Source organism: Rhodococcus sp. AD45-ID, from assembly GCF_003023755.1.
Classification (GTDB): domain Bacteria; phylum Actinomycetota; class Actinomycetes; order Mycobacteriales; family Mycobacteriaceae; genus Rhodococcus_F; species Rhodococcus_F globerula.
This window is the reverse complement of record NZ_PYHL01000002.1, coordinates 187,501-245,171: the sequence shown is the minus strand read 5'-3', so window position 1 is coordinate 245,171 and position 57,671 is coordinate 187,501. Positions and strand designations below refer to the sequence as shown.

The following is a 57,671-nucleotide window of genomic DNA, read 5'->3' as shown; positions in this document are numbered from 1 at the left end:
CCGGCCCGCGGACACCAGTAGTCTGCCTTTCGCACACCTTCCCCCAAACGTATCGCCTGCTGAGGCGACCGCCGGTCATCAATTCAGCCCGAAGTGTGGTGTGGATCCGGAGTTGCCTCGTACGGTGGCACCATGTCCTCCACGAATACGTTTCGGATTCCTGTCGGCGACCTGACATTCGACGTCCTGATTTCCGGTCCGGACGACGGCGTCCCGCTTCTTGCCTTGCATGGATTCCCCGAAAGCGCCGCGTCCTGGGGCAAAGTGACTCCCCTACTGACGGCCGCCGGATTTCGCGTCATAGCGCCGCATCAGCGCGGGTATTCCCCCGATGCCCGTCCCTCCGGCGTCGACGCCTATCGCATCGAGCACCTTGTTGCCGATACCGTCGGCCTGCTCGACGCCCTGGGGTTGCCCGACGCTCATCTTGTCGGCCACGACTGGGGATCCGCAGTGGCCTGGCAGGTTGCGGGACGGCATCCACAGCGAATTCGCAGCCTGACCGCAATCTCGGTTCCCCACCCCACCGCTTTCGGTTGGGCGCTGCGCGAAGACCAGGATCAAAAGGAACGCTCGACGTACATCCGACTGCTCCGCCAGGAAGGGAAGGCCGAAAAGGTGTTGTCGGAGGACAACTTCCGACGATTGCGGGCGATGTTCGACGGCCAGATCGATCCCGAGTTCGCCGACGAACATATTCGCATCCTCAGTGGCGATGGAGCATTGACCGGCGCATTGAACTGGTATCGCGCCATGACTCGCGATTTCGGAGACATAGCCCCCACCACTGTTCCGACGACGTACGTCTGGAGTACGGCCGACACCGCACTCGGCCGCGCCGCAGCAGAACGATGCGGTGAATTCGTGGATGCGCCGTACGAATTTGTGGTTCTGGAGGGCGGCAGTCACTGGGTACCCGAGGAACGCGCCGAGGAACTGGCGGACGCGATAATCCGGCGAGCGGGAGCCTGATCCGACCTACACCTGAGCTTCTATGTAGGTTGTCATACATATACTGACTGCCTACTACACCGATTTCACCGTCAGGAGCTTGTCGTGACCACAACCGTTGCACCCCCGCATCCGTTTGATGCCGCAGTCGACCTGGAATCCATTACGCCGGGTCTCTCGACCGGGCACACCAGTACCGCATACAACAACATGGTCGGCCCGTTCGGCGGAATCACCTCGGCCACGTTGCTGGCCTCGGTTCAGAGGCACCCCGAGTGCCTAGGTGAACCACTGTCGCTGACGGTCAATTTTGCGGGCCCGATCGCCGAAGGCCAGTTCGAGATCACTGCGCGTCCGGTGCGCACCAACCGAACGACACAGCATTGGTGGATCGAACTCGCTCAGAACGGCACCGTGGCGACTACCGCAACAGCTGTGTTCGGCCTCCGCCGCGATACCTGGGACTCCACGGAAATCGAGATGCCCGCGGTGCCGGCTGCAGAAGATGTTCCCGCGCAACCGTTCCCCGAGTTCATCGCTTGGGCTCAGAATTACGAAATGCGGTTTATCGAGGGCGCAATCCCCGATCTGGAATCCGGCGAGCATCCCGACTCCGTCTCGACTCTCTGGGTTCGCGACAGCCCGCCGCGCGCGCTTGATTTCTTCTCGCTGACCTCGTTGTGCGATGTGTTCTTTCCGCGAGTGTTCCTGCGCCGCGGCAAGATGGCTCCCGCTGGAACCGTATCGCTGACGATCTACTTCCATGCCGACGCCGCAGCGCTGGCCCGGCAGTCCGATCGCTCCGTCCTCGGAACCGCACGCACCCAGCGTTTCGGTAACGGTTACTTCGATCAGAGCGCCGAATTATGGGGCAGTGACGGCGAACTGCTGGCCACCACTCACCAATTGGTCTACTTCAAGGACTAACAGCCTCCGCACTGTCGCCTTCGGGCGCCTTGACCAGCGACAAGGCAGCCAGACCCACAGCAAGAACCACCAACAGTCCGACGATGCCGGCGCGATCGGCACCGAACATCCACGCAAACAGGCCGAACAGTGTCGGCGCAAGAAACGATACTGCTCGGCCTGTGGTCGCATACAGACCAAAAAGCTGACCTTCACGACCGGGCGGAGTGATGCGCGCCAGGAACGTTCGAGCGGACGATTGTGCCGGCCCGACAAACAAGCACAGCGCGAGTCCGAAGATCCAGAACATCACCGGCCCGGACACCGCGATCAAGATTGCACCGACCACGATCATCGACGCGAGCGATACGGTGATGACCTGCTTGGGCCCGATCCGGTCGTCGAATCGCCCTGCCACCAAGGCGCCGATGGCCGAAATAACGTTGGCCGCAACGCCGAACAACAGTACGTCCGCAGCACTGATGCCGTACACATTCACGGCAAGGACAGCACCGAAAGTGAACACCCCGGCGAGTCCGTCGCGGAACAAGGCGCTCGCGATCAAGTACCAGATAGTGCGACGGTCGACGATCCACAGTTCGCGCAAGTCGCGCCACAGCACGCGGTAGGAATCGAGGAACCCCGCCTTTGCCGCACCCGGATCTGCGTCGGGCGTAGGCAACTCGGGCACCTTGAAGAACACCGGGATCGCGAAGACGGCAAACCATACCGCCGCAAGCAGTGCCACCATCCGGATGTTCAGGCCGCCGTCGGTGGTCAATCCCAGAAAACCTCGCGTGTCGCCGTCACCGACGATGAACCCGAAGTAGCAGAGCAACAACAGAACAATTCCACCGAAATAACCCATGGCCCAGCCGAACCCGGACACGCGGCCCAAGTTCTCCGGCGTCGACACCTGCCGCATCATGGCGTTGTACGGAACTCCGGCCAGTTCGAAGATCACCGAACCGATGGCGAGGAGCACAAGCCCCAGCCACAGATACCGATAGTTGTCCTCGACGAAGTACAACCCAGCCATCGACAGAACGGTGATGCCGGTGAGGATCGCCAACGACCACTTGCGCTTGCCTGACGCGTCGAACCGTTGTCCGGTGACGGGAGCAAGAATCGCGATGAAGAATCCGGCGATTCCGAGTGCCCAACTGAGCCATGTTGTGGCCGACACCGAGCCGGGTAGATCGTCGCCCACTGCGTCGGTGAGGTAAACGGAGAAGACAAAAGTCAAGATCACCGCGTTGAATGCTGCAGATCCCCAGTCCCACAGCCCCCACGCAACCACCTGACTCTTGGTCGCCGCGGCGCCTATCCCTGCGGGCGGTTCCGCCTGCGTACTTGTCGACTCTGCGCTCATGATCGCGAGCCTATTCGAGCGAGAGGGACAAAACAGTGCAAACTTTTCAGGGTATGCACTTGGTTGCATATGGAACGAGGTGCATACATACTTCACTCATGGCACTCGAACACGCGCTCCTCACCTCGCTGACCGAGCAGGAGGCGTCGGGCTACGACCTGACCCGTCGATTCGACAAGTCGATCGGGTTCTTCCACAGCGCGACGCACCAGCAGATCTACCGCGTACTCAAGCGGATGGACGAAGCCGGGTGGCTCGAGGTGGAAACCGTCGCTCAGGACGGGCGCCCGGACAAGAAGGTGTATCGGGTCTCCGGAGCCGGCCGCGCCGAGCTGACGCGCTGGATAGCCGAACCGTCCGAACCCAGCCATCTGCGTAATGAACTGGCCGTGAAGATCCGCGCCGCCGGTAGCGCAGACATCCCCGCACTTCGAGACGAAGTCGCTCGCCACCGCGACGGCCACGCCTCCCGACTCGACGTCTACCGACTTATCGAGAAACGCGACTTCCCCAATCCCACAGCTCTCTCCGGATCACCCCTGCATCAGTATCTCGTTCTGCGCGGCGGCATCCGCGTCGAAGAGGGCTTTGTCGACTGGTGCCAGGAAATTCTGGACGCCCTACCCCCTGCCGACAACAACTCAGCCGACAACAACTCCGCTGCCAGCAACTCGGAAGGACACCCGCAGCCATGACCACTCCGCAGTTCCCCCTCCTGTTCGAACCCCTCGACCTCGGGTTCACCACACTGAAGAACCGCGTAGTCATGGGTTCGATCCACACCGGTCTCGAAGACCGGGCCAAAGACATCGACAAACTTGCCGAGTACTTTGCCGAACGCGCGCGCGGCGGCGTCGGATTGATCGTCACCGGCGGCTACGCCCCCAACCGCACCGGCTGGCTCCTTCCGTTCGGAGCCAAGCTGACCAACAAGATCGAGGCGCGCCGCCATCGCCGGATCACCAAGGCAGTACACGACGCAGGTGGCAAGATCGCATTGCAGATCCTGCACGCCGGTCGGTACAGCTACCAACCGTTCAGTGTGTCGGCGTCGTCGATCAAAGCGCCGATCAACCCGTTCCGGCCACGGCGGCTCACTGATCGTGGGGTGCGCTGGCAGATCCGCAACTACGTCCGTTGCGCCAAGCTCGCTCAATCCGCCGGATACGACGGCGTCGAAATCATGGGCGGCGAAGGCTATTTCATCAACCAGTTCCTGTGCGAGCGCACGAACAAGCGTAAAGATCAATGGGGCGGTAGCTCCGAAAACCGTCGACGCATGGCCGTCGAGATCGTCAGACGTACCCGCCGCGCCGTCGGCCCGAACTTCATCGTCGTGTTCCGCCTGTCTATGGCCGATCTGGTCGAAGGCGGTCAGACATGGGATGAAATCGTCACTCTGGCACAGGAAATCGAAGCTGCGGGCGCCACGATCATCAACACCGACATCGGCTGGCACGAGTCACGGGTGCCCACTATCGTGACCTCCGTACCCCGCGCCGCCTTTGTCGACATCACCGGCAAACTCGAAAAGCACGTCAGCATTCCGGTGGTCGCATCCAACCGGATCAACATGCCCGAGACGGCTGAGGAAATTCTCACCCGCGGCGACGCGCAATTGATCTCCATGGCCCGCCCGATGCTGGCCGATCCCGACTGGGCAAACAAAGCACAACGCGGAGCACCAGACGAGATCAATACCTGCATCGCCTGCAACCAGGCCTGCCTCGACCACGCCTTTGTGCGCAAACATGTGTCCTGCCTGCTCAATCCACGCGCGGGACGCGAGACGACGCTCGTTCTCTCCGCCACCCGCCGCAGCAAGAATCTTGCTGTTGTCGGCGGCGGACCTGCCGGTCTCTCTGCAGCGTTGAATCTCGCACAACGCGGCCACACAGTCACCCTGTTCGAGGCGTCGGACACGATCGGCGGCCAGTTCGGGATCGCGCAGTTGATCCCGGGCAAGGAAGAGTTCACCGAAACCATCCGGTACTACACCAGGCAACTCGACCTTGCCGGCGTCGACGTCAAGCTCGAAACACGCGTGACTCCAGCCGATCTCATCGGATCCTTCGACGAGGTAGTGGTCGCCACCGGAGTGACGCCGCGAGTCCCGAACATCCCCGGCATCGAGAATCCGAAGGTACTGACGTACGCCGAGGTGGTCCGCGAGGGCAAGCCCGTCGGCAAGACCGTCGCTGTGATCGGAGCCGGGGGTATCGGCGTCGACGTCAGCGAATTCCTCACTCACCCAACATCACCCACCTTGCACCTGAAGGAATGGAAGCAGGAGTGGGGCGTCACGGAACCCGAGATGGCACCGGGAGCGCTCACCACACCCATCCCGGAGCTTTCGGAGCGTGAGGTCTACCTCCTGCAGCGCAAGCCCGGACGCATCGGAGCCGGCCTCGGCAAGACAACCGGCTGGGTCCACCGCGCCGCGTTGAAGAACAAGGGTGTGCATGAACTCTCCGGCGTGAACTACGAACGGATCGACGACGCCGGCCTGCACATCACCTTCGGCGAGAAGCACGAGAAGCCTCGCCTCCTCGAGGTCGACACCATCGTGATCTGCGCCGGACAGGAATCCGTGCGCGATCTCGTCGACGAGCTGACCGTTGCCGGCATGGTGACCCACATCATCGGCGGGGCAGACGTAGCCGGCGAACTCGATGCAAAACGTGCCATCGAACAGGGCACACGACTGGCCGCGAAGATCTGACCGACTACGCTGACTGATCGTGAGCCTGCCGACACCCACCACCACAGCCCGCGCCGTCGTGACCGGTGCCTCCTCCGGAATCGGAGAGGCACTGGCCACTGATCTGGCCTCCCGCGGACACTCCCTGATCCTGGTCGCACGACGCGGCGACGTCATGGAGGGTCTTGCCGAGACACTTCGCGCCAAGCACGGCGTCGACGTCGAGGTCCGTGCCTGCGATCTCTCGGACAGCGCGGCCCGTGCCGTCCTGGTCGAGGAACTGGGCACGCGTGAGATCAGCATCCTGTGCAACAACGCCGGTATCGCCACCTTCGGGCCGGTAGCCGAGCTCGACCCGAGCTACGAGCGCGCACAGGTCGAACTCAACGCCGTCGCGGTGCACGATCTCACCCTGGCCGTTCTGCCCGGAATGGTCGAGCGCAAGTCCGGCGGCATCCTGATGGTCGGATCGGCCGCCGGAAACATGCCGATTCCCAACAATGCGACCTACGCCGCCACCAAGGCCTTCGTGAACACGTTCGCGGAATCCCTGCGCGGGGAACTCAAAGGCAGCGGCGTCAACGTCACTCTCCTCGCCCCCGGACCGGTTCGCACCGAGACCCCGGACCCCGCCGAGGCCTCGATCGTCGACAAGCTGGTCCCGGACTTCTTCTGGATCTCGAGCGAGTACACGGCCAAGGTCTCCCTCGACGGTCTGGCCGAGAACAAGATGCGCGTTGTCCCGGGCATCCTGAGCAAGGCGATGTCCGTCGCCGGCGGTTACACCCCGCGCGCAGTTGTCGCGCCAATCGTTGGCACGTTCTACAAGAAGCTCGGCGGCTGAGTCATCCGAACTTCTCGCTCGTTGGCTGTAGGGGCAATCCTTCTCACGACCGGAGGGTTGCCCTTACTGCTACCCACCACGGCAAACGCGTGCTCGTGTGTTTCCTTCGAGTCGCCGCAAGAGGCAGTGAGTGTCTCCAGCACCATCTTCCTCGGCACGCCCACCGAGAAATCCTCGGACGGGTTCGAGGACACCTATCTGTTCGACGTCAGTCGCGTCTACAAGGGTGATGTCTCGTCCGTGACGTCGGTGGGAACACTCGCAAACGGGAATGGTTGCGGCACAAGCTACGTACTCGGTACCGAACGACTGATGTTCCTGTCGGCACCCTACGACGTCGACGCCGAATACGAGGGATACAGCTGCGCCCCCTATACCGGAACCGATTTCGACGTCCAGGCAACAGTTGAATCCGTCTACGGCGCAGGTTATGTTCCGGAAGCCGGCGGTACTCCGTCTATCGGCGTCTATATCGACAAAACAGCGGTCGTTGGCGGTGTCGCGGCGGTTGCGCTGCTGGCGGCGCTCGGTTTGTTCGGCTGGAAGCGACGACGAACGACATAAAGGGACGCCGTCAAACTCAGTCATATCCCCGTCAAATACCCGTCAAGACAAGGTCCACCGGCACTTTTCCGGAGTAGATCTGTTGGTAGCCCCGCACCGAGCGGGTCACCCTCAGGAGATCGACGTGACGCTTCTCGACATCTTCCCGTCCCTACGCAGCGCGATGACACCGCGCTTGGATCCGGCTTTGTGGCCCATCAGCACTCGCCACGATCAGAGCGGACGCATCTGCATCGGCGACGTCTCCCTCGAAGAGATCGCCGACCAGTACGGAACCCCCACCTATGTCGTCGACGAGGCCGACGTGCGCCACCGCTGCCGGATGTATCGCGAGATCTTCCCCGACGCGGAAATCGTGTACGCGGGCAAGGCTCTCATGATTCGAGCGATGGCAAAATGGGTCTCCGACGAGGGGCTCGGGGTAGACGTCTGCTCGGCCGGCGAACTCACCATCGCACTGACAGCGGGTGTGGACCCGGCACGAATCATCCTGCACGGCAACGCCAAATCTGTCGCAGAGCTGAGAGTAGCCGTCAACGCGGGTGTCGGGCGGATAGTTCTCGACTCCCACAGCGAAGCACTACGACTGGCCTCGGTCTGCACCCAGCCGCAGAAAGTACTGATCCGAGTCACGCCCGGTATCGACATTCACGGACACAAGGCAGTGGCCACCGGCATCGTCGACCAGAAGTTCGGCCTGCCGGCATTCTCCGAAGAATTGGATCGTGCGGTTGCCGCCGTCAGCGCAGCGCCTCACCTCCAACTTATCGGCCTCCATTGCCATCTCGGTTCGCAGATCACCGATCCCGAACATTTCCGCTCCGGGATCAATACGATGATCGCGCAAATGGACGACATACGTCGTTCTCACGGGATCATCCTCACCGAACTCGATCTCGGGGGCGGGCACGGAATCCCGTACGTCCCCGGTGACGCGCAACTCGACCTGACTCGACTGGCAATTGTCATCGACGAATCACTCGATGACGCCTGCACCCGAAATCGCTTTCCTCGCCCCGAAATCGTCCTCGAACCCGGCCGGGCCATCGCCGCTCGGGCCGGTGTCACGCTGTACCGCGTGGCGAACATCAAGACCATCAGCGGCGGCAGGACATTTGTCTCCGTCGACGGCGGCATGAGCGACAATCCGCGAGTGTCGTTGTACAACAGTCGCTACGACGTCGAATTGGTCAACCGACATTCGAATGCGCCGCTCGAGGAAGTGACCGTCGTGGGGCGGCATTGCGAATCGGGAGACGAAATTTCCGTCGGCATACAACTTCCCGCAGACCTTCACGAGGGCGATCTGTTGGGAGTGCCGTGTACCGGCGCCTATCACCACAGCATGGCATCCACCTACAACAGTGTGTGCCGTCCGCCGGTGATTGCCGTGCTCGGTGGCGTCGCACGACCATTGATCCGACGCGAATCGATCAACGACCTACTCGCCCGCGAGGTCGGCATCTGACACTCGCGGGCGTCGAATCGTCAGCGCCTACGGCGGCTACCGGTTCCGAAGATACTGCGCGAGATTTCCCGACCGGCAGCAGATGCCGCCGATTTGAGGAAGCTCTTGACCGCAGAATTGCCGAGAATCTGCTCGGCGATGTTGGGACCCTCCGGCTCGACCGGTGGCGGCGGCGGAAACTGCGACAGATCCGGTAACGGCGGCAGATCCAGCGACGGGTCTGCCGTTGGCGCCCCGGCCACCTTGGCCGTCAGCCTCTCGTACGCCGATTCGCGATCGATCGTCTGACCGTACTTCTGGTGGAGCGGACTCGACGCCGCCGCGGCTGTGATGGCGTCGTTGCCGATCGTGTCCATCAGGGAGCGAGGCGGACGAATCTTGGTCCAGGCCACCGGTGTCGGCGCACCCTTCTCCGAGAGGACGGTCACGATGGCCTCGCCGGTTCCCAACGACGTGAGTGCCTTCTCGAGGTCGTAATGCTCCGTCTTCGGGTACGTGCGGACCGTCTTGTTGAGCGCCTTCTGATCGTCCGGAGTGAACGCACGCAGAGCGTGCTGCACCCTGGCTCCCAGTTGCGACAAAACAGAATTGGGGATGTCGGTGGGCAACTGCGTGCAGAAGAACACACCGACACCCTTGGAGCGAATCAACTTCACGGTCTGCTCGACTTGCTGAAGGAAAGCCTTCGACGCGTCGGCGAACAACAGATGGGCCTCGTCGAAGATGAAGACCAACTTGGGTTTCTCCAAGTCCCCTTCTTCCGGCAGGGTCTGGAACAGGTCGGCCAGCACCCACATCAGGAACGTGGAGAACATCGCCGGACGCGCGGCCTGCGCGCCGAGTTCGAAGAGTGTGATGACGCCGGCGCCACCGACAACCCGCAGCAGGTCCTCGGTTTCGAGTTCCGGTTCACCGAAGAAGGTGTCACCACCGTCGGCCTCGAGATTGACCAGCGAGCGCAGGATGACCCCAGCCGTGGCCGTTGACACGCCGCCGATTCCCTTCAGATCTGCCTTGCCTTCGGCACTGGTGAGGTGCGCGATGACCGAACGCAAGTCCTTGAGATCCAACAACGCCAGGCCCTGAGTATCCGCCCAGTGGAAAATCAATCCGAGCGTGGACTCCTGAGTCTCGTTGAGCCCCAGCACCTTACTGAGCAGGATCGGCCCGAAACTCGTGATGGTGGCGCGGACCGGAATCCCGATCCCGCCGGTTCCCAGCGACAGAAATTCGACGGGCATACCGGACGGAGTCCAGGAGTCGTCACCCGTCTCGATTGCCCGAGCGGTGATCTTGTCGTTGCTCTCCCCCGCTTTGGACAATCCCGAGAGATCACCCTTCACATCCGCCATCACGACGGGCACACCCGCGGCGGAGAGCTGTTCCGCGATGCCCTGCAACGTCTTGGTCTTGCCCGTACCGGTTGCACCGGCAATCAAGCCGTGACGGTTGACGGTGGCCAAGGGAATACGCACCCGGGCTGCCGGATCTGCCACTCCGTCGACAACAATCGACCCCAGCTCCAGCGCCCGCCCCTCCGACGAATAGCCCGCGGCGATCTCGGCTGCAGCACCCGATGGAGCCGGGGGCGTGGCTGCGCCTTGCGCAGCAGCACTCTCTGCGGCGAGAGCCTCACGCTCAGCGTCCTCAGCGGCCTGTGCGGCCTCGGCCGCAACCCGAGCAGCTTCGGCAGCAGCGGCCTTGGCCACTTTCGCCTTCTCGGCCGGCGTCAGTGAAACAGCGCCGTCCTTGGGATCCACGGTCATACAAGGCCCTCCTCATTTGCACTACAAAAGAAGATCTACGCGCGTCGAGATGTCACCGCAGACCTTATCCTTCCGGCCGCGCCCACTACTGTGTTCCTGGTGCAGGACAAATTGGTATGGATCGATTGTGAAATGACCGGGCTGCGGCTGGAGTCGGACAAACTCATCGAGATTGCGGCTCTGGTAACCGACAGCGAATTGAACATCTTGGGCGAAGGCGTGGACATCGTCATCCACGCCGACGACGACGCGCTGGCCGCAATGCCGGACGTCGTGAAGAAGATGCACGCCAAATCGGGTCTGACCGAAGAAGTTCGCAAGTCGACGGTCACGCTTGCCGAGGCAGAAAAGGAGGTGCTCGCCTACATCCGTGAGCACGTGCCCGTCGCCGGCACCGCTCCCCTGGCGGGCAATTCCATTGCCACCGACCGCGGATTCATCTCGCGGGACATGAGCGCGCTGGACACCTACCTGCACTACCGGATGATCGACGTCAGCTCCATCAAGGAGCTCTCGCGTCGCTGGTACCCGCGAATCTACTTCGGCCAGCCCGAAAAAGGCCTCGCGCACCGCGCCCTGGCCGACATCAAGGAATCCATCCGCGAACTCAAGTACTACCGCAGTACCGCATTTGTCCCCGCTCCCGGACCGTCCAGCGCAGAGATCGCAGCCGTCGTAGAGGGCCTCGGGCCTGCCTGACCTGCCGATTGGCATCCTGGCCAACTTTCAGGCTAGTATCTTCTACGTCAAAGCAACCGGGTCAAACCGGTCGCCGAGGCAATGGTGGGCGTAGTTCAGTTGGTAGAGCACCAGGTTGTGATCCTGGCTGTCGCGGGTTCGAGTCCCGTCGCTCACCCAAAGGGAACCCCCGGAAATGTCGAAAGATATTTCCGGGGGTTCTTTTGGTTGGGTCCGCAAACACCACTGCGAACGAAAATGCCCCCAACCGATCGGCTGGGGGCATTCTGACGTTTCAGTACTTCAGGGACGCACTCAGACGTCCGCGTTACCGGCCTTCCACACGTTCCACGGGATGTTCCAGTCCCCCAGGCCGTCGGTGCCCGAAAGCGTGCCACCGACGGTGTTCTTCACGATGACGATGTCGCCGCGTTTGGTGTTGTCGTACACCCACTTGGCATTGGCGGGGCTCAGGTTGAGGCAGCCGTGACTGGTGTTGGAGTAACCCTGCTGCCCGACAGACCACGGCGCTGAATGGAAGAAGATGCCGCTGTAGGACATTCGCGTCGCCCAGTCGACCGGAGTCTTGTATCCGTCAGCGGAAGTGACAGGCACTCCGTACGTCGAGGAGTCCATGACCAAGTTCGCGAACCTGTCACCGATGATGTAGACACCGTTGTCGGTGGGGGTGCTGTCCTTACCCATCGACGTGGGCATGGTCATGACAGTCTCACCGTTAACCTGGAAAGTGACCTGTTTCGTGTTGTCGTCGGCAACGGCAATCACGGAATCACCGATGTCGAAGGATGTCTTGGCGTCCTCCTGGCCGAAGACGCCTTTGCCCAGATCGCGGCCGTAGACGTTGACCTTGACGTCAACCTTGGTGCCCGGCGCCCAGTACGCCTCCGGACGCCACCGAACCTCGCGGTTGTTGACCCAGTAGAAAGCACCTTCGACAGCCGGCGTCGTCGTGACGGTGATCGACTCTTCGGCAGCCTTGCGATCCGGAATGTTCTCGTCGAACTGCACGGCGATCGGCTGGCCGATACCGACCACGGAACCCTCGCCGGGCATAACGTACGGCTTGGTGAGGTTGCCGGGCGCGCTGGTCGTGAACGACGTCACCGTGGTGCTGGCGCCGCCCAATCCGTAGGCCTGGGCCTCGATCTTGTACTTGCGGTTGTAGCCGAGGGGTTCAGCGGTCACCCACGACGCTCCGTCGGCCGCGAGGGTGCCGGCAACGGTCTTACCGTCGGCGTTGACCATCCGAACGTCGGACAGGCTGCCGTCGGCAACGTCGATGCGGACCGGATCGCCCGGGGAGAAACCGATTGCGCCGTCAGCGACGGTGGAGGTGACTTTCGGCTTGATGAGCTCGGTCAACGGGTTGGAGTCGATCGGCGCGGCGCCCTCGTTGTCCACGGCAGCCCCACTGGACGTGCACGCGGTCACCAGAACCAACGCTCCCAACGACACGGCGGCCATGGCGGCGCCCCTCGAGATTCGGCCTGTCCCTCCACGCACGGACATGCCCCACCACTGACGACTCATTTGTTCGACTCCGCTTCACATGTTAACGACCAGCAATTGCGCCAGGTCAATGATGCCAGGCACAGTCGTTACTCACGGTCATGAAAACCCCGTCGAAGAGTAACGTTCGAATATCAATCGTTTCGTACCGATTGGAATGTTACCGATTTCGGTCAATGTCACAGAAACCACCCGTCCAACGACGGCCCACCAGGCGATTTGCTCCCGACGGAACGGTTCGGCTAATGTTCTGTCTCGCAAGAGCGAGCGCCTATAGCTCAGTTGGTAGAGCAAGTGACTCTTAATCACTGGGTCCGGGGTTCGAGTCCCTGTGGGCGCACTTGCAAAGATCCCCATCGTGGAAACACGGTGGGGATCTTTTTTGTGTCCGGGCGGCGAATACACTCCAGCGAACCCGACAAAATGGAGCGAGCCATGACTGATCTGCCCGATTCGGAAGTCGCATTTGCCGGTGTCGTCGGTCAAGCCGAACTGATCCGCAGCGGCCAACTGTCGGCTCGTGAATTGACCGAACATGCACTCAGACGTATCGAACGCCTCAATCCCACACTCAACGCCTTCACCCGCGTCCTCGCCGACGAAGCGATCGCCGAAGCCACCCGACTCGACGAGCGCCAGGCCTCCGGCGACCCTGTCGGTCTCCTGCACGGCGTGCCCATCGCGATCAAGGACGAGAACGACGTAGCCGGAACACCCACCACCTACGGCGGTGCTGCAGTCACTCGGATCGCGAATTCGGACTCCGAGGTGGTACGACGCTTACGCGACGCCGGAGCAGTCATCATCGGAAAAACCACGATGCCGGAGTTCGGCATCTGGCCGTTCACCGAGACCGCCGCGCACGGCTACACCCGAAATCCCTGGAACACAACAGTATCCACGGGAGGATCGAGTGGCGGCACGGCAGCAGCTGTCGCGTCGGGCATGGTTGCCGCAGGAATCGGCGGCGACGGCGGCGGTTCCATCCGGCTTCCGTCGGCATTCTGCGGATTGTTCGGACTGAAAGCGCAACGCGGCCGAGTAAGCACCGCACCGAACGGCAACCTGTGGCGCAGCCTCGGGACGCTCGGCCCGCTTACCCGCTCGGTCGAGGACAGCGCACTCGTCTACGACGCCATTATCGGCACCACACCGGTGGACGACTACCGAGCCGAACCACTCGGGGCCCGCTTCACCGAAGGTGCGGTGTCCCCGCTGCACCCCCTCCGTATTGCCGTGTCCACCCGCTGCCCCGTGCGCGGCGTCACGCCGGCGCCCGAAGTGGTTGCCGGGGTTCGTGCGGTCGCAGAAATGTTGAGCGCGTTGGGGCACCACGTCGACGAACATGATCCCCGATACCCCGATGCAACGGCGTCGTTCCTCCCCCAGGTACTCGGCGGCGTACGCGACGAAGCTTTGCGCGTCGATCGGCCCGATCTTCTCGAAAAGCGAACTCGCGCACTGTCTTCGATCGGAAGAATCGCGTCGCCCCGGCGCGTCGGCCGGGCGGCGTACCGGCGTGGCCAACGGATCGCGCACACCGTCAACCAAGTTTTCGACACGTATGACATAGTGCTGATGCCGACCACACCCGCCTTGCCGCGGCGGATCGGTCAACTCGAGGGCACAGGACTGCTGTCCGCCGTCCGCAAGGCTTTGCCGATCGCGGCGTACTGCTCGATCTGGAATGTGTGCGGCAATCCGGCGGCGGCCGTTCCGGCGGGATTTTCGACCGACGGGCTCCCCCTCAGCGTCCAACTGGTGTCGCGACCGAACGGCGAGCTGACAATTTTGTCGCTCGCACATCAGCTGGAGGGTCGGATCGGGTGGACGAATTCCCGTCCGCCGCAGGCCTGAAAGACACGTGCGATGTAACTGCCGTCACGATTACGACGACGCGTTTTGCAAACTGAGGAGCCCGTCGGCTAGTGTTCTGTCTCGCAAGAGCGAGCGCCTATAGCTCAGTTGGTAGAGCAAGTGACTCTTAATCACTGGGTCCGGGGTTCGAGTCCCTGTGGGCGCACTTGCAAGAAGGCCCCCATCTCATCGAGATGGGGGCCTTCTTCATGTCCGACGCCGTTCGGTGATCAGCGAATGATCTTGCGAATGACCAGGAGTCCGACAACGGATCCCACGGCGATCAACGCGTACTTCACGTTCGGCTCGTTGAGCTTGGCGAGCACCGTCTTCTTGGTGTTCTCGACCAGCCGCTTCGGGTTGGTCCGTACCGTCAGTTCGTCGAGTGTGCTCGCGAGCTGGTTACGCGCCTTCTCGATCTCGCGCTCGATGCTCTCGGTGTCCCTGGGCACGTGTCCTCCAACTTGTCTGTGTGCTGTCGCTTGATGTTCGTTGCCGCTACGTCCGTGCAGACGCAAGGCGTCGACACCTGGTTCTACCGTAGAGGAGCAGATTGCCCGCGCGCCCACCTGGCGCGCAATTTCTCGACTAACCTCGATTCCCGTGACCGAGAACAGTAGATTGTCTGCCGGCGATATCGCGCCGGATTTCACGCTCCCCGACGCCGAAGGCAACGAAGTTTCGTTGCACGACTACCGAGGCCGCAAGGTCATCGTGTACTTCTACCCGGCGGCCAGCACGCCGGGCTGCACCAAGCAGGCCTGCGACTTCCGCGACAACCTCGCCGAATTGAACGGGGCGGGCCTCGACGTCATCGGTATCTCGCCGGACAAGCCCGCCAAGCTCGCCAAGTTCCGCGACAACGAGGAGCTGACCTTTCCGCTGCTCTCCGATCCGGACAAGGCGACGCTGGAGGCCTGGGGCGCGTTCGGCGAGAAGAAGATGTACGGCAAGACCGTCCAGGGTGTCATCCGATCCACCTTCCTCGTCGACGAAGAGGGAAAGATCGAGGTTGCCCAGTACAACGTCCGGGCCACCGGTCACGTCGCCAAGTTGCGACGCGACCTGTCCGTCTAGCTACTCGAACCGGCTCGAGACTCGAACCGACTCAAAAACAGGGCTTCCGCGTACGCGAGATTCTCGATCTCCGACGGGTCGACGCTCTCGTTCGGGGCATGGATGCGGCACTGCGGTTCCTCGACGCCGATCAACGCGATCTCCGCGTCGGGGAACTGCTCCGCCAGCGCGCTACACAGGGGAATCGAGCCTCCCTGTCCGGCAAATCCGACTTCGGCGCCGTACGCCGCACTCAGAGCCGCTGTGAGCTGCTTGAATCCCGGCCCACCCGTGGAAGCACCGAACGGCATTCCCGTCGCCTCCGGGTCCACGCTCACCCGCACGCCCCACGGCGCCGCAGCCAGCAGATGCCCGATCAGCAAGTCCTGGGCCTCGGCGGGATCCGTGCCGGGTGGAACGCGCAGGTTCAACCGTGCGGAAGCTCGTGGCGTAATTGCCGCAGCCGAGCCGACCACGGGCGGGCAGTCGATCCCCAAGATCGTGAGCGCCGGCCGCGCCCACACCTGGTCGGCCACAGAACCCGAGCCGACCAGATCGACCCCTTCGAGGACTCCCGCATCGCCGCGGAATTGTGTGTCGTCGTACTCGACGCCATTCCAGTGCTGATCGCTGACAAGACCGTCGACGGTGGTGTTGCCTTCTTCGTCGTGCAGGGTTGCCAGCATCTGCACCAACGCGGTCATCGCGTCGGGCGCCGGGCCGCCGAACACCCCGGAGTGCACCTCACCTTCGAGCGCCGAGACGTGGACGACCACATTGGCGATACCGCGCAATGACGTCGTGATCGTGGGCTCCCCCACTGCGGTGTTGCCGGTATCGGCGATCAGCATGACATCGGCGTCGAACAGTTCGGGGCGCTGCCGCAGCAGGTCTTCGAGGCCTCCGGTGCCCATCTCCTCCGAGCCTTCGGCGACGATTCGCAGGTTGACAGCCGGCGCCTGCCCGGCTGCTGCGAGCGCTCGGAGTGCGGTCAGGTGCATGACGAGGTTGCCCTTGCAATCCGACGCGCCTCGCCCGTACCACCGTCCGTCGCGCTCGGTCAGCGTGAAAGGTGGCGAATTCCAAAGCTCTTCGTCTCCGGGCGGTTGAACGTCGTAGTGGCAGTACAGGAGAACGGTCGGGGCATCCGCTGGGCCAGGCCGAAATCCGATTACCGCAGCGGAACCGTCCGACGTCTCGACCGCCTCGGCGTCCGCAAATCCCTGTTCGCGGAACGCGCCAACCACCCAGGCGGCAGCTGCCGCACATTCTTCCGGCGGGAATTGCCGCGCATCCGCGACCGACCGCAACGCAACCAACCGCGTCAGATCCTCGTGCGCGCGGGGCATGAGCTCGCGTACTGCGGCTCGCAACTGTTCGGCCATTTTGGTCTCCTTTTCTCGCCGACTCCAGTGTGCCCGAATCACCGATGAGCAACCCTCTCCTGCAGCGCACCTTCGGTCCCCTAGTATCGAAGAGTGGCAACGTCGTCGGATTTCCAGCAGTCGGTCGGGTGATCTTTCGGTGAGCCCGGATATTCCACAAGCGCCAAATTCTGCTGCAGATGCCGATAGCCTCGAATCTGTGCAGCCCTCTACCCGCAACCGCGTACGCCGTCGGCCGGACCCCGCACTCGAAAATTCTCAGAGCGACGCACCTCAGGAACTGCTTCCACGCAAACGTCCGACGCAGGAACGAAGCCAGCGCAAGTTCGATGCTCTTCTCGCCGCCTCTCGCGAACTTCTCACCGACGTCGGTTTCGAATCGTTCACGTGCGAAGAGGTCGCGGCGCGCGCTGACGTTCCCATCGGGACGCTGTATCAGTTCTTCGCCAACAAGTACGTCATCGTGTGCGAATTGAACCGTCAGGACCTCGTGGGGGTGCAACACGAACTGGCGCAGTTCGGCGGTGAGGTACCGTCACTCGATTGGCTGCGGTTCCTCAACAGTTTTGTCGACCACATGGCCGGACTCTGGACGTCCGATCCGTCGCGCCGCGAGGTGTGGTTGGCAATGCAGTCCACGCCGTCCACGCGGGCAACCGGTGTCATTCACGAGAAGCAGTTCGCGGAAACCGTCGCCAAGATGCTAGGTCCGCTCACACCGCGCTCACCGCGGGATCGCCGCATGATGATGGCGGAAGTGCTTGTGCACGTGGTGTATTCGATGCTGAATTTCTCCGTGCAGGACGGCCAGAGCCACGCCGACGCCGTAGTGGAACTCAAGCGTCTGATGGGTGCGTATCTTCTGGTGGCGGAGAAGGAATCTCGATTGAAGGGCCGCGGCACAGCCGACTACGAGGGCTGACGCCAGCTCGACCCTAAGTCGATTCGATCACGGCAAATGCGCCGGCCATGTCTCCGTCGTGCGTCAGCGAAATGTGAATCTTCACGTCGGTGAGGTGTTTCGCGACGTCGCCCCGCAATCTGATGCTGGGCCGCCCCCACGCGTCGGAGACGACTTCGATTTGATTGTGGATCATCTCCCCCAGCACCGGCGGGCTGGCGAAGAGAGCAGTGGACCACGCTTTGATCACTGCTTCCTTCGCCGCCCACCGGGCCGCGAAATGTCTTGCCGGATCGGAACTCCGAGTATTGGAATCCCGACGCTCACCCGGTGTGAAGTTGTCGAGCATAGCCGTTCCCGGCCGTTTCAGTTGCTCGGCGAACTCCGACACCGTGACGAGGTCGAAACCGATACCCAGAACTCCCATCCTGCGATTATCTACTTGCAGCCAGGCAGATTCGAGCGGTAACGCTGATCTTCACCCAGGCGTGCGTTCTCGCTGAGGAGAACATCCGCTTCGAGCTGACGCGACGCCTTTGCGGGCGTTCCGTCGGCGCCGAGACGACGATCGGCGGGACGCTCGTACAGGCTGTCGCCACCGCACATCGCCTTGGCGAGGCGACGCTGACCGTCGATGGTGCGCTGCTGTGCGGCTGCAACATAGTCCGCACGCTTGTCGGCGGGCACCGACTCGACAAATGCCTGCGGGTGAACGACGGCGATCAGTCCGGAGACGTGACCGAAGCCCAGGCTGGTCAGCAGGCCGGCGCGCAGCGGGAGCTGCTCACCGAACTTGAGCGGCTGACGTGCCCACACGAGGTGCTCGAACTCGGCCATCTTGTCGTCGACGCAGTCGAGGCTGCGGTTCGGCGGGATGACGCCCTGGCTGAGCACCTGGCACAGACCGATCAGCTGGAAGGCAGCTGCGCCGCCCTTGGCGTGGCCGGTCAGGCTCTTCTGCGACACCACGAACATCGGAGCACCGTCACTGCGACCCAAAGCCCCGGCGAGACGCTCGTGCAGTTCTGCCTCGTTGGGATCGTTTGCCGCGGTGGACGTGTCGTGCTTGGAGATGACCGCGATGTCGTCCGCGCTGACGCCGAGGGCGTTGAGCGAGAGTGCGAGCTGCGAATCCGCTCCGCCGCGTCCGGCACCCAGTGCGCCGATTCCCGGAGCCGGGATCGACGTGTGGACACCGTCTGCGAACGATCCGGCCCAGGCGACAACGCCGAGAACGGGCAAGCCCATTTCCAGTGCCAGGTCACCGCGAGCGAGCAGGATCGTGCCACCACCGGCGGACTCGACGAAGCCGCCGCGCCGGCGATCGTTTGCCCGCGAGAAGCGGCGATCCTCGATGCCCTTGGCGTGCATGTCCGACGTCTTGGCCGTGGCCGACATGTCACCGAAGCCGATGATGCCTTCCGCGCTCAGGTCGTCGAATCCACCGGCAACAACCAACTGGGCCTTGCCCAATCGGATCTTGTCGACGCCCTCTTCGACGGACACGGCTGCCGTTGCGCAGGCCGCGACGGGGTGAACCATCGCGCCGTAGCCACCGACGTACGACTGAACGACGTGCGCCGCAATAACATTCGGCAGAGCTTCCTGCAGGATGTCGTTGGGACGGTTCTCGCCGAGCAGCGTGTCGATGTACAGGCTCCTCATGGACGTCATGCCGCCCATGCCGGTGCCCTGCGTGTTCGCCACCAGGCTCGGGTGAACCCAACGCAGCAGTTCGCTCGGAGTGAAGCCGCCCGTGAGGAATGCGTCCACGGTCGCAACGATGTTCCACAGTCCGACGCGGTCGACCGAATCGGCCATGTCGGCGGGGATGCCCCACTTCGTGACGTCGAAGTTGGTCGGAATCTGGCCGCCGACACTGCGGGTCAGCTTCATCTTGCGCGGAACACGGATCTCGGTGCCGGCGCGGCGCGTGACCGTCCAGTCACCGGACTCGGCCGAAACCGACGCCACTGTGTTCTCGGGATCGGATTCGACGAAGGCCTGAGCCTCTGCCTCGCTGCCGACCACGAAGCTCAGATCCTTGTCCAGGAACACGGAGGTGAGCAGCGGTGCGGTGTTGTCGATCATCTGGCCTTCGTCGACGTAGCGACGGATGCCGCACCGCTCGACAACTGCGTCGTGGTACTTGTCGGCGATTTCCGCCTCTGGCACCAGATCGCCGGATTCGACGTCGTACCAACCCGGCTTGGGGTCGTTCTCCCAGACGATCAGTCCGGTGTTCCACGCCAATTCGAGAACGCCTGCGGCAGAGAGCTGCTCGTCGACCTCCATCTCGAAGCGGGTACGCGAGGAACCGTAGGGGCCGAGCTCTCCGGCGCCCACGATGACCACGAGGTCCGCGGGAGTGACATCGAGTTCGGGCCAGCTCGGAGCCTTGATCGAGGCATCGATGCGTGCCGGTGCGGACAGCGCGAGGATGGTGTTCTCGTCGACTGCTTCGTCGACTGCCTCGGCGATCTCTGCAGTCGCGGCGGCTTCCTTGGCGAGGGCGCCCAGGTCGAGGTTCGCCTCCGCAAGTCCACCGGTCAGGTCGACCTCGAGCGGAGCCTTGGCTGCGCTACGACGCGACTGCGCGGTAGCCGTCTTCAGCAGTTCGGTTGCCATTTCCTGGGTGGACCAGGTACGGACACCGGCAGCTTCGACAGCGTCGACGATCGGATCGTTGTGACCCATCAGACCGGTTCCGCGGACCCAGCCGATGACGGCGTGTGCCAACGTGACTCGCTCGGCCCAGTTGCGCTCGGCCTTCCAGCGGTTGACCACGGCGATCAGCGAAGCCTTGGCCTCACCGTATGCACCGTCACCACCGAACGTTCCGCGGTTCGGCGAACCGGGCAGGACCACGTGCAGATGCGTGTCGACGTCGCTGTCGTAACCGATCTTCGACAGACCACCGATCAGGCGCTCCACCGACCACAGCAGCACGCGCATTTCCATTTCGGCGCGAGCGCCGGCGTCGGAGAGTTCTCCGCCGACGCGAGGAGCCGCGAACGGGAAGAGCATCGTCGGCGTCATAGCCGGCTTGATCAGCTTCTTTGCGCCACCGGCATTTTCGGTGGCCTCGTTGCCGATCCAGTCGATCAGTGCGTCGACGTCGGTGTACGACGCCATGTTGGCAGGAACCACCCAGAGAGCGGCACCGGCACGAGCGTTCTCGCGGTACAGGTCACGGTAGAAGCCGAGACGCGAGCCGTCGAGACGTGACGTGGTGACGAATACCGTTGCGCCACCGGCCAGGAGCTTGCCCGTGACCGCTGCTGCGATCGAACCCTTGCTGGCTCCGGTCACGACTGCGACCTCGCCGGCCCACTCAGGTGCGTCGGATTCTGCAGTCACGGCCGCATCAGCGATGCGGGTGTAGACCTCGGCCAGCGTCGTGCGACCTTCGTCGGTGGCGCGGGTGGCCCACCACTTTGCCTGTGCGGCAACGGTGGAACCGGCACCGATGAAGTTCTCGACCGACAGAGTCTCACTGCCGAGCCAGATGCGAGCGAGATCCTCACGCGCACTTGCCCAACGGTCGTCGAGCAGTACCGCCTTCTGAGCGTCGAATGCCGGAGCAACCAGACGCGGCCAGTCGGAACCGAGTTCAGCCGAGACCAGGTCGACCAGTTCGGTGTCCTCGACCGTTGCTGCCGGAGCCTCTTCGCTGAGTCCGAGCTGCTCGAGCACGAGGCGGGCGGCCGAAGCCAGAACGCCGTTGCGGCCCGTGATGTTCTCGGTGAACTCACCCAGAGCGGCTGCGTCGACGGTTCCACCGCCGCCACCACCGGTTGCCGGCAGCGAAACGCTGGTGCCGCGAGCGGAGGCAACCGAAGCAACGGCGCTGTCGATGACGGCGTCGACTGCTACTGCGTCGGCCAGAGCGCCGGAGGTCAGGCCGCCGAGGTCGCCGCCGCGGATGCTGGCACCGTCACGGGTACCGAGCGCTACCGCTGCGGTGACGTGGTGCGCCCAACCGTCGCCGAGTTCCCAGACCTTCTTGACACGATCGGCGATGTAGCCGGGACGCTTGCCCGAGGGGCCGAAGACCTTACGCAGGTGATCATTGATCGAATCGGAAAGTACCGGTCCGAACGGCTTGTACGTACGGGCCAGCTTGTCGACAGTGGCTGCGAGCGAGCCCATGTCGGCATCCGCCGCACCGTCGATGGCACCGAGCGACAACTCGGATCCGAGGTCGACCAGAAGCTGGTTACGACGTGAGGACACACCGTCGCACAGTGCCTCGATCGTGTCGGCGGGGCCGACCTGATCGGGACGCAGCTTGGTCCACAGGCTGATCAGAACCTTGGTGGCGTCTGGCGCCTTGAAGGTGATGTCGTCCGGACGCGGTCCGCCCGAGGAGGCAGCCGGAGCGGCAGCAACCGGTGCGGCAGCGGCAGCCGCCGGAGTGGCAGCGGGTGCTTCCGCCTCGTCGTCATCGTCGGCAGCGGCCGGATCGACATCCGTGCCGTAAACGATCGCAGCTTCACGCTCGATGTTCAGGACCTCGACCGGGTAGCCGAAGCGGCCCGGAAGCTTGAGGGTCTGCGATGCGAGATTCGCGACGGTCGGGGCAGCGCCGAGGCCGACCTCGACAAAGCGCTCGACACCGAGTCCACCTTCGGACTCGTCACTGAACAGCAGATCCTGGGTCTCGATCCAGCGGACCGGGCTGGCGAACTGCCACGCCAGCAGCTCGATCAGGATGATCCGGGACAGTTCGTGGCTGCGCGTTGCGTAGCTGTCGAAGTCAGCAAGGACTTCCTGCAGCTGCTCCGACGGCACCAGGTCGGCGATTTCCTGAACGAAGTCGCGGCTCAGCGAGAAGAGCCTCGGAACGAGGTTCGGGATGTAGCGGCCGATAAGGATGTCCGGATCGATGTCGTGCGGGAGCAAGTCCTGCAGGCATACGCGGAAGTCCGCCACGCCGCCACGAAGGACGGTGGAGTGGAACGGCACGTCGATGCCGGGAACCTGGATGTAGGCGCGCTTGCCACCGAATTCCGCACGGAGACGATCGATCTCGACCTCGAGTGCGTCGAGGCCGGCAACGGATCCGGCGATGGCGTACTGGCTGCCGCGCAGGTTCAGGTTGACGATTTCGAGGAACTCACCGGACGCCTCGGCAACACCGGCGACAAAGTCCTGCACGTCGTCGTCGGACACACCGATCTGCGACGGGCGGATGGCAGCCATGCGGTAGTCGGAACGGCCCGCTGCGTCACGGGGAACCAACTGGTGCATCGCGGATCCGCGCTGGAAGACAACCTCGAGAAGTGCTTCGAGCGGGAAGACCTCGGCAACAGCGGCGAGTGCGTTGTACTCACCCACCGAGTGACCGGCGAGGAACGAGCCTTCGATGAAGGTGCCGGACTCGCGCAGTTCGGCAACCTGGGCTACACCGAGAACAGCCATCGCGACCTGGGTGAACTGCGTCAGGTGCAGAACACCGTCCGGGTGCTTGTGCTCGACGCCGCGGGCCTTGACGGTGACCGGGTTGTCGCGCACCACAGCAAGAATCGAGAATCCGAGCGCCTTGCGGGTGTGCTTGTCCGCACGCTCCCAGACGTCGCGCGCAGCCTTCGAGCGAGCGCGGGCGTCTAGGCCCATGCCCGGACGCTGGATGCCCTGGCCGGGGAAGGCGTAGATCGTCTTCGGTGCAGCAGTGCGTCCCGTGGCAACCATGACCAGGTCACCATCGATCCGGCAACCGACCTCGACGATCTCGGCACCCTGATCGATACCGATGCGATCGACGCGGACGTCGATCTCGGCGCCGGGGCGGACCATTCCGAGGAAACGAGCGGTCCACGCGGTCAGGCGACGCGGCGGCGTGCGGGTCTCGCTGGGGTCGACTGCGGTGACTACCTGCTGCGCAGCGGCGGAGAGCCACATGCCGTGCACGATCGGGGTTCCGAGACCGGCCAGCAGAGCGGCGTTGTCGGAGGTGTGAATCGGGTTGTGGTCACCGGAAACCTGAGCGAACGCACCCATGCTGACCGGCGCGAGGATCTTCGCGTCACGGCGACGACGACGCGAGGTGTCGACAGCCGCATCGCTGATCGATCCACCGGCGCGAGCCGGGTCGGCGAGTTCGCCAGCGCCGGTGCGTCCGCGGATCGCGAAACGCTCACTCATGGTGACGACTGCGGGGGCGTCGAGGCCCTCGCCGAGCATGGCACCGACCTCGACCTTGACCTCGACGACGCGACCGAGGTCGGTGTCGAGAACCGAGGCGACCTCGGCATTGACCACGAGAATGCTTGTCTCGGAGGGCAGCTCACCGACAAAGTCGACGGTGTGGTCGAGGTGGACCAGGTCGAGCATGCCTTCGATAACGGAAAGACTATCGAGCTTGGCTGCGCCGAGGACTGCGAACACTGCAGGCCAGCATGCTCCGACGACGACGTCCGGAACAGCCTTGCCGCTGACACTGAGCGTGGCGGGCAGACCCGAACCGGTGACACCGGCGTGATCGGCGATGCGATCGGGAACCCACGCGACGTTGAGGCGGGCCTTGCCGTTCTTGACTGTCGGCAGTTCCTGTCCTGCAGCAACTGCCAACAGTGCGGACATCGCGGCTTCAGCGTCGGCCTCGGTGACGACCGGGGCGCCGCCGTCGACAACGGAGCTGGGAATGGTGATCGTGATGTCGACCGACTTGTCTGCCACCAGCGGAACCGAGAGCAGGACGTGAGTCTCGTCGACAACCGTCAGGCTCGATCCGGTCGAGGCGTGAACAGCCTTGTCAACGGACTCGGCACTCCACTCTTCGAGGTCGCCGAGACGACGTACCGGGTTCTGGGTCAGGCGGCCGGCCCACTGGAGATCCGGTGCCGACAGAACGGCGTCGAGCAGACCGGGAGCGGAATCCTGGTGGCGACGGCTCGCGAGGACAACCGGAGTGGTTCCGGCAGCAACCAATTCGTCGTACGTGGCCTTCTCGAAACGATCGAGCAGGTCACCGACGGGCTCGTCGACACGCGTGATGCCGGCAACGGCAACGGTGCCGGGGATGACGCACACCTGATCTGCGGTGTACCGCGGATCGTGTGCCTGCCACAGGGAGTCACTGCGCCACCAGCGGCGCACGTCACCGTCGACGACGGGAACGAAGTTGACCGGCTTGCCCGGCGTCTTGCACAGCGAGATGAAGAACGAGACGTCTGCGGGATGCAGAACCGTGCTCGTGTAGTCCGGGTACGACGCCTGCAGTGCGCAAATCGCAGCTTCGGGACGCTCGAGGGTCTCGGCATCGCCGAACAGGGTCGGGATGGGGCCGCGGTCGACGGGGTGCAGACGAGCCTCGGTGCGCTGGAGCATCTCGCCGAAGCGAGCACGCCAGGTGATGTCGAGCCACGGGCTCGTCGTTGCCTCGGCGATAGCGTCCTGAAGGTCTGCGCCACAGTCGAATTCCTTGGCCGCGTCGATACCGACGGTCAGCTCGAGGTAACGACGCAGCCACTGCGCGTACGTCATGGTCTCGATGTCACCGAAGTACGGCTTGGCGGTGACGTCGAGTGCTGCGATGATCTCGTCGCGGCGCTCGGCAACGGCGTCGGCATCGCCGGCGACCTCGTCGAGGAGGCGTCCGGTGCGCGACGCAGCGTTGTCGATCTCGTGGATGTCGGCACCGAGCTGGCTACGGCCCGAAGCCATTCCACCTTCGGCAGTGCCCGCACCTACCCAGTCCGGAGTACCCGGTGTGTCGACGAGGAGCTGCTTGACCTCGGGAGACGTGGTGGCCTCCAGCGTCGCCATGGCTGCCGTGCCGACGAGGATGCCGTCGACGGGCATTGCCGGGAAGCCGGCTCCGACAGACCAGCGGCCGGTCAGGTAATCGGCTGCGCGCTCGGGTGTTCCGATGCCGCCGCCGACGCAGATGATCAGGTTCGAACGCGTACGCAGCTCGGCGTACGTGTCGAGGAGCAGGTCGTCGAGGTCTTCCCACGAGTGGTGTCCACCGGCGCGGCCACCTTCGATGTGAACGATGACGGGGAAGTTCGGAACCTCGTTGGCAATGCGGATCACGGAACGGATCTGCGCCACGGTGCCCGGCTTGAATGCGATGTTGGTGATGCCGATCTCGGACAGCTCTTCGATAAGCGCAACGGCCTCTTCGAGTTCCGGGATACCGGCGGTGACGATAACGCCGTCGATGGGAGCACCGGCAGTACGAGCGCGCTGCACGAGGCGCTTGCCACCGAGCTGCAGCTTCCACAGGTACGGATCGAGGAACAGCGAGTTGAACTGGACCGCGCGGCCCGGCTCGAGGAGCATCTTCAGTTCCGCGACACGGTCTTCGAAGATCTCTTCGGTGACCTGTCCGCCACCGGCAAGCTCGGCCCAGTGACCGGCATTGGCAGCAGCGGCAACGATCTTGGCGTCAACCGTGGTCGGAGTCATGCCGGCCAACAGGATCGGTGAGCGACCCGTGAGCTTCGTGAAGGCCGTCTCGACGCCGATGCGGCCGCCGGGAAGCGCTACAGGCTTGGGCGCGAATTCGGACCACGAAGGTGAGACCTCAGGCGCAGCACCGGGGGTGAGCAAGTTGCGATGTCCACCGCGGGTGGACGCGGCGATGATGCCAACACCCTGCCCACGCAGCGAGGACGACGTCATACGGGTCAGCTGGTCGCTGGGTCCGAGATCGAGAATCCACTGCGCGCCGGCGTCGATGGCACCATTCACTGCCTGCACCCAGTTGACCGGGTCGACCAGAATGGCCTGCGCAAGTGCGCTGGCGCGATCTGCGTCGAGGCCGCAGCGCGCTGCCCAGCTGCCGACCAGGTCGACTGCGTCGGCGAGCGCCGGGTGGTGGAAACCGATTTCGGTGTCGAGGGCGTCGAAGGTGGGAGCGAAGACCGAACCGCCACGCTTCTTTCCATCACGCTCGCGGGCTTCGTTCGCCTCGAGCTGCTCGCAATGTTCCTGCACGCGGGCCAGCTGAGCGGGCGGTCCGGCGAGGACAACACGGCGGCGTCCGTTGCGAATAGCGAGGACTGCTGCACGATTGTCCGTCGTGGTCTCGGCAAGTTCGGCGACAATCGCGGCGAGGCGCTCGGGATCGACGTTGGACACGGCGACCATCGGCTTGCCCGACGCGCTCGCGATGATGCCGCGACGACGGCCGACCAGGCTGGCTGCGGCGCCGACGAGCTGAGCAACAGCAAGAAGCTCGCCGTCGTCGTTGCCACCAGCTGCAACTGCAGCAGTCGCGAGCACGCCCTGCGAATGTCCGATGACGGACACGGGCGGATGCGCTGCAATATCGAGACCCTGCGCAGTCAGCGCACGCAACGCCGCAAGTTGCGTGAGGAAGACGCCGGGGAGCGAAACGGGTGCTGCGGTGAGTGCTGCAGCAGAGGGACCTGCCGGCTTCTCACCTTCTTCTTCGTCAACGATCTCGGCTTCGAGAATCCACGCGACCGGATCGAATCCGATCGGGCGCACCACCACAAGATCCTGCGCGAGCGGAGCGAGGCGCGCTGCTGCGTCGTTGACCAAGTCGGTGAGAATCGGCTCGAGGCCGTTGTCGCGGCTGAGTTCTTCGAGCGTGCTGAGCCACGGGGCGCCCTGTCCACCGAAGGCAAGGGCGTACGGCAATCCGTTGTTCAGTGAATCGACGAGGGCACCTTTACTGTTCGTGCGGGAGGCTCCCCCGTCGACGCCGACGCGGCGTCCATCCTTCGAGTCGCGTCCGTTTCCTGTAGGTGTCGTGTCATCGATCGTCACGCGTACGTCCTCTCCTGGTCACCTCTGCGGCGAGGTGGGAATTGTGGGTCTGCCCGGGGCGCACGTTCTGCAACTCGACCGAAAGAATCGGCATGTCTGCGCCTGCCGTGCACGTTAAGGCTGACACAGGATCATGAGGATTTCCTCACGTTTGCTGACGGCTCGAAATACAGGACTTTCCACGCGGTGATCTTCCTCACGGGATGTCGAGAAAGTGACTCGCGAGTAGGTCGCAAACGCGCTGCCAGGGACTGTTACTCCGATTTCCACAAACCTGAGGAACTCCTCATATTTATCGTTACCAAATCGTTACCCTCTTGACGGTTGGCCCATCGCGTGCCTTTCACCCCAAAACCTGTCGGACTCGCGCGCTAGGTTCAGCGCGTCCGATCGGACAACTTTCTCGGGGGGAGAAATCATGGGTACCGACACCACAAAAATCGTCATCGACTTCATCGCACGCGAGCTGCCACAGTCCGCGTGGCCGCACTGGACCGACGGGTGGGCACACGAGGCCGAAGCAGCCATCCTCGACGCGGCCTTCTCGGCCCGCGCCGCGTACGGAACACCCACGACGGGCGTGCGGGCCGTCATCACGCGGTGGCGTCACCACCGCCAGTCAGACGCACCACTGGACAACCTCTCCGCTCTGGCAGCCTTTGCGGAGCGCGGCGACGAACTGGCCGTCATTCTCGGTAACCGTCAGCGGGTGCCGGGCAACTACTCCACCAAAGCGGAGGCTGCCGCACTGGGCGCCGCATCACTGGTTGCCGTCGGATGCACCGGAAGTGCAGATATCGGCAACACCGACGCGCATCGAGCGGCAATCATGTCGGTTCCAGGGTTCGGAGCGCGCACATTCGACATGCTGCTGTTCCTGTCCGGCACACTCACACCCGATTCGGTGGAACTACTGACTCGTTTTGCCACCGAGGCAGCCGGTAGCGCCGAACCGTTGGGCGGCGTGGAGGCTACATCACTGCTCGCTGCAGTGGCTGCAGAATTGGATGTCCCCGCAACAACTCTCACGCACGCAGCGTGGCGGTACCAACGCACCGCCGAACAACCACGGCGACCGGCAAAATCGGACCCGGTTCCAGCCATGTGAGGGCCGTGTCCGCCGGCGGGTCGGCAATCGCGTATCCTGTGAATTCCGCGCGCGAGTGGCGGAATTGGCAGACGCGCTGGATTTAGGTTCCAGTGTCTCAGGACGTGGGGGTTCAAGTCCCCCCTCGCGCACAACGCAGAGCCCCATCGAGATCGTTTCGGTGGGGCTCTGTTTTTTGGCGCTTTTTGGCATCTACGACACCGTGTCGGAGATCGCAGGGCGCGGCACTATAGCTCTGCGGTACCGTCGTAGTGTGTCGAAGAAGCCTACAAAAAGCCGACCTGCGCTGATCCTGCTGGTTCTTGTGTCAGCAGCGGTCTGCTTGTCGCTCGGCTGGTGGCAGTGGGAGCGCTTCGAAGCTGTGGGCGGCAGCGGGCAGAACCTCGGCTATGCGTTGCAGTGGCCACTGTTCGCCGCGTTTGTGGTGTACGCATATCGCAAGTTCGTTCAGCTCGAGGATGCCGATCCGGACGAGGTCGAAGCCGAGGAAGCCGCAGCGGAGCCGCGTGAGATTCCGGCCGATCTGCTGCCGCAACGCCCCCGGGCACAGTTCGGCGACGCGGAACTCGATGCCGATGACCCCGAAGCACGCCAAATGCTCGAATACAACGACTACCTTGCGCAGCTCGCCGCTCGCGAGCCCGATAGGAGCACTACGTGAGTACCGGCCCGGAAGCGAGCACCGCTACCACCTCAGACAAGGCCACCAAGGCGCAGGCCGAGAAGCAGAAGAAAGTTGCTTCTGCGCTTGTTCGCTACCGCGTTCTGGCGTGGATCACCGGCCTGTGGCTGCTGTTCCTGACCGGTGAGATGGTCTACAAGTACCTCATCCTGGAAAACTCCGCGGATGCTCCGTCGTGGCTGTTCTACATCGGCCAGATTCACGGGCTGTTCTACATGCTGTACCTGGTGTTCACAGTCGACCTGGCTATCAAGGCCCGCTGGAAGGCAGGCACGACGGTTGCCACGGCACTGGCCGGCACCATTCCGTTCCTGTCGTTTGTGTTCGAACACAAGCGGACTATCCAGGTCAAGAGCGACTACAACCTCTGATTCTCCGTAAAGCAAAGGCCCTGAACGTCATTCACGTTCAGGGCCTTTTCTCGTGTGTGCGATCAGTCGGCCAGTGCCGCCAGTGCGGGCACCAGCTGCACCAGCGCTCTCCCGCGATGCGAGGCCGCGTCCTTCTCGGCCGGAGTCAGTTCCGCCGCCGAGCGGGTGTCACCGTCTGGGCGGAAGATCGGGTCGTAACCGAATCCGCCGTCGCCTGCCGGTTCCGAGCCGATGACGCCGCGCCATTCACCGCGGACCACGGTCTCGTCGCCGCCGGGGATCACCAGCGCGCAGGCCGAGACAAAGGCCGCGCCGCGCCGTTCGTCGGGCACGTCACCCAACTGAGCGAGCACCAGCGCAGTGTTGGCGCCGTCGTTTCCGTGGGTACCGGACCAGCGGGCAGACAACACGCCGGGCATCCCGTTCAGCGCATCAATCTCGACACCGGAATCGTCTGCGATACACGGCATTCCGGTGGCAGCGGCTCCGTCACGAGCCTTCGCGAGCGCATTTTCTTCGAATGTCGCACCGGTCTCGGGCGCTTCCGGAAACGGCGGCACCTCATCGAGCCCGACCAGTTCGATTCCGCTCACACCGGCCGCGTCGAGAACGCGATGGAGTTCCTTCAGCTTCTTGGCATTTCTACTTGCTACCAGTACTCGTACGCTCACAGCTCAGGCACCGAACTTCTTCTTGGGTTCCGGGTTCTTGGGTTCGGGCAACACACCCGGATACGGCTCCGCCAATGCCTGACGCTGGATCTCGAACAGCTGCTCACAGCCCGCCAGCGCGGAGTCGAGAAGCTTGTCCAGGGTCGAGCGCGGGAACGTGGCACCTTCGCCGGTGCCCTGGATTTCCACCAAGGTGCCGGTATCGGTGGCGACGACGTTCATGTCGACCTCGGCACGCGAATCCTCTTCGTACGGCAGATCGAGGCGCACTCGTCCGTCGACGACGCCGACGCTGACGGCCGCGATGCCGCACGAGATGGGCTGAGGGTCGCTCAGCAGATTGGCAGCGCGAAGATACGTCACCGCGTCGACGAGAGCTACGTACGCCCCCGTCACGGCGGCGGTACGGGTGCCACCATCTGCCTGCAGGACGTCGCAGTCCAGAGCAATGGTGTTCTCGCCGATGGCCGCGAGGTCGATGCAGGCCCGAAGGGATCGACCGATGAGCCGGCTGATCTCCTGGGTGCGGCCACCGACCTTGCCCTTGACGGATTCACGTCCACTGCGGGTATGCGTAGCTGCGGGCAGCATCGCATATTCGGCGGTGAGCCAACCGAGCCCGGAACCCTTGCGCCACCGCGGAACACCCTCTTCGACGCTGGCCGTGCACATTACTCGGGTGTTTCCGAACTCGACCAGAACCGAGCCGGCTGGATGGCTGGTGAACCCGCGGGTGATCTTGATCGGGCGAAGTTCGTCGTCCGCCCTGCCGTCTTCTCGTGTAGTCACCTTCGTGAGCCTAGCGTCCCACCCCAGGCAACACGTCAGATGTCGTAGACGCTTCCCGCGGACACAGCGTGAACCGGCCCTGCGAACTCGGATTTCGCTTCGGCGATGACGTCCTCCCTGGACGTCCACGGCGGGATGTGGGTGAGGAGTAGTTCCTTCACTCCGGCCAACGTCGCGATCCGGCCGGCTTCCTTGCCGGACAGGTGAATACCTTCCGGCCGATCAGGACTGTCCGTCCACGACGCCTCGGAAAGGAGGATGTCGGCTCCACGAGCAAGCTCGACGACGTTGTCACACATTCCGGTATCGCCGGTGTACACGAGAATCCTTCCGTCGGCGTCCGTGATCCGGAATCCGTACGCCTCGGGCGGATGATTCATGCGGCTTGCCACGACGGTCAGTTCACCGAAGGTGACGGGTTCGTTCTCCGCCCACAACTTCAGATCGATGGTGTCGGAAATATCGTCCATCTCCCCCGCGCACTCGGCGGACGACGTTCCGATCCTGCACGCCGTGTCTGTCGGGCCGTACACCAACGCTCGCCCCTCGGGGCGGTTCGGATGATAGCGACGCCACACGAGCAGGCTCGGCATGTCGAGGCAGTGATCGGCGTGCAGATGTGAGAGCAGAATCGTTGCGTCCCCTGGGTCCGCGTACCGCTGCAGAGCCCCGAGCACTCCGGGACCGAAATCTATGACGAGCGGCGGGGTACCCGGCGCTGTGAGCAGGTAACCCGAAGCCGGTGAATCCGGCCCCGAGACGCTGCCGGAACACCCCAGGACGGTCATGCGCATAAGGTCATGCTGCCACGTCGACCCATTAACAAAAAAGCTCCCGGTCGTTTTGGCGAGTCGAAGTCACACCGCCGGTGGGGTGTGACCCACGTCCGATCAGAAAGTTGCTGGTCGGGCAGGTGTTGTAGCGCCGGCGCGGTTCGCTCGATCACCGGAGGAGAGTGCCCACGCCGCTACGACGCCGCCGACCGCACCGAACAAATGCCCCTGCCACGAGACACCCGGCGTGCTGGGCACCACGCCCCACAGGACTCCGCCGTAGATCACGAAGACAACAACGCCGATCAGAATCTGGCCGAAACTCCGGGTGAAGAATCCACGCGTCAACAGGTAGGTCACCCACCCGAAGATCAGCACCGACGCCCCGACGTGATTGGTATTCGCTCCGGCAACGAGCCACGTTCCGACCCCGCCGATCACCCAGATGATTCCGGTCGCAGCCAACCCTCTCGATATACCAGACACCAGAACGAGATAGCCGAGTATCAGTACGGGGATGGTGTTCGCGATCAAGTGTGCCCAGTCGTCGTGCAACACGGGTGCAAACAGGATGCCCCACAAACCGTCGAGCGTTCGCGGTGAGACTCCGGCGTTCTGGACGTTCTGACCGGAAATGACGTCGATGATCTCGATGACGTACAGCGCTAGTACAAATCCGCCGACCAGCACCGCGGACTGCTTCCACACCGACGGCGGTTTCGGCGCGGGAACCGGTGCCCGTGAACCGAAATCAGGACTGTTGAAATCCATCGTCATCGCGTGCGTCCTCACAGTAGATGTGTCTACTTCGAGGTTACCGGCGCTCGCCGGGCTAGACGAAAGCCGACGGGAACAGGTCTCGGTAACTCGGGATCCCCGCCACCGATGTCGCGTCGAGAATCGCCTTGACGATCGCGCGTTCCACGACCTGGGCGGCGGCCGCACAGACAGCGTCGAGGATCGGCAGATCCGCCGGGAACGCCGCCGGTACGTCGATCGCCGATTCCGGCGTGTGCGTTCCGGTAGCGAGCGCAAAGATCGTGTCGCCGTCCAACGGCGAATGGGCCGGACGGATTGCCCGGGCCAAACCGTCGTGACCGGCAACTGCAACGCGTCGGCACCCGGCTTTGGTCAGGGCCGCGTCGGTAGCGACGACGCCGATGGTGGTGTTGAGCACTGTCCCTTTGGCACCGATTGCGTTGGCTGCGTCGAGCTCGCACGGAATCGGCATGCCGATCCCGAAGGACGCCTCCCCCTCGGACCCGACGCCCCACGGCAGACCGGTACGCGGATCGAAGACCGAGCCGACCGGGTTTGCCACGATCAGGGCCGACACAGTTGTCCCCTTGGCCGGTCCGTCTGTGATCACGACGCTGGCAGTTCCGACGCCGCCTTTGATCCCACCGGCACGGGCACCGACACCGGCGCCCACTGTTCCGGTCGCACATTCACGCGACGCGGATTCTGCTGCCAGATATCCGAAATCGGCGTCAGGTCGAATCTTCCAGTCCCCGACCGGAAGATCGAAGATGACGGCGCCCGGCACGATCGGCACCACCTGGCCAGGCAGGCCCATCGCGATTCCGTGGCCGTGTTCCTCGAGCCAGCGCATGACACCGTCGGCGGCAGCGAGGCCGTACGCACTTCCACCGCTCAGGAGCACGGCATTGACCTGCTGAACCGAATGGCTCGGGTCGAGGAGATCGGTTTCGCGAGTACCCGGCCCGCCGCCCCGAACATCAACTCCCGCAACCACTCCCGCCGGGGCCAGCACAACGGTGCATCCCGTCGCGGCCCCCGCCCCCAGAGCAGCGTCGTCGTCGAGCCGATGATGATGACCGACAGTCAAACCGGCGATGTCGGTCAACGAATCCGTGGGGCCGGGCGCCGTGGTGATCACGGCATGAGCGCCTGAACGAGCGAATCCTGCATCCACGTCAACCAGTGATAGACATCAAGATGCGGTGCTCGCGGATCATCCGGATCCAAACTTTCCGGAGTGTCTGCGTCGATACCGAGATTGGTGCCGAGAGCCAGACGAACGTCGTTGAGCGCGGACAGCCACGCGTCGGCCTGCTCCTGGGTCAGGAGGATCTTGCCGCCGTCTGCGGGAAGCGAGGCCAGCAAAACCCTGCCGGCAGCCTTCTTCGCGTCGATGATCTCGGGTTCGTGCAAACTCCGCAGCGCTCCGTTGACATTGGCGCCGGCGTCGTCGAGATCATCGGAATCCGGGGAGGCCTTACTGGGGTCGGTTCGCTGAAAATCTGGGAGCAACCGCGCCAGAACCGGATTGTCGGGCGATTCCGAATTACCGGTTCGAAGACCGGTGAGCGCCGCCAACTCGTCCTGCGGTGCGCCGGACTCACGATCTTCCAGCAGTCCGATCACCGACTCTACGAGCGAACTCAGGACGGTCACCTCATGAGCGTCCATCTCGGATTTGAACTTCACTCCGGAAAGCGAGTTCTTCTTGATCCACGTCCGCACGCGTCGGACTCCCCTCTTGTGATCGGATCGAACTTGTCGAAGGTGAGCGAGCCCTAGGTGTCGTCGCGCTGCATCGTGGCCCACAGTCCCGCCGCGTGCAGACGCCGAACATCGGCTTCCATCTTGTCGCGCGAACCACTGGACACGACGGCCTTGCCCTCCGAATGCACCTTCATCATCAAATCGGTGGCCTTGGCCTTGCTGTACCCGAACAGTTTCTGGAACACGTAGGTCACGTAGTGCATCAGATTGACCGGATCGTCCCAGACGATCGTCACCCAAGGCCTGTCAACAGCTTCGATGATTGCAACAGCCTCCGACTGCTCCGGGACCGCGCGCGGCGCAGAGGCAGTTGTGGAAACAGTCGCAGAGCCGAAAACCATGTCTCCAGGGTACGGCGCGATCCGAGGTGACAACACCCACCCTCGTGGTCTCCCGCCTAGAGTTATGTGCGTGCCTACGCAAATCTCCGACACCCGTGACGCCGCCGCGAGTACCGCTCTGCTCACCGACCAGTACGAGCTCACCATGCTCTCTGCCGCGCTTGCCGACGGATCTGCTTTCCGTACCTGCAGTTTCGAAGTATTCGCGCGCAGACTTCCCGACGGGAGGCGTTACGGAATCGTCGCCGGTACGGAGCGATTGCTCGACGCTCTCGAGCACTTCCGTTTCGGGGAACCCGAACTGGCGATCGTCTCGAAGTTCCTGGACGACACCACCGTCGAGTGGCTGCGCAATTACCGGTTCTCCGGCGACATCGACGGTTACCGCGAAGGCGACTTCTACTTTCCTGGCTCGCCGATCCTCTCCGTCCGCGGATCGTTTGCCGAATGCGTGTTGCTCGAGACACTGGCCCTCTCGATCCTCAACCACGACAGCGCGATTGCGTCAGCTGCGGCCCGCATGGTCAGTGCCGCAGACGGTCGACGGCTCATCGAAATGGGCTCACGCCGGACCCATGAGCAAGCCGCAGTCGCGTCGTCCCGCGCCGCGTACCTCGCCGGATTCGACGCCACGTCCAATCTCGAAGCTGTCCGCCGCCACGACGTTCCCGGCGCGGGTACCAGCGCCCACGCCTTCACCCTCCTGCACACCACCGACAACGGAACCGACGAGGCCGCGGCCTTCCGCGCGCAGGTCGACGTACTCGGTGTCTCGACCACATTGCTGGTCGACACCTACGACATCACCGAAGGCGTGAAAACCGCTATCGCCGTAGCCGGAACCGAGCTTGGCGGGGTGCGTATCGACTCCGGAGACCTCGGGGTGGTCACCCGCCAGGTGCGTCGACAACTCGACGACCTCGGCGCCACCAAGACCCGCATCGTCGTCTCCGGCGACCTCGACGAATATGCCATCGCAGCGCTGCGCGCCGAACCCGTCGACACGTACGGCGTCGGCACGTCGCTCGTCATCGGCTCCGGTGCTCCGACGGCCGGCATGGTCTACAAACTTGTCGAGGTGGACGGAATTCCTGTCGAGAAGCGCAGTACCAACAAAGCGTCGCGCGGCGGAGCGAAGAAGGCACTGCGCATCGCTCGCCAGACCGGAACACTGGTCGAGGAAGTGATATATCCCGCCGACGCGCCCTCGCCGTTCGCCGCCGCGGACGGCGCGACCGAGCTGATGATTCCGTTGGTACGCGGCGGCAAGACCGTCGACGGCGTCCCCACATTGGAAGAGAGCCGAGCAGTCGTGAAAGCCGGGCTGCTCAGCCTCCCGTGGGAGGGCCTCAAGCTCTCACGCGGAGATTCCGCGGTACCGGTCCGATTTGTCGGTGGAGGTCACTGATGACTGCACGTGCATTGATCGTGGTGGACGTCCAGAACGACTTCTGTGAGGGCGGCGCTCTAGCCGTCGACGGCGGCGCTGCCGTAGCTGCGGCGATCAACACCTTCGTCGACTCTCACGAGTACGACGCCGTCGCAGCGACCCGCGATTTCCACATCGATCCCGGTGCTCACTTCTCGGAAAACCCCGATTACGTCGACACGTGGCCGGTGCACTGTGTGGTCGGAACCTCGGGCGCCGACTTCCACCCGGCTTTCGATGCATCGATCGCCGGATCTGCCGTGTTCTCCAAAGGTGCGTACAGCGCCGCGTACTCCGGGTTCGAAGGGTTTTCCGAGGACGGCACGACCCTCGAGGAGTGGTTGCGGGCACACGACATCACCGACGTCGACGTCATCGGCATTGCCACCGATCACTGCGTGAGGGCCACGGCACTCGACGCGGTCCGCGCCGGCTTTGCCACCACAGTCCTCCTGCCACTCACTGCGGGTGTGGCAACCGCCACGATCGAAGCGGCTTTGACGCAGATGCGCGAGCACGGAGTGCAGCTCAGCGGCCGTGACGAACATGCGCCTTCGAGTGGCGTCGATATTTCTGACGTAGGTATCCACTAACCTGCTTCAGTGGCCGATGAACTTCCGAATGTCCCCGAACTGCTTCGCACGGCGGTGCAGGCGCTGGGCGGTGCCGAGCGGACCAGCCAGCTCACGATGGCGTCGGCGGTAGCGCATTCGATCGATACCGGTGAGCATCTTGCCGTCCAGGCCGGCACCGGTACGGGTAAGTCGCTGGCCTATCTGGTGCCGAGCCTGCGCCATGCCGTCGAGTCCGGTCGCACCGTCGTCGTGTCGACGGCCACCATCGCCCTGCAGCGGCAGTTGGTCGATCGTGATCTCCCCCGCCTGGCCGATGCACTGAAGAAGCCACTCGGGCGTCGCGCGGAATTCGCAATCCTCAAGGGCCGCAACAACTACCTGTGCATGAACAAGATCCACACCGGCGCCTCCGAGCAGCCACCGGAGGACGAACTGTTCGATCCGTTCACAGTCTCGCGCCTGGGCCGTGAAGTGGTGCGCTTGACCGAGTGGTCGTCGGACACCGACACGGGCGACCGCGACGAACTGGTGCCAGGCGTGTCCGATCAGGCGTGGCGGCAGGTCAGTGTGACGTCCCGCGAATGCATCGGGAAGAACCAGTGCCCGGTCGGCGAGGACTGCTTTGCCGAACGCGCCCGCGTCGAGGCGTCGAAGGCAGACGTCGTGGTCACCAACCACGCCCTACTCGCGATCGACGCCATTACAGGCATCCAGATTCTGCCCGAGCACGACGTCGTGGTCATCGACGAAGCCCACGAACTGGTCGACCGCGTGACCGGGGTCGCGACAGACGAGCTCACCGCGGCCGCTATCAGTGCAGCCGCTCGTCGCTGCGGCAAGATCGTCGAAGAACAGGACGCCGATCGTCTCGAGGCCGCCGGCGAAGGCTGGGCCGGACTCCTCGAAGAACTTCGCCCCGGACGCTGGGACGGGCTTCCCGACGGCGCTGCTCCCGCGCTCGCAGCCATCCGCGATGCCGCGTGGGCCCTGCGCACAGCCATCGGCCCGGCCAAGCCCGGCATGATGGCAGCCGATCCCGAAGCAGCGGCCGCCCGCAATGCGGCACTCTCCTCGGTGGAAGACATTCACGACAGCGCCGTACGAGTCCTCACTGCTTTCGACGAACCAGATCCCGCCCAGCGCAAAGATGTGGTCTGGCTCTCGTCCGACGAGTTCCGCGGATCGGTCCGCCGCTCCGTCCGGATGGCCCCGCTGTCCGTCGGCGGTTTGCTGCGCTCACGCCTGTTCGCGGAATCCACTGTGGTGTTGACGTCCGCAACACTCACCGTCGGAGGTTCCTTCGACGGTCTTGCGATCAACTGGGGACTACCCGCGCAGTCGTCGGTTCGCCCCGATTCCGGAACTGCAATCGGAAGCGAAGCCCCTTCCGATGCCAACGCATTTCGTTGGAACTCGGTCGACGTCGGATCGCCGTTCGACCATGCGAAAGCCGGAATCATCTACATTGCCCGCCACCTGCCCACACCCGGCCGGGACGGCTTGTCCCCGGTCTACCTCGACGAAATCGCCGAACTCGTCGAGGCTGCGGGTGGGCGCACCCTCGGACTGTTCTCGTCGATGCGCGCCGCCAAAGCCGCATCCGAAGCCATGCGTGATCGCCTCGACACACCGATCCTGTGCCAGGGCGACGACGCCACCGGCACCCTCGTCAAGGCCTTCGCCAAGGATGAACCCACATCACTGTTCGGGACACTGTCCCTATGGCAAGGCGTCGACGTTCCCGGCCCGTCGCTGTCCCTGGTGATCTTGGACCGCATTCCATTTCCGCGGCCGGACGATCCGCTGCTGATGGCTCGTCAACAGGCCATCGAGGCACACGGCGGAAACGGCTTCCTCAGCGTCTCGGCCAACCATGCAGCGCTGCTCCTCGCCCAGGGAGTGGGCAGACTGTTGCGTAGCGTCGACGACAAAGGTGTTGTGGCCGTACTGGATCCGCGTCTTGCAACAGCCCGGTATGCCGGATACCTGCGGGCGTCATTGCCACCGTTCTGGGAGACGACCAAGCCCGAGGTCGTCCGCAAAGCGCTGACCCGTATCCGCGATTCGCGGCCCTGACGCACTTCTGCCCCGGACCTTGTCGACAAGGTCCGGGGCAGAAAGTGGGTTTACACAGCCGGGGTCGTGACCAATCCCAGCTCTGATGCGTTCACCAGCAGACGGTGATGCGGAAGAACCCGAACCGTGTAGCCGACCGATCCCGAAACCGGAAGCGCTACTTCGGCTTCGAAGATCTCGATGCCGTCTTCCGAACCGAAATGCGTCATCGGGAAGGTGACCACATCGGTCAGTTCCTCACCCGGAGTGACGCGTCCGATGACTGCTTGCACCTCGACGTCGGACACCGACAAATCACCGAGACGAACCTGAGCCTTCAGCGAGAGAGTCGCACCGATTTCCGGGGTATCCGGCAACCCGGAACCGTCAACCTGCACAACGCTCACGGACGGCCACTGCGATTCGATCCGCCGACGGAACTCGGCAACCTCACGCGCTCCGGCGTAGTTGTCCGCCACCACAGCCCGAGCAGATTCTGCCGACGGCGCGTAGTACTGCACTGCATAGTCACGAACCATGCGTGACGCCAACACCTTCGGGCCCAGATTCTCGAGTGTGTGGCGAACCTTCTCGACCCACCGCGTCGGCAGGTCGGCAGCGTCACGGTCGTAGAACGTGGGTAGCACCGCGTGTTCGAGCAATTCGTAGAGCGCGCTCGCTTCGAGATCGTCACGGCGAACGTCGTCGAGGACGCCGTCGGCGGTCGGGATTGCCCAGCCGTTCTCACCGTCGTACATCTCGTCCCACCATCCGTCACGGATGGAGAGGTTGAGTCCGCCGTTCAGTGCAGACTTCATACCGGAAGTTCCACACGCCTCGAGCGGGCGCAGCGGATTGTTCAGCCACACATCGCAACCCCAGTACAGGTAGCGGGCCATCGACATGTCGTAATCCGGCAGGAAGACGATGCGATGACGGACGTCCGCCTCGTCGGCGAACCGCACCACCTGCTGAATGAGCGCCTTGCCACCGTCGTCGGCGGGATGCGACTTTCCGGCCACCACCAACTGCACTGGCCGCTTTTCGTCGAGGAGCATCGCGCGCAGTCGATCGGGGTCGCGCAGCATCAGGGTGAGTCGCTTGTACGTCGGCACGCGCCTGGCAAACCCGACAGTCAACACATTCGGGTCGAAAACTCCACTGGTCCAACCCAGTTCGGCTTCGGTGGCGCCGCGCTCGAGCCACGACGCCTTCACACGTCGACGCACTTCGTTGACGAGTTTGCCGCGCAAGTCGTTGCGCGTTTCCCAGAGTTCGGTGGCGGACAGCTCGTGCAAGCGCTCCCAGCCGCGCGATTCCTCGAGCTGCTCCTGTCCGACGATCCGGCGGGCGACGTTCATCCATTCCGGCGCCGCCCAGGTGGGCGCATGGACACCGTTGGTCACCGAGCCGATCGGAACCTCGTCAGCGTCGAATCCCGGCCAGAGACCGTTGAACATGTCGCGACTGACGATGCCGTGCAGCTTCGACACACCGTTGGCACGCTGGCCCAGTCGAAGGCCCATGTGCGCCATGTTGAAGATCGACGGATCCGATTCGCGGCCCATGCCGACGATGCGATCGACCGTCAGGCCGGGAAGAAGCGTCGATTCGTTCTCGCCGTTGGAACCGCCGAAGTAGTGGCGAACCAGATCTGCCGGGAAGCGGTCGATTCCGGCGGGCACCGGAGTGTGGGTCGTGAAGACGGTACCGGCGCGTACAGCCGCCAACGCCGAATCGAAATCCAGCCCGCTGGTGGTGACAAGTTCACGAATTCGTTCGATACCGAGGAAACCGGCGTGGCCCTCGTTCATGTGGAACACCTCGGGATCGGGCAATCCGTATGCCGCGGTGTACGCCCGAACCGCACGTACGCCACCGATACCCGCAAGGATTTCCTGCTTGATGCGGTGATCCTGATCGCCGCCGTACAGACGGTCGGTCACGCCGCGGAGATCGGGATCGTTCTCAGCGATGTCCGAATCGAGGAGAAGCAGGGGCACCCGGCCGACCTGCGCGATCCACACCCGCGACCGGAGAACTCGCCCACCGGGCATCGCGACGTGGATCACTACCGGCGATCCGTCGTCGGACGACGGGCCGGCATCCGTCAGCAAACGCAGAGGCAACCCCTGCGGATCGTGGGGTGGGTAGTGCTCGGCCTGCCACCCGTCGGCTGTCAGGGACTGGCGGAAGTAGCCGGATCGATAGAGCAGTCCGACACCGATCAGCGGCAGTCCCAGATCCGATGCGGCCTTGAGATGATCGCCGGCCAGAATTCCCAGGCCACCCGAGTAGTTCGGCAGGACTTCGCTGACGCCGAATTCCATGGAGAAGTACGCAATTCCCCCAGCCAGCGACACCCCCTTTGCCTGCTGCGACTGGTACCAGCGCGGAGTGCTCAGGTAGCTGTCGAGATCGGCGGCCGCGGTGTCGAGGTCAGCGAGGAAGTCGTCGTCGCTGCTGAGCTCGTCGAGTCGGGCGGGATCGACCTCTCCGAGCATTCGAACCGGATCGAACTGAACTGCTTGCCAGAGTTCAGGGTCCAGGCGCGAGAACAGATCCTGAGTCTCGGGATGCCAGGACCAACGCAAGTTGGTGGACAAGGGGCCGAGCGCTGCAAGGCGCTCCGGAAGGTGGGCTCGGACAGTGAACCGACGCAAGGCTTTCACCCCGCGAACCCTAGTCGAGTTGAACCACCGTGTCCGCTGGAGCGACGACAAGGCGCTGTACCCACTACGGTTGAACTCGGCCACACCAGTAACACTCCACCATCAGAAATGGAGCTTCCCGTGACAGGACGCCTCGGTATCGACGACGTGGTACCCGCGATCTCGGGTAACTATCCAGCCAAGGCCGTAGTGGGTGAAGTGTTTCCCGTACACGCCACGGTATGGCGAGAGGGCCACGACGCAGTTGCGGCCACCCTCACCGTGCGCGGACCCCGCGGAACCAAACCGATACGCATCCAGATGGACCCGGGCAGCGAACCGGACACCGTCGACGCTGTATTCGTTCCGTCCACCGAGGGACTCTGGACGTTCCGGATCGAAGCGTGGAGTGATCCCGTCGCAACCTGGAAGCACGCCGTCGAAGCCAAACTGTCCGTCGGGCAAGGCCCGGCAGAGCTAGCCAACGACCTCGAGATCGGCGCGCGACTCTTCGAGCGCGCCGCCCAGGAACAGCCCCGCGCCAACCGCTCGAAGTTGGAGGCGGTGACGGCGTCGCTGCGCAGCACCGCGCCGGTGACAGCCCGGGTCGCCCCGGCATTTGCGTCGGACGTCGCCGAGTTGCTCCGCGCGCATCCCCTGCGCGAGTTGGTCACCAAGGGCGAACCGCACAACGTGCTGGTCGACCGCAACCGAGCACTTTTCGGTTCGTGGTACGAGTTCTTCCCCCGCTCCACCGGCGGCTGGGACGAGAACGGGGTGCCGAAGCACGGCACGTTCAAGACCGCGTCGGAGGATCTACCGCGCATTGCCGCAATGGGTTTCGATGTTGTCTACCTGCCGCCGATTCACCCGATCGGTGAGATAAATCGCAAGGGCCGCAACAACACGCTCACTCCCGAACCCGGGGATGTCGGATCGCCATGGGCCATCGGCTCCGCCGAAGGTGGGCACGACGCAGTCCATCCGAAACTCGGAACGCTCAAGGATTTCAAGGCGTTCGTGTCGCGGGCACGCAAACTCGACCTCGAAGTGGCACTCGACCTCGCACTGCAATGTGCACCCGATCATCCTTGGGCAGCAAAGCATCCCGAGTGGTTCACTGTTCTGCCCGACGGCACCATCGCCTACGCGGAGAACCCGCCCAAGAAGTACCAGGACATCTATCCGATCAACTTCGACATCGACCCGGACGGGTTGGACAAGGAAATCCTGCGCGTCGTTCGCCACTGGATCAACGCGGGGGTCAAGATCTTTCGCGTCGACAACCCCCACACCAAGCCGCCCAACTTCTGGGAAAAGCTGATCTCCGAAGTCAAGAAATCCGATCCGGACGTTCTCTTCCTGGCCGAGGCGTTCACCCGGCCGGCCCGCATGTACGGCCTGGCCCGACGCGGCTTCACACAGTCGTACACGTACTTCACGTGGCGCGTCGCAAAGTGGGAACTGACGGAATTCGGCAACGAACTCGCAGCCAAAGCCGACGAGGCGCGCCCCAATCTCTTCGTGAACACCCCGGACATCCTGCACGAGTCGCTACAGCACGGCGGACCCGGAATGTTCGCGCTGCGGGCAGCTCTCGCCGCAACACTCGCGCCGACGTGGGGCGTCTACTCGGGGTACGAACTCTACGAGCACCAGGCGGTGCGTCCCGGTAGCGAAGAGTATCTGGACTCGGAGAAGTACGAACTACGTCCGCGCCGGTTCGCGGAAGCCGCTGCGCGCGGCGAATCCCTCGAACCCTGGATCACCACGCTGAACCGCATCCGCCGCGCGCACCCCGCTCTGCAACAACTCCGCAACCTGCATTTCCACCACATCGACAACGACGCGATCATCGCCTACTCGAAGTTCGATCCGATCACCGGCGACGCCGTACTCACCGTCATCAACCTCAATCCGTTTGCCGCGGAAGAGGGAACGATCTGGCTGGACATGCCGGCACTCGGGCGCGAATGGCACGACCACATGAGCGTGCTCGACGAAGTGAGCGGCGAGCAATATCAGTGGGGCCAAGCAAATTTCGTTCGCCTAGAGCCGTGGCGGTCCGTCGCCCACATTCTTGCGCTACCGCCAGTTCCCTACCCCGCCAGAACTTCCCTGGCATACCGCGGAGGTAAATGATGGTCGCCGAACTGCCTGCCGGGGTTGCTCCAGCGCCCCACGATCTGGAATTGCTTGCCCGCGGCGAACACCACGATCCGCACAGCGTCCTCGGCGCGCACGCACACCCCGACGGAACAGTGCTGCGTACCCTTCGGCCACACGCCGAGTCTGTCAACGCCGTCATCGGCGGAAAGGTCTTTCCCCTCCACCACATTTCGGGTGGGGTCTTCGCCGCACTGGTCCCCTACCCGGAACTCATGGACTACCGGTACTCGGTCACCTACCCGGGTGGGCATACCGTCGTTGTTGCCGATCCGTACCGATTCCTCCCCACGCTCGGCGAACTTGATCTCCACCTCTTCGGTGAGGGTCGGCACGAACGCCTGTGGGATATTCTCGGCGCCCACCCGCGCAGCTACGAGACGCCGGACGGAGTAGTCGAGGGAACCTCGTTTGCGGTGTGGGCACCCGCCGCCCGGGGAGTCACCGTCATCGGCGACTTCGACGGCTGGGGTGGGCAATTCGCGCCCATGCGCGTCCTCGGTTCGACAGGAGTCTGGGAACTGTTCCTGCCCGGAATCACAGCAGGTGAACTGTACAAGTTCCGCGTCCACGGGCGAGACGGTTCGGTAGCGGACAAGGCCGACCCGATGGCCTTCGCCACCGAAGTACCGCCGGCGACGGCGTCACGCGTGAGTACCAGTTCCCACATCTGGCACGACGCCGACTGGCTCGAGGCCCGCGCGCACGTCGACCCAGCGCAGTCACCGATGAGTGTGTACGAAGTGCATCTCGGATCCTGGCGCCCTGGCCTCGACTACCGGCAGATGGCCGAGCAACTCGCGCAGTACGTCACCGAAACCGGGTTCACACACGTCGAATTGCTCCCAGTCGCCGAGCACCCGTTCGGCGGTTCCTGGGGATATCAGGTCACGTCGTACTACGCTCCGACGGCACGATTCGGGACACCCGACGATTTCCGCTGGTTTGTCGATCACCTCCATGCCGCCGGCATCGGTGTTCTCGTCGACTGGGTTCCCGCTCACTTCCCCAAGGACGAGTGGGCACTGGCCCGCTTCGACGGCACACCGCTCTACGAACATGCCGATCCGCAGCGCGGCGAGCAGTTGGACTGGGGTACATACGTATTCGACTTCGGTCGACGCGAGGTCCGCAACTTCCTCGTCGCCAACGCGCTGTTCTGGCTCGACGAATTCCACATCGACGGCCTACGCGTCGATGCTGTCGCATCGATGCTCTACCTGGATTACTCCCGCCCGGAAGGTGGCTGGACTCCCAACATTCACGGTGGCCGAGAGAACCTGGAAGCAGTTGCGTTCCTTCAGGAGATGAATGCCACCGTCCACAAGAAGCACCGTGGCGTTGTCACCGTTGCGGAGGAATCAACCGCGTGGCCTGGAGTCACCCGCGCGACCAATGTGGGCGGCCTCGGATTCAACATGAAATGGAACATGGGGTGGATGCACGACACCCTGGGATTCCTGGGCCGCGACCCCGTCCACCGCACGTACCACCATCACGAGATCACCTTCTCGCTGATGTACGCGTGGAGCGAGAACTACCTACTGCCCATAAGCCACGACGAGGTCGTCCACGGCAAGGGAACCTTGTGGACACGTATGCCCGGCAACGATTTCGCGAAAGCCGCGGGGCTTCGCGCTCTCCTCGCCTACATGTGGGCGCACCCGGGTAAGCAGCTTCTGTTCATGGGCCAAGAATTCGGCCAGACGGCCGAGTGGTCCGAAGAACGAGGCCTCGACTGGTGGCAACTCGACGACCCGAACACCGGCAATCTCCACCGCGGCGCGATGCAGCTGGTCAGCGATCTCAACTCTGCATACCGCCGGCATCCGGCAATGTGGACCCTGGACACCTCGCCTGGCGGGTACTCGTGGATCGACGCCAACGACACCGAGAACAACGTCCTGAGTTTTCTGCGTTACGGTACTGACGGCTCGATTGTCGCCTGCCTCTTCAACTTCTCGGGCAGCGAACACTCGAGCTACCGCGTCGGGCTACCGGAGCCCGGCCGATGGGTGGAAATCCTCAACACCGATGCGCAGGCGTACGGCGGCTCGGGGGTGGGCAACCTCGGTGCGGTCACAGCGACGTCGCAGTCGTGGCACGGTCGGCCGGCGTCAGCTCAGGTCGCACTTCCCGCCAACGGTGCGATATGGATCAGTCTGGAGCGTTGATGGTGGGCCGGCGAGCAGCACTAGTCACTTCGTCGTTGTTGGCAACTGCTGCCGTGTTGTCCGGCTGTTCGCAGACCTCCAGTGGCCAGGCCGTCTCGATCTACCACGACCCCTTCCGCGTTGCCGGCCTCGACGCGTCGTCCGGTCCTAGTGGCCTGCGACCCGGTGCGCCCGACGCCGAACGCGACATCGTCGGCACCGACGGCGGTTCCATCGACGCACTCGCCGCCAACGCGATCACCGACATCGAAACCTTTTGGAACACGCAGTATCCGACACTGTTCAACGAACCGTTCCAACCCGTCGACACGCTGATCTCGTGGGATCCCACCGAATCGAACGGCCCGGACTTCTGCGAGGAGACCACAGAAGACCTCATCAACGCCGGCTACTGCAGCCTCGACCACACCATCGGGTGGGATCGCGAACTTCTCCTTCCCGAGGTGCAGGAAAAGTTCGGGGACGTCGCCGTCGCGTTCATCTTCGCGCACGAGTACGGCCATGCCGTCCAGCGCAAAGCCGGAATCGTCAAAGGTGGGTCCGAATCGGCCCTGGTGCGTGAACAACAGGCCGACTGCTTCGGTGGTGCGTTCCTGCGGCACGTTGCCGAGGACAAGGCAGCACACTTCACCATGAACACATCCGACGGCCTGAACAAGGTGCTCGCCTCTGCGGTCGCTATCCGTGACGACGATCCCAACGATCCCGACTCACACCACGGTTCCGCGTTCGAACGCGTCACCGCAACACAGATCGGGTTCACCGACGGCGCGTCCGCCTGCACGCGTATCGACCAGGAAGAAATCGAATCCCGGCGGGCTGAACTGCCCCAGCAATTCGACTCCGAAGGCGATTCAGGAGAACTTCCCGTCACCGAGGAAACGCTGCAGGAGTTCCTCACGACATTCCAGTCGGTCTTCGAATTGGAGAATCCGCCGACAGTCACATTCACCGGCGCGGACACCGGATGCGCCGACGCCGTCGCTACCGAACCGGTCTCGTTCTGCCCCTCGACCAACACCATCGGCATCAATGTCGACGAGTTGGCGGAACGCGGAACACCGGGACGGGTCGGTCGACGCGAATTGATGCAGACCGACATCACCGGCGACTACAACGCATACGTACTGCTCGCGTCGCGGTACACCCTCGCGATGCAGCAGCAACGTGGTCAGGCACTCGACACACCACAGACCGCGCTGCGGGCGGCGTGCTTGGCCGGAGTGATCACAGCCGCACTGAGCCCCTCCAATGCAGCCGAGTCCGGAGCACAGGTCACCCTGTCGCCCGGCGACCTCGACGAGGCCGTCTCCGGCTTGTTGACGGACGGGTTGGCTGCCAGTGACGTCAACGGCGACACCGTCCCGAGCGGCTTCGCCCGGGTCGACGCCTTCCGTACCGGTGTGTTGGGTGGGCAGGTGTCCTGCGACAGCCGCTATACGGAGTAGCGGCCGTAGTAGGCCTAGTAGAGCGCTGCCGCCAGTTTGCGGCGGGCTGCCATCACCATGGGCTCGGCGGGATCGAACAATTCGAAGAGTTCGAGCAGACGCGTCCGCGCCGCGGCCTTGTCGTCACCTGCACTGCGTGACACGACGCCGATGAGGCGAGCAAAAGCTGCTTCCGGTTGCTGTCCGGCCATCTCCAGGTCCGCTGCCGCGAACTGCAGTTCGGCATTCGACGGATCTGCGTCGGCTGCCGCCACGGCGTCGGGTTCGGTGTTCTGGGCACGCGCCATGAACTTGACCTGGCGAACAGCGTTGAGGGCCTCGGCGTTGGTCGGCTCGGCGTCGAGAATCACCTGGTATGCCGCAATGGCACCGTCGAGATCACCGGCGTCGAGGGCGGTTTCGGCAGCAACGAATCGTGGATCTTCCACTTCTGGTTCGTCGCGCTCAGCAGTCGGAACGGGCCCGCTGAGCTTTCCGGCGGTAGCTTGCAGAACGGCAGCAAACCATTGAGTCAACTGCTCTTCGGGCTGCGCGCCCTGGAAATCTGCCAACGGCTGACCGGCGGCAACGGCAACAACCGTCGGCACCGACTGGATTCCGAAGGCCTGCGCGATCTGGGGGCTGACATCGACGTCGACGTTCGCAAGAATCCACTGACCACCTGCCTGCGCGGCCAATCGCTCCAGCACCTCGGTGAAGACGACAGACGGCTCGTACGCGCGCCCACCGAGGTTGACGATCACGGGCACCTGGCTCGACTTGACCAGAACTTCGGCCTCGAAGTTCGCTTCCGTCACCTCTACGACGGACCCGTTTGCAGCAGAAACGGCCCCATCGCCGCTGGGATTACGCGGAGGTGGGGCCGTGGCCCGCTCTTTGAGAGCGGACAAGTCGACTGCGCCGCTCATAGCGGCTGCAACTGCTGACGAACGCGCTGGGGGCCTGGATCCTGGTCGAGTCACAAGTCCCAGTTTGTCACGAGTTGCCGGAACCTTCGAAGAGGCCTACTTCACTTAAGCGAGCGCGGGGTCCGCAGCGGCTGTGTTCACCTTGGACAGTTCCGCCAACTTGCCTGTGCGCGCGGCCCACGCTTCGAAAACAATCGTGCCGAACGGCGGGATGCTGGCAAACAGTGCCCAGAACGTGGTGACCAGGTTCCACTTCAACTGCTTTGCAGTCCAGAGCGCAACCAGGATGTAGATGACGAACACAGCACCGTGGAAGGGACCGAAGATCTTGACGCCTGCCACCATTCCCTCTTCGGGGATGTACTTGAAGGCCATTCCGACCAACAGTCCGAGCCATGTGAAGGCCTCGAGGACGGCAATGAAACGGAACCGCTTTGCGGTGGTACTGAGATCGAAGACGTTCGCCATGAACCCCATTGTGCCCGAACAACTACGACGCCCCGTAGTGGTGTGAGGAATACCACGAGGCGTCGTAGAGCGAACTGAGGTGTTCAGGTGTATTTAGACTCTCAGGCCTTGGGCACGCGGACGATCAGTGCGTCGCCCTGCCCGCCGCCGCCGCACAGTGCGGCCGCGCCGATGCCGCCGCCGCGGCGCGCCAACTCGAGTGCCAGGTGCAGCGCGATCCGGGCACCGGACATCCCGAGGGGATGCCCGACGGCGATGGCGCCGCCGTTGACGTTCACCTTCGCCGGGTCGAGGCCGAGCTCACGCGTGGAGGCGATACCGACGGCCGCGAACGCCTCGTTGATCTCGACGAGATCGAGATCGGCGGGCGCGATGCCTTCCTTCGCGCAGGCCTTCGCGATGGCCCGCGCCGGCTGGGACTGCAGGGTCGAATCGGGGCCCGCGACCACACCGTGGGCACCGATCTCCGCGATCCACGCCACACCGAGTTCTTCGGCCTTGGCCTTGCTCATCACGACCACGGCGGCGGCGCCGTCGGAGATCGGGGAGGCGGAGCCGGCGGTGATGGTGCCGTCCTTGCTGAACGCGGGACGCAGTTTGCCGAGGGATTCGACGGTGGTGTCGGCGCGGATGCCCTCGTCCTGCGCGAAGACGATCGGATCGCCCTTGCGCTGCGGGATCGAGACGGGGACGACCTCGTTGTCGAAGAGGCCGTCCTTCCAGGCGCGGGCGGCGTTCTGGTGTGAGGCCGCGGCAAACGCGTCCTGCTCCGCGCGGGTGATGTGGGTGTCGTCCTGCTGGTTGACCTGTTCGGTGAGCAGGCCCATCGCCTGGTCGGTGAAGATGTCGTGCAGGCCGTCGTACGCCATGTGGTCGCGCATCGTGACGTCGCCGTACTTGAACCCTTCGCGGCTTTTTTCGAGCATGTGCGGTGCGCGGGACATCGATTCCTGCCCGCCGGCGACGACGACGTCGAATTCGCCGGCGCGGATCAGCTGATCGGCCAGGGCGATGGCGTCGACACCGGAGAGGCAGACCTTGTTGATGCTCAGGGCGGGAACGCTCATCGGGATGCCCGCGGCGACGGCGGCCTGGCGGGCCGGCATCTGGCCGGCGCCGGCGGTGAGGACCTGACCCATGATGACGTACTCGACCTGCTCCGGGGCGACACCGGCCTTCTCGAGGGCGCCCTTGATGGCGATGCCACCGAGATCGGACCCGGACAGGTCCTTCAACGAACCCATGAGTCGACCCATCGGGGTACGGGCTCCGGCAACAATCACAGAACTGGTCACGATTTCCTCCGGCTGCAAAAAGAGACATAGTCTTCGGGCGCACGTGGTATACGAGCCAAGTCACATCCCGACGTGTACTACTTAAACGGTAGCGCTACCGTGAACGGTATGACACAGACCTCCCCCAGTCCCGCTCTCGCAGCGCTGTCCTCCGACCTCGTCGTCGCCATCGACCACGTCGGAATTGCCGTTCCCGACCTCGATGTCGCCATCGCGTGGTACACCCAACACCTGGGCATGGTCTCGACTCACGAAGAGATCAACGAAGCACAGGGCGTGCGCGAAGCCATGCTCTCCGTCGTCGGTGCGCCCGCCGGCTCCACGGCCGTTCAGTTGCTCGCACCGCTCGACGAGAACTCGACTATCGCCAAGTTCATCGACCGCAGCGGCCCCGGACTGCAGCAGCTCGCGTACCGCGTCACCGACATCGAAGCTATTTCCGACGAGCTCCGTGCACGCGGCGTCCGGTTGCTCTACGACGCACCGAGGCGCGGCACCGCGAACTCACGCATCAACTTCATCCACCCGAAGGACGCCGGCGGTGTACTCGTCGAACTGGTCGAACCGGCCGCGTCGCACTAGTAGGCCCGACTCCTGCAGATATGCCAGGTAGATTGTCGCCATGGCATACGAGCAGGACCGCGGTTCCATTCAACTTCCGTTTCAGATCGCACGGAAGGGATACGACCGCGACGAGGTACGCAACTACTTCGAGCGATTCGACGTAGAACTGCGTGTGACGGCTGCGGATCGCGATGCCGCAGCCGCGCAAGCCCGTGACCTTGCCAAGCAGTTGGACGATGCCCGCGACGACATCGACGATCTCCGTAAGGACGTCGACCGCCTGTCCGTTCCACCCACCACTGCGGAGGGCATGAGCGATCGCATCAGCCGCATGCTCCGACTGGCGTCCGACGAAGCATCCGAGGTTCGCGCGAAGGCCGAGGCCGACGCAGCAGAGATGACCTCCATCGCCGAACAGGACGGCGCCCGCCTACGCGGGCACTACGAGTCGTTGATCGCGGAGCTCGACGACCGCCGCAACGCCATGGAAACCATGCACGAGCAGACCATGTTGCAGGCCAAGACCGAAGCGGCGCGCATCGTCGAAGCCGCGCAGGCCGAGCGCGACCGTCTGGCCGCCGAATCCGAGGCGAAGCGAACTCAAATTCGCGAAGATTTCGACATCTCGATGGCGGAACGACGCGCCAAGGTTGTTGCCGCAGTCGACGAACTCGAAGCATCAAGCAAGGCAGAAGCCGAACGACGATTGACCGACGCCACGCGCGAAGCGCAGCGTCGTCTACAGGCTGCGACAGATCAGTCCGAGCGAAAGATCGCTCACGCCAAGGAACTTGCCGAAGAACTGCGCGTTCTACGTGGACGCATCCTTGCGCAACTCCTGGGAATCCGAGGTCAGCTCGATTCGGTGCCCGCGATGCTCGCCTCCGTCAACCGTGAGAGCGAATTGCTCGACGCTCCGACCACTCCGCCGTCCTCGGAATTCACCGACGACGAGTACGAGGAAACGAGCTACACAGAATCCGAACCGGAAACTGACGACTCGGATGACATCGAAGACACCAACACAGCCGAAATCGACACCCGCGAGGTCGAACAGCGGGCGCAGTCCCGAAACTGATCCGTCACGACCACCTTCTGGTCAGGCCGCGGGTGCCGCGGCCTGACCAGCATCCGGTATGCCAATGCCGACGCTCCGCGGCCCCACCGGGCTCCGACGGCCACGTCACCACATGCGCAACTCCCGGCCTGATGTCGTGGTCACAGCCGGGGCATCGATAGAACTTCGTGGCATTGGCTCCCGGAATCGGCCGAACCATGTACAGCTCGCCGCCCGGACCGGGCTCCTCCCGGACCACTGCCCCGCCAAAAAGCACACCACGCGGTTCATCCGAAGCCGGACCTCGTCGACTGTCAGTACGACGAGATTGTTTCGGCATCGGTTTCCGGCGAGGCATTAGAAAAGCCGGAACTCGGTGCTCTCGGTCCCGCGTAACGCCTCGTAGTCGAGGACAAGGCAGCGAATCCCGCGGTCGGTTGCCAAAGTCTTGGCCTGCGGCTTGATCTGTTGCGCCGCAAACACTCCCGTTACCGGAGCGAGCAGCGGATCACGGTTGAGCAATTCGAGATAGCGCGTCAGCTGCTCGACACCGTCGATCTCCCCGCGACGCTTGATCTCGACGGCAACCGAAGCACCATCGGCATCACGAACCAGAAGATCGACCGGCCCGATAGCCGTCATGTATTCGCGTCGTACCAAGGTGTAGCCCTTACCCAGCGTTTCGACATGCTCTGCGAGAAGCTCTTGCAGGTGCGCCTCGACGCCGTCCTTGATCAAACCAGGATCGATACCGAGTTCGTACGACGAATCATGTTCGACCTCTTCGAGGGTGATCCGCAGCTCTTCGCCGGCCTTGTTGGTCACGACCCACAGAATGTCGTCGCTGTCACCGGTGGTCTCGACCAACCAGCACGGCGGACTCATCCAGTTGAGCGGCTTATACGCCCGGTCATCGGCATGGATGCTGACGGAACCGTCCGCTTTGACCAACAGAAGGCGTCTGGCGGTAGGGAGATGGGAAGTCAATCGACCTACGTAGTCGACACGGCAACGAGCAATAACTAAGCGCACTGCACCACCCTAAGGGATCGGTGCGACTAGTCTCGACACACTATGCAGCCCAGCAATGTCCCGAGCGCGCCCCTAGGGTCGTGGCTGCTCGGATCCACAGACGAGAGTCCCCGCCGACGACGCATTCGCGTCCAGGCCCTCCTCACTGCTCCGCTCCTGGTCACCAATCTGATCGGGTCCGCACTGGCCGTCGTTCTCATCGGAGTTGTTGTTCCAGGCCCGAGCATCATGCGATCGGAGTTCGCGTGGATCAACTTCATCGCAGTGCCGATATTCACTGGGTGTGTCTTCGTCGTCGGGTTGCTCTGGGGAACTACACGCCTCATCCATGATCTTCGGTGGGCAACGGACAACGTCCCGCCGACACCTGAGAATCAGCGTGCCGCGCTGCGTGGACCATGGCGATTGACCCGCGTTCAAGCCATCCTGTGGACGGTGGCATTGGCCACGTTCACCACGATGTACGGGATCGTCGACGCCAACACCATCCCGAAAGTGTTGTTCACCATAGCTTTCAGCGGAATCACGACCTGCGCGTTCTGCTATCTCCTCAGCGAGTTCGCACTTCGTCCCATCGCAGCCCGCGCCCTCGAATCCGGGACACCCCGCAAATCCGCGGTGCTCGGCATCACGGGGCGCACCATCCTGGTCTGGATGCTCGGCAGTGGAGTCCCTGTCACCGGTCTGATGTTGATCGCGATCTTCAGCTTCATCCGTCCAGCCTCTGGGCAGGCTCTCGCAATCGCCATCCTCGTAATCGGCGGAATCACTCTGTGCGTCGGACTCGGGCTGACCTATATCAACATTCGATCGGCTGCGGCGCCGATCCGATCCGTTCGGCGAGGTATGGAGCAAGTCACCCGCGGCGATCTGAGTGCTCACGTCGTTGTCTACGACGGTACCGAATTGGGCTTGCTCCAAACCGGTTTCAATCGTATGGCGGAAGGACTTCGGGAGCGTGAACGCATTCGCGACCTGTTCGGACGACACGTCGGGCATGAGGTTGCAGCCAACGCGATGCGTCAGAATCCCGAACTCGGCGGCGAGGAACGTGACGTATCCGTTCTCTTCGTCGACGTGATCGGTTCCACCACGATCGCCTCGACAAACACTCCCACCGCCGTTGTCGCACTCCTCAACAGGTTCTTCGACGTCATCGTCGACGAGGTCGACGGACATGGCGGATTTGTCAACAAGTTCGAGGGCGACGCAGCCCTTGCCATCTTCGGTGCGCCGAACCGGATCGACGACCACGCGGGCAGCGCACTAGCAGCTGCCAGACAGATCCAGATCCGTCTGTGCGCCGAAGTGCCTGAAATCAATGCCGGCATCGGCGTCGCGTCAGGTATCGCAGTTGCCGGAAATGTCGGTGCGCGTGAAAGATTCGAGTACACCGTGATCGGTGATCCTGTGAACGAGGCAGCCCGTCTCTCCGAGGTGGCCAAGACCGTACCGGGAAATCTGGCAGCGTCAGGCCGCGCTGTTGCGGCGGCACACAACAGCGAAGCCGACCAGTGGCGGATCACCGACAGCATCACACTGCGCGGTCGCCTCGAAGAGACAGAACTTGCGATTCCTCGTGAGCCGGCGGAAGGCCTCGTATCAACCCCTGTTCCGCCGACGGACTGAATCCGGTTACGAGCCGAAAATGTCCCCCAGTTGATTCAGTATCGACGTTGACGGATCGGGTTCTGGGGATACCGGGCTGACCGTACTGTCACCACTGGCGATGTTGAACTGACCGACGGTGGACACCGACTTCGCGGGTGTCACACCGAGGCAGGTGTAAATACCGCTACCGCCATTCGAGCTCGGCCAGATCTTGGCTCCCGACGACGGGTTGTCGTTGCCGAACGACACCTTCGAGTACTTCACGCTCACATCCGGAATGTCGCCACACGTCTTGATCCCGGAGAACTTCTCGATGAAACCGATAGTCGTGCTCTTCAGTCCACCGAATGCGGCTGGAGTGGACCATGACCCCATCTTTGTGACCACTCCGGTGGAATCATTGGTAATCGTTCCCGACCATGTTGTTGCCGTCGCCGACGAACCCGACTTCATGATGTCGAAGGAATATGCCGTTCCGCGCGAATAGGGAACATCAATCGCACACGTGACACCATTGCCCCCGTCAGCGCCCGACCGACATTCCGAAGACAGCGGCACACCACCGGCACCGAACAATGAGAAACGGACACCGGCGGTGCCGTTCGGGGTCTCCACAGCAACCGTGTAGTGGAAACTGTCGATCGTTTCAACCGGCGTGCGGGGAGTCACGTCGTAGGAGATGAAATGCTGCGGGTTGCCAGCGGGTATCGACGACGCCCCAGGCGCGGCAGCACTCGCCACCCCGACGATTTGAGAAACAATTTCAGAATTCTCGAATATTTCCAGCGGATTCAGACATAGAAGTACATTCGACTGTTCTATTTGCAATTAATGAATAGATATATCCGAATTCTTACATTCGATTACAAAACTACAATTGTCTTTATGTGAGCTTTATGTTTTGGGTGAAACGAGAAAAGCCCCCCAACATTGTTGGGGGGCTTTCTCAAGTTGTGTTCGGCGGTGTCCTACTCTCCCACACCCTGTCGAGTGCAGTACCATCGGCGCTGAAGGGCTTAGCTTCCGGGTTCGGAATGGGACCGGGCGTTTCCCCTTCGCTATGACCGCCGTAACTCTATGAAACTGTCACAGTAACTAACCGTGAACCAGATCCTCCACACACCCACCGACAAGTGTCGGTGAATGATGGGGAATCGAATTCAAGGTATCTGTGTGTTGTTTCAGATACCGCACAGTGGACGCGTAGCTTCTTTGTGGTAAGTCCTCGGCCTATTAGTACCAGTCACCTGCATACATTACTGTACTTCCAGTTCTGGCCTATCAACCCGGTGGTCTGCCGGGGGCCTTACCCCCTCGAGGGGGTGAGAAACCTCATCTTGGAACAGGCTTCCCGCTTAGATGCTTTCAGCGGTTATCCCTTCCGAACGTAGCTAACCAGCGGTGCTCCTGGCGGAACAACTGGCACACCAGAGGTTCGTCCGTCCCGGTCCTCTCGTACTAGGGACAGCCTTCCTCAAGTTTCTTACGCGCGCGGCGGATAGAGACCGAACTGTCTCACGACGTTCTAAACCCAGCTCGCGTGCCGCTTTAATGGGCGAACAGCCCAACCCTTGGGACCTACTCCAGCCCCAGGATGCGACGAGCCGACATCGAGGTGCCAAACCATCCCGTCGATATGGACTCTTGGGGAAGATCAGCCTGTTATCCCCGGGGTACCTTTTATCCGTTGAGCGACACCGCTTCCACTTGCCGGTGCCGGATCACTAGTCCCGACTTTCGTCCCTGCTCGACCTGTCAGTCTCACAGTCAAGCTCCCTTGTGCACTTGCACTCGACACCTGATTGCCAACCAGGCTGAGGGAACCTTTGGGCGCCTCCGTTACATTTTGGGAGGCAACCGCCCCAGTTAAACTACCCACCAGGCACTGTCCCTGAACCAGATCATGGTCCGAGGTTAGAGGTCCAATTCGATCAGAGTGGTATTTCAACAACGACTCCACGATAACTGGCGTCACCGTTTCACAGTCTCCCACCTATCCTACACAAACCGAACCGAACACCAATACCAAGCTGTAGTGAAGGTCCCGGGGTCTTTTCGTCCTGCCGCGCGTAACGAGCATCTTTACTCGTAATGCAATTTCGCCGAGTCTACGGTTGAGACAGCTGAGAAGTCGTTACGCCATTCGTGCAGGTCGGAACTTACCCGACAAGGAATTTCGCTACCTTAGGATGGTTATAGTTACCACCGCCGTTTACTGGGGCTTAAATTCTCAGCTTCGCTCCCGAAGGAACTAACCGGTCCTCTTAACCTTCCAGCACCGGGCAGGCGTCAGTCCGTATACATCGTCTTACGACTTCGCACGGACCTGTGTTTTTAGTAAACAGTCGCTTCTCACTGGTCTCTGCGGCCCCACCCAGCTCAGACAGTAAATGTCGTCACCAGACAGGGCCCCCCTTCTCCCGAAGTTACGGGGGCATTTTGCCGAGTTCCTTAACCATAGTTATCTCGATCGCCTTAGTATTCTCTACCTGACCACCTGTGTCGGTTTGGGGTACGGGCCGTGTGAAAGCTCGCTAGAGGCTTTTCTCGGCAGCATAGGATCACTGAATTCGCCTCAATCGGCTACGCATCACGTCTCAGGCTTAATGTGACCCGGATTTGCCTAGGTCACGCCCTACACGCTTACACCGGTATTACCACTGACCGGCCCAGCTACCTTCCTGCGTCACCCCATCGCTTGGCTACTACCAGATCAGGTCCCGTGCATCCACCAACTCGAGACCCGAAGGTCTTCTCGTGGCTTCAGGACGGTTAGTATCACTGATTCACCATGGGCGCGTTCACACGGGTACGGGAATATCAACCCGTTGTCCATCGGCTACGCCTGTCGGCCTCGTCTTAGGTCCCGACTCACCCTGGGCGGATTAACCTGGCCCAGGAACCCTTGGTCATTCGGCGGACGAGTTTCTCACTCGTCTTTCGCTACTCATGCCTGCATTCTCACTCGTGTGGCCTCCACGGCTAGGTCACCCTGCCGCTTCCATGGCCACACGACGCTCCCCTACCCATCCACACACCTGCCCAACACTCCGCAGAGTGAAGGGGGGCTATTGCGTGAATGCCGCAGCTTCGGTGGTGTACTTGAGCCCCGCTACATTGTCGGCGCAGGATCACTTGACCAGTGAGCTATTACGCACTCTTTCAAGGGTGGCTGCTTCTAAGCCAACCTCCTGGTTGTCTTCGCGACCCCACATCCTTTTCCACTTAGTACACGCTTAGGGACCTTAGCT

The 57,671-nt window shown here is 63.1% G+C and carries 45 protein-coding genes, 4 tRNA genes and 2 rRNA genes (2 of these 51 only partly in view); 28 read left to right on the top strand and 23 right to left on the bottom strand.

Annotated features, from left to right (window positions below; genetic code table 11):
* From C7T36_RS17275 to C7T36_RS17265, 3 genes are all read left to right on the top strand, one after another.
* Window positions 1-21, top strand: the final stretch of a protein-coding gene (locus C7T36_RS17275) for an NAD(P)/FAD-dependent oxidoreductase (protein ID WP_045066908.1). 1,200 nt of this gene lie to the left of the window's left edge; 21 of the gene's 1,221 nt are visible here — the last part of the coding sequence; the start codon falls outside the window, past its left edge; the stop codon is at window positions 19-21.
* 111 nt (window positions 22-132) lie between these two features.
* A complete protein-coding gene (locus C7T36_RS17270; RefSeq protein WP_033232769.1) occupies window positions 133-972 on the top strand; it encodes an alpha/beta fold hydrolase in 840 nt (279 codons plus the stop codon).
* An 84-nt stretch (window positions 973-1,056) separates the two neighbouring features.
* Window positions 1,057-1,878 (top strand): acyl-CoA thioesterase II, encoded by an 822-nt coding sequence (locus tag C7T36_RS17265; RefSeq protein WP_045066907.1) that lies wholly within the window; start codon window positions 1,057-1,059, stop codon window positions 1,876-1,878.
* Here C7T36_RS17265 and C7T36_RS17260 read toward each other — a convergent pair.
* On the bottom strand, window positions 1,868-3,229 hold the full coding sequence (locus C7T36_RS17260) for an MFS transporter (protein WP_045066906.1): 1,362 nt from the start codon (window positions 3,227-3,229) through the stop codon (window positions 1,868-1,870). The two genes, C7T36_RS17265 and C7T36_RS17260, sit on opposite strands and share 11 nt — an antisense overlap.
* A gap of 98 nt (window positions 3,230-3,327) precedes the next feature.
* Here C7T36_RS17260 and C7T36_RS17255 point away from each other — a divergent pair, with 98 nt between their 5' ends.
* From C7T36_RS17255 to lysA, 5 genes are all read left to right on the top strand, one after another.
* Window positions 3,328-3,924 carry a PadR family transcriptional regulator gene (locus tag C7T36_RS17255; RefSeq protein WP_045066905.1) on the top strand — a complete coding sequence of 199 codons (597 nt, stop codon included), beginning with the start codon at window positions 3,328-3,330 and terminating at the stop codon, window positions 3,922-3,924.
* Window positions 3,921-5,951 (top strand): NADPH-dependent 2,4-dienoyl-CoA reductase, encoded by a 2,031-nt coding sequence (locus tag C7T36_RS17250; RefSeq protein ID WP_045066904.1) that lies wholly within the window; start codon window positions 3,921-3,923, stop codon window positions 5,949-5,951. Before C7T36_RS17255 ends, C7T36_RS17250 begins: the two co-directional genes overlap by 4 nt.
* Window positions 5,952-5,970: 19 nt before the next feature.
* Window positions 5,971-6,774 (top strand): mycolate reductase, encoded by an 804-nt coding sequence (gene cmrA, locus C7T36_RS17245; protein ID WP_033232762.1) that lies wholly within the window; start codon window positions 5,971-5,973, stop codon window positions 6,772-6,774.
* Window positions 6,775-6,900: 126 nt separating this feature from the next.
* Window positions 6,901-7,338 carry a hypothetical protein gene (locus C7T36_RS17240; protein WP_045066903.1) on the top strand — a complete coding sequence of 146 codons (438 nt, stop codon included), beginning with the start codon at window positions 6,901-6,903 and terminating at the stop codon, window positions 7,336-7,338.
* 124 nt (window positions 7,339-7,462) lie between these two features.
* The gene (gene lysA, locus C7T36_RS17235) at window positions 7,463-8,806 is read left to right on the top strand and encodes a diaminopimelate decarboxylase (RefSeq protein WP_045066902.1); all 1,344 of its coding nucleotides are present in this window, start codon (window positions 7,463-7,465) and stop codon (window positions 8,804-8,806) included.
* A gap of 20 nt (window positions 8,807-8,826) precedes the next feature.
* On the opposite strand, the gene C7T36_RS17230 is transcribed toward lysA, so the two are convergent.
* A complete protein-coding gene (locus C7T36_RS17230; RefSeq protein WP_045066901.1) occupies window positions 8,827-10,572 on the bottom strand; it encodes a helicase HerA-like domain-containing protein in 1,746 nt (581 codons plus the stop codon).
* Between the two features lie 99 nt (window positions 10,573-10,671).
* Between C7T36_RS17230 and orn the strand changes: the two genes are divergently transcribed.
* Both orn and C7T36_RS17220 read left to right on the top strand, forming a co-directional pair.
* Window positions 10,672-11,271 (top strand): oligoribonuclease, encoded by a 600-nt coding sequence (gene orn / locus C7T36_RS17225; protein WP_072782550.1) that lies wholly within the window; start codon window positions 10,672-10,674, stop codon window positions 11,269-11,271.
* 84 nt (window positions 11,272-11,355) lie between these two features.
* Window positions 11,356-11,428, top strand: a tRNA-His gene (locus tag C7T36_RS17220).
* A 137-nt stretch (window positions 11,429-11,565) separates the two neighbouring features.
* Here the strand turns inward: C7T36_RS17220 and C7T36_RS17215 are convergent.
* Window positions 11,566-12,780, bottom strand: coding sequence for an Ig-like domain-containing protein (locus tag C7T36_RS17215; protein ID WP_045066900.1), 1,215 nt, complete (start codon window positions 12,778-12,780; stop codon window positions 11,566-11,568).
* A 267-nt stretch (window positions 12,781-13,047) separates the two neighbouring features.
* Between C7T36_RS17215 and C7T36_RS17210 the strand changes: the two genes are divergently transcribed.
* From C7T36_RS17210 to C7T36_RS17200, 3 genes are all read left to right on the top strand, one after another.
* Window positions 13,048-13,120 (top strand) — tRNA-Lys (locus tag C7T36_RS17210).
* Window positions 13,121-13,215: 95 nt separating this feature from the next.
* Entirely contained in the window at window positions 13,216-14,637 is a 1,422-nt protein-coding gene (locus tag C7T36_RS17205; protein WP_162487737.1) for an amidase, read from the top strand.
* A 93-nt stretch (window positions 14,638-14,730) separates the two neighbouring features.
* Window positions 14,731-14,803 (top strand) — tRNA-Lys (locus C7T36_RS17200).
* Between the two features lie 64 nt (window positions 14,804-14,867).
* Here C7T36_RS17200 and C7T36_RS17195 read toward each other — a convergent pair.
* Window positions 14,868-15,089 carry a DUF3618 domain-containing protein gene (locus C7T36_RS17195; RefSeq protein WP_033232750.1) on the bottom strand — a complete coding sequence of 74 codons (222 nt, stop codon included), beginning with the start codon at window positions 15,087-15,089 and terminating at the stop codon, window positions 14,868-14,870.
* Window positions 15,090-15,240: 151 nt separating this feature from the next.
* Here C7T36_RS17195 and bcp point away from each other — a divergent pair, with 151 nt between their 5' ends.
* Window positions 15,241-15,714, top strand: a complete 474-nt coding sequence (bcp, locus tag C7T36_RS17190; RefSeq protein ID WP_045066898.1) for a thioredoxin-dependent thiol peroxidase — start codon at window positions 15,241-15,243, stop codon at window positions 15,712-15,714.
* On the opposite strand, the gene C7T36_RS17185 is transcribed toward bcp, so the two are convergent.
* Window positions 15,711-17,078 (bottom strand): dipeptidase, encoded by a 1,368-nt coding sequence (locus C7T36_RS17185; RefSeq protein WP_045066897.1) that lies wholly within the window; start codon window positions 17,076-17,078, stop codon window positions 15,711-15,713. The genes bcp and C7T36_RS17185 overlap by 4 nt on opposite strands.
* A 199-nt stretch (window positions 17,079-17,277) precedes the next feature.
* Here C7T36_RS17185 and C7T36_RS17180 point away from each other — a divergent pair, with 199 nt between their 5' ends.
* Window positions 17,278-18,000, top strand: a complete 723-nt coding sequence (locus C7T36_RS17180) for a TetR family transcriptional regulator (protein ID WP_033232744.1) — start codon at window positions 17,278-17,280, stop codon at window positions 17,998-18,000.
* A 13-nt stretch (window positions 18,001-18,013) separates the two neighbouring features.
* Here the strand turns inward: C7T36_RS17180 and C7T36_RS17175 are convergent, their stop codons facing one another.
* Window positions 18,014-18,406, bottom strand: coding sequence for a holo-ACP synthase (locus tag C7T36_RS17175; RefSeq protein WP_033232742.1), 393 nt, complete (start codon window positions 18,404-18,406; stop codon window positions 18,014-18,016).
* 11 nt (window positions 18,407-18,417) lie between these two features.
* Window positions 18,418-27,723, bottom strand: a complete 9,306-nt coding sequence (locus C7T36_RS17170) for a type I polyketide synthase (RefSeq protein WP_045066896.1) — start codon at window positions 27,721-27,723, stop codon at window positions 18,418-18,420.
* Window positions 27,724-28,141: 418 nt separating this feature from the next.
* Here C7T36_RS17170 and C7T36_RS17165 point away from each other — a divergent pair, with 418 nt between their 5' ends.
* The 4 genes from C7T36_RS17165 (at window position 28,142) to C7T36_RS17150 (ending at window position 29,884) form a co-directional block, all read left to right on the top strand.
* Window positions 28,142-28,831 (top strand): hypothetical protein, encoded by a 690-nt coding sequence (locus C7T36_RS17165; protein WP_045066895.1) that lies wholly within the window; start codon window positions 28,142-28,144, stop codon window positions 28,829-28,831.
* A 49-nt stretch (window positions 28,832-28,880) separates the two neighbouring features.
* Window positions 28,881-28,962 (top strand) — tRNA-Leu (locus C7T36_RS17160).
* Between the two features lie 122 nt (window positions 28,963-29,084).
* Complete coding sequence (locus C7T36_RS17155; protein ID WP_033233158.1) at window positions 29,085-29,492, top strand: glucitol operon activator; 408 nt, start codon at window positions 29,085-29,087, stop codon at window positions 29,490-29,492.
* On the top strand, window positions 29,489-29,884 hold the full coding sequence (locus C7T36_RS17150; RefSeq protein ID WP_045066894.1) for a DUF3817 domain-containing protein: 396 nt from the start codon (window positions 29,489-29,491) through the stop codon (window positions 29,882-29,884). The genes C7T36_RS17155 and C7T36_RS17150 overlap by 4 nt, the downstream gene beginning before the upstream one ends.
* Before the next feature lie 62 nt (window positions 29,885-29,946).
* On the opposite strand, the gene rdgB is transcribed toward C7T36_RS17150, so the two are convergent.
* From rdgB to clpS, 7 genes are all read right to left on the bottom strand, one after another.
* Window positions 29,947-30,555: an RdgB/HAM1 family non-canonical purine NTP pyrophosphatase gene (gene rdgB, locus C7T36_RS17145; protein ID WP_045066893.1), complete on the bottom strand. Its 609-nt coding sequence runs from the start codon at window positions 30,553-30,555 to the stop codon at window positions 29,947-29,949.
* Window positions 30,556-30,558: 3 nt separating this feature from the next.
* Window positions 30,559-31,344, bottom strand: a complete 786-nt coding sequence (gene rph, locus C7T36_RS17140) for a ribonuclease PH (RefSeq protein WP_033232735.1) — start codon at window positions 31,342-31,344, stop codon at window positions 30,559-30,561.
* A 35-nt stretch (window positions 31,345-31,379) separates the two neighbouring features.
* Window positions 31,380-32,138, bottom strand: coding sequence for a cyclic nucleotide-degrading phosphodiesterase (locus tag C7T36_RS17135; RefSeq protein ID WP_045066892.1), 759 nt, complete (start codon window positions 32,136-32,138; stop codon window positions 31,380-31,382).
* 96 nt (window positions 32,139-32,234) lie between these two features.
* Window positions 32,235-32,894, bottom strand: a complete 660-nt coding sequence (locus C7T36_RS17130) for a rhomboid family intramembrane serine protease (protein WP_033232731.1) — start codon at window positions 32,892-32,894, stop codon at window positions 32,235-32,237.
* Between the two features lie 55 nt (window positions 32,895-32,949).
* Window positions 32,950-34,017, bottom strand: a complete 1,068-nt coding sequence (locus C7T36_RS17125) for a P1 family peptidase (RefSeq protein WP_045067879.1) — start codon at window positions 34,015-34,017, stop codon at window positions 32,950-32,952.
* Window positions 34,014-34,604, bottom strand: coding sequence for a DUF2017 domain-containing protein (locus tag C7T36_RS17120; protein WP_033232729.1), 591 nt, complete (start codon window positions 34,602-34,604; stop codon window positions 34,014-34,016). The genes C7T36_RS17125 and C7T36_RS17120 overlap by 4 nt, the downstream gene beginning before the upstream one ends.
* 53 nt (window positions 34,605-34,657) lie before the next feature.
* Window positions 34,658-34,987 carry an ATP-dependent Clp protease adapter ClpS gene (clpS, locus tag C7T36_RS17115; protein WP_033232727.1) on the bottom strand — a complete coding sequence of 110 codons (330 nt, stop codon included), beginning with the start codon at window positions 34,985-34,987 and terminating at the stop codon, window positions 34,658-34,660.
* Window positions 34,988-35,051: 64 nt separating this feature from the next.
* Between clpS and C7T36_RS17110 the strand changes: the two genes are divergently transcribed.
* The 3 genes from C7T36_RS17110 to C7T36_RS17100 are packed head-to-tail and all read left to right on the top strand — an operon-like array spanning window position 35,052 to window position 39,067.
* Window positions 35,052-36,395 (top strand): nicotinate phosphoribosyltransferase, encoded by a 1,344-nt coding sequence (locus tag C7T36_RS17110; protein ID WP_045066891.1) that lies wholly within the window; start codon window positions 35,052-35,054, stop codon window positions 36,393-36,395.
* The gene (locus tag C7T36_RS17105) at window positions 36,395-37,009 is read left to right on the top strand and encodes an isochorismatase family protein (protein WP_045066890.1); all 615 of its coding nucleotides are present in this window, start codon (window positions 36,395-36,397) and stop codon (window positions 37,007-37,009) included. The genes C7T36_RS17110 and C7T36_RS17105 overlap by 1 nt, the downstream gene beginning before the upstream one ends.
* A 9-nt stretch (window positions 37,010-37,018) precedes the next feature.
* Window positions 37,019-39,067: an ATP-dependent DNA helicase gene (locus C7T36_RS17100; protein WP_033232721.1), complete on the top strand. Its 2,049-nt coding sequence runs from the start codon at window positions 37,019-37,021 to the stop codon at window positions 39,065-39,067.
* Between the two features lie 50 nt (window positions 39,068-39,117).
* On the opposite strand, the gene glgP is transcribed toward C7T36_RS17100, so the two are convergent.
* A complete protein-coding gene (gene glgP / locus C7T36_RS17095) occupies window positions 39,118-41,718 on the bottom strand; it encodes an alpha-glucan family phosphorylase (RefSeq protein ID WP_045066889.1) in 2,601 nt (866 codons plus the stop codon).
* Between the two features lie 120 nt (window positions 41,719-41,838).
* On the opposite strand from glgP, the gene C7T36_RS17090 reads away from it, so the two are divergent.
* From C7T36_RS17090 to C7T36_RS17080, 3 genes are read left to right on the top strand one after another with little or no spacing between them, the layout of a single operon-like run.
* Entirely contained in the window at window positions 41,839-43,839 is a 2,001-nt protein-coding gene (locus tag C7T36_RS17090) for a maltotransferase domain-containing protein (RefSeq protein ID WP_045067878.1), read from the top strand.
* Window positions 43,839-46,037 carry a 1,4-alpha-glucan branching protein GlgB gene (gene glgB / locus C7T36_RS17085; protein WP_045066888.1) on the top strand — a complete coding sequence of 733 codons (2,199 nt, stop codon included), beginning with the start codon at window positions 43,839-43,841 and terminating at the stop codon, window positions 46,035-46,037. The genes C7T36_RS17090 and glgB overlap by 1 nt, the downstream gene beginning before the upstream one ends.
* Window positions 46,037-47,485, top strand: coding sequence for a neutral zinc metallopeptidase (locus C7T36_RS17080; RefSeq protein WP_045066887.1), 1,449 nt, complete (start codon window positions 46,037-46,039; stop codon window positions 47,483-47,485). Before glgB ends, C7T36_RS17080 begins: the two co-directional genes overlap by 1 nt.
* A gap of 14 nt (window positions 47,486-47,499) precedes the next feature.
* Here the strand turns inward: C7T36_RS17080 and C7T36_RS17075 are convergent, their stop codons facing one another.
* The 3 genes from C7T36_RS17075 to C7T36_RS17065 all read right to left on the bottom strand — a co-directional run bounded on the left by C7T36_RS17075 (window position 47,500) and on the right by C7T36_RS17065 (window position 50,156).
* Window positions 47,500-48,393 (bottom strand): tetratricopeptide repeat protein, encoded by an 894-nt coding sequence (locus C7T36_RS17075; protein WP_045066886.1) that lies wholly within the window; start codon window positions 48,391-48,393, stop codon window positions 47,500-47,502.
* Window positions 48,394-48,498: 105 nt separating this feature from the next.
* Window positions 48,499-48,861 (bottom strand): DUF3817 domain-containing protein, encoded by a 363-nt coding sequence (locus C7T36_RS17070; protein ID WP_033233155.1) that lies wholly within the window; start codon window positions 48,859-48,861, stop codon window positions 48,499-48,501.
* Window positions 48,862-48,962: 101 nt separating this feature from the next.
* Entirely contained in the window at window positions 48,963-50,156 is a 1,194-nt protein-coding gene (locus C7T36_RS17065; RefSeq protein WP_045067877.1) for an acetyl-CoA C-acetyltransferase, read from the bottom strand.
* Window positions 50,157-50,264: 108 nt separating this feature from the next.
* On the opposite strand from C7T36_RS17065, the gene mce reads away from it, so the two are divergent.
* Together mce and C7T36_RS17055 are read left to right on the top strand one after the other, a co-directional pair.
* Window positions 50,265-50,738, top strand: a complete 474-nt coding sequence (gene mce, locus C7T36_RS17060; RefSeq protein WP_045066885.1) for a methylmalonyl-CoA epimerase — start codon at window positions 50,265-50,267, stop codon at window positions 50,736-50,738.
* 40 nt (window positions 50,739-50,778) lie between these two features.
* Complete coding sequence (locus C7T36_RS17055) at window positions 50,779-51,798, top strand: hypothetical protein (protein ID WP_033237401.1); 1,020 nt, start codon at window positions 50,779-50,781, stop codon at window positions 51,796-51,798.
* A 4-nt stretch (window positions 51,799-51,802) separates the two neighbouring features.
* Here the strand turns inward: C7T36_RS17055 and C7T36_RS30565 are convergent, their stop codons facing one another.
* Both C7T36_RS30565 and nucS read right to left on the bottom strand, forming a co-directional pair.
* On the bottom strand, window positions 51,803-52,135 hold the full coding sequence (locus C7T36_RS30565) for an ATP/GTP-binding protein (RefSeq protein WP_084702718.1): 333 nt from the start codon (window positions 52,133-52,135) through the stop codon (window positions 51,803-51,805).
* Complete coding sequence (gene nucS / locus C7T36_RS17045) at window positions 52,135-52,809, bottom strand: endonuclease NucS (protein WP_033237400.1); 675 nt, start codon at window positions 52,807-52,809, stop codon at window positions 52,135-52,137. Before nucS ends, C7T36_RS30565 begins: the two co-directional genes overlap by 1 nt.
* Before the next feature lie 42 nt (window positions 52,810-52,851).
* On the opposite strand from nucS, the gene C7T36_RS17040 reads away from it, so the two are divergent.
* Entirely contained in the window at window positions 52,852-54,438 is a 1,587-nt protein-coding gene (locus tag C7T36_RS17040; protein ID WP_045066884.1) for an adenylate/guanylate cyclase domain-containing protein, read from the top strand.
* Between the two features lie 6 nt (window positions 54,439-54,444).
* Here the strand turns inward: C7T36_RS17040 and C7T36_RS17035 are convergent, their stop codons facing one another.
* The 3 genes from C7T36_RS17035 to C7T36_RS17025 all read right to left on the bottom strand — a co-directional run.
* On the bottom strand, window positions 54,445-55,161 hold the full coding sequence (locus C7T36_RS17035) for a hypothetical protein (RefSeq protein ID WP_052683487.1): 717 nt from the start codon (window positions 55,159-55,161) through the stop codon (window positions 54,445-54,447).
* A 214-nt stretch (window positions 55,162-55,375) separates the two neighbouring features.
* Window positions 55,376-55,492: ribosomal RNA gene (rrf, locus tag C7T36_RS17030) — 5S ribosomal RNA — on the bottom strand.
* Window positions 55,493-55,633: 141 nt separating this feature from the next.
* Window positions 55,634-57,671: ribosomal RNA gene (locus C7T36_RS17025) — 23S ribosomal RNA — on the bottom strand; it runs 1,097 nt beyond the window's last position.

Coding starts and splice junctions, on each gene's coding strand:
- C7T36_RS17270 (WP_033232769.1), top strand. CDS start 133: ATGTCCTCCACGAATACGTTTCGGATTCCTGTCGGCGACCTGACATTC.
- C7T36_RS17260 (WP_045066906.1), bottom strand. CDS start 3,229: ATGAGCGCAGAGTCGACAAGTACGCAGGCGGAACCGCCCGCAGGGATA.
- C7T36_RS17255 (WP_045066905.1), top strand. CDS start 3,328: ATGGCACTCGAACACGCGCTCCTCACCTCGCTGACCGAGCAGGAGGCG.
- C7T36_RS17250 (WP_045066904.1), top strand. CDS start 3,921: ATGACCACTCCGCAGTTCCCCCTCCTGTTCGAACCCCTCGACCTCGGG.
- C7T36_RS17230 (WP_045066901.1), bottom strand. CDS start 10,572: ATGACCGTGGATCCCAAGGACGGCGCTGTTTCACTGACGCCGGCCGAG.
- C7T36_RS17215 (WP_045066900.1), bottom strand. CDS start 12,780: ATGTCCGTGCGTGGAGGGACAGGCCGAATCTCGAGGGGCGCCGCCATG.
- C7T36_RS17205 (WP_162487737.1), top strand. CDS start 13,216: ATGACTGATCTGCCCGATTCGGAAGTCGCATTTGCCGGTGTCGTCGGT.
- C7T36_RS17185 (WP_045066897.1), bottom strand. CDS start 17,078: ATGGCCGAACAGTTGCGAGCCGCAGTACGCGAGCTCATGCCCCGCGCG.
- C7T36_RS17175 (WP_033232742.1), bottom strand. CDS start 18,406: ATGGGAGTTCTGGGTATCGGTTTCGACCTCGTCACGGTGTCGGAGTTC.
- C7T36_RS17165 (WP_045066895.1), top strand. CDS start 28,142: ATGGGTACCGACACCACAAAAATCGTCATCGACTTCATCGCACGCGAG.
- C7T36_RS17135 (WP_045066892.1), bottom strand. CDS start 32,138: ATGCGCATGACCGTCCTGGGGTGTTCCGGCAGCGTCTCGGGGCCGGAT.
- C7T36_RS17130 (WP_033232731.1), bottom strand. CDS start 32,894: ATGACGATGGATTTCAACAGTCCTGATTTCGGTTCACGGGCACCGGTT.
- clpS (WP_033232727.1), bottom strand. CDS start 34,987: ATGGTTTTCGGCTCTGCGACTGTTTCCACAACTGCCTCTGCGCCGCGC.
- C7T36_RS17110 (WP_045066891.1), top strand. CDS start 35,052: ATGTGCGTGCCTACGCAAATCTCCGACACCCGTGACGCCGCCGCGAGT.
- C7T36_RS17105 (WP_045066890.1), top strand. CDS start 36,395: ATGACTGCACGTGCATTGATCGTGGTGGACGTCCAGAACGACTTCTGT.
- glgB (WP_045066888.1), top strand. CDS start 43,839: ATGGTCGCCGAACTGCCTGCCGGGGTTGCTCCAGCGCCCCACGATCTG.
- C7T36_RS17080 (WP_045066887.1), top strand. CDS start 46,037: ATGGTGGGCCGGCGAGCAGCACTAGTCACTTCGTCGTTGTTGGCAACT.
- C7T36_RS17075 (WP_045066886.1), bottom strand. CDS start 48,393: ATGAGCGGCGCAGTCGACTTGTCCGCTCTCAAAGAGCGGGCCACGGCC.
- C7T36_RS17070 (WP_033233155.1), bottom strand. CDS start 48,861: ATGGCGAACGTCTTCGATCTCAGTACCACCGCAAAGCGGTTCCGTTTC.
- mce (WP_045066885.1), top strand. CDS start 50,265: ATGACACAGACCTCCCCCAGTCCCGCTCTCGCAGCGCTGTCCTCCGAC.
- C7T36_RS17055 (WP_033237401.1), top strand. CDS start 50,779: ATGGCATACGAGCAGGACCGCGGTTCCATTCAACTTCCGTTTCAGATC.
- C7T36_RS30565 (WP_084702718.1), bottom strand. CDS start 52,135: ATGCCTCGCCGGAAACCGATGCCGAAACAATCTCGTCGTACTGACAGT.
- C7T36_RS17040 (WP_045066884.1), top strand. CDS start 52,852: ATGCAGCCCAGCAATGTCCCGAGCGCGCCCCTAGGGTCGTGGCTGCTC.